The organism is Chromobacterium sp. LK11, assembly GCF_001043705.1.
In the GTDB taxonomy this organism is placed as follows: domain Bacteria; phylum Pseudomonadota; class Gammaproteobacteria; order Burkholderiales; family Chromobacteriaceae; genus Chromobacterium; species Chromobacterium alkanivorans.
In genome coordinates, this window is sequence record NZ_LDUR01000043.1 from 1 (window position 1) to 57,162 (window position 57,162).

At 63.3% G+C, this 57,162-nt stretch carries 49 protein-coding genes (1 of these 49 only partly in view); 35 read left to right on the forward strand and 14 right to left on the reverse strand.

The features are described 5' to 3' along the window. The 5 genes from VK98_RS20670 to VK98_RS20690 form a co-directional block, all read left to right on the forward strand. Positions 1 to 679: MotA/TolQ/ExbB proton channel family protein (locus tag VK98_RS20670; RefSeq protein WP_048412208.1), on the forward strand; the 679-nt coding region annotated here is incomplete at its 5' end. Positions 680 to 689: 10 nt separating this feature from the next. Next, positions 690 to 1,133 carry a biopolymer transporter ExbD gene (locus VK98_RS20675; RefSeq protein WP_048412207.1) on the forward strand — a complete coding sequence of 148 codons (444 nt, stop codon included), beginning with the start codon at positions 690 to 692 and terminating at the stop codon, positions 1,131 to 1,133. Positions 1,134 to 1,292: 159 nt separating this feature from the next. After that, positions 1,293 to 1,712, forward strand: coding sequence for a biopolymer transporter ExbD (locus VK98_RS20680; protein ID WP_048415844.1), 420 nt, complete (start codon positions 1,293 to 1,295; stop codon positions 1,710 to 1,712). A 309-nt stretch (positions 1,713 to 2,021) separates the two neighbouring features. Then, positions 2,022 to 3,137 (forward strand): efflux RND transporter periplasmic adaptor subunit, encoded by a 1,116-nt coding sequence (locus VK98_RS20685; protein WP_048415845.1) that lies wholly within the window; start codon positions 2,022 to 2,024, stop codon positions 3,135 to 3,137. 15 nt (positions 3,138 to 3,152) lie between these two features. Then, positions 3,153 to 6,266 (forward strand): efflux RND transporter permease subunit, encoded by a 3,114-nt coding sequence (locus VK98_RS20690; protein WP_048415846.1) that lies wholly within the window; start codon positions 3,153 to 3,155, stop codon positions 6,264 to 6,266. 52 nt (positions 6,267 to 6,318) lie between these two features. Here the strand turns inward: VK98_RS20690 and VK98_RS20695 are convergent, their stop codons facing one another. Beyond that, positions 6,319 to 6,684: a hypothetical protein gene (locus VK98_RS20695; RefSeq protein ID WP_048415847.1), complete on the reverse strand. Its 366-nt coding sequence runs from the start codon at positions 6,682 to 6,684 to the stop codon at positions 6,319 to 6,321. Between the two features lie 213 nt (positions 6,685 to 6,897). Here VK98_RS20695 and VK98_RS20700 point away from each other — a divergent pair, with 213 nt between their 5' ends. The 8 genes from VK98_RS20700 to VK98_RS20735 all read left to right on the forward strand — a co-directional run bounded on the left by VK98_RS20700 (position 6,898) and on the right by VK98_RS20735 (position 15,271). After that, complete coding sequence (locus VK98_RS20700; protein ID WP_048415848.1) at positions 6,898 to 8,670, forward strand: ABC transporter substrate-binding protein; 1,773 nt, start codon at positions 6,898 to 6,900, stop codon at positions 8,668 to 8,670. A gap of 21 nt (positions 8,671 to 8,691) precedes the next feature. Next, positions 8,692 to 9,630: an ABC transporter permease gene (locus tag VK98_RS20705; protein WP_048415849.1), complete on the forward strand. Its 939-nt coding sequence runs from the start codon at positions 8,692 to 8,694 to the stop codon at positions 9,628 to 9,630. 13 nt (positions 9,631 to 9,643) lie between these two features. Further along, a complete protein-coding gene (locus VK98_RS20710; RefSeq protein ID WP_048415850.1) occupies positions 9,644 to 10,705 on the forward strand; it encodes an ABC transporter permease in 1,062 nt (353 codons plus the stop codon). 16 nt (positions 10,706 to 10,721) lie between these two features. Continuing rightward, complete coding sequence (locus VK98_RS20715; protein WP_048412276.1) at positions 10,722 to 12,422, forward strand: ABC transporter ATP-binding protein; 1,701 nt, start codon at positions 10,722 to 10,724, stop codon at positions 12,420 to 12,422. Positions 12,423 to 12,644: 222 nt separating this feature from the next. After that, positions 12,645 to 13,004 (forward strand): lipoprotein, encoded by a 360-nt coding sequence (locus VK98_RS20720; protein ID WP_048415851.1) that lies wholly within the window; start codon positions 12,645 to 12,647, stop codon positions 13,002 to 13,004. Further along, complete coding sequence (locus tag VK98_RS20725; RefSeq protein WP_048415852.1) at positions 12,991 to 13,977, forward strand: YncE family protein; 987 nt, start codon at positions 12,991 to 12,993, stop codon at positions 13,975 to 13,977. The genes VK98_RS20720 and VK98_RS20725 overlap by 14 nt, the downstream gene beginning before the upstream one ends. Beyond that, positions 13,974 to 14,480 carry an RNA polymerase sigma factor gene (locus tag VK98_RS20730; protein ID WP_048415853.1) on the forward strand — a complete coding sequence of 169 codons (507 nt, stop codon included), beginning with the start codon at positions 13,974 to 13,976 and terminating at the stop codon, positions 14,478 to 14,480. The genes VK98_RS20725 and VK98_RS20730 overlap by 4 nt, the downstream gene beginning before the upstream one ends. Continuing rightward, positions 14,477 to 15,271 (forward strand): anti-sigma factor, encoded by a 795-nt coding sequence (locus VK98_RS20735; protein WP_053077516.1) that lies wholly within the window; start codon positions 14,477 to 14,479, stop codon positions 15,269 to 15,271. The genes VK98_RS20730 and VK98_RS20735 overlap by 4 nt, the downstream gene beginning before the upstream one ends. A gap of 7 nt (positions 15,272 to 15,278) precedes the next feature. On the opposite strand, the gene VK98_RS20740 is transcribed toward VK98_RS20735, so the two are convergent. Then, positions 15,279 to 16,178 (reverse strand): LysR family transcriptional regulator, encoded by a 900-nt coding sequence (locus VK98_RS20740; RefSeq protein ID WP_048415855.1) that lies wholly within the window; start codon positions 16,176 to 16,178, stop codon positions 15,279 to 15,281. Between the two features lie 103 nt (positions 16,179 to 16,281). Between VK98_RS20740 and VK98_RS24060 the strand changes: the two genes are divergently transcribed. Then, on the forward strand, positions 16,282 to 17,499 hold the full coding sequence (locus tag VK98_RS24060; protein ID WP_197083120.1) for an isochorismatase family protein: 1,218 nt from the start codon (positions 16,282 to 16,284) through the stop codon (positions 17,497 to 17,499). An 89-nt stretch (positions 17,500 to 17,588) separates the two neighbouring features. Here the strand turns inward: VK98_RS24060 and VK98_RS20750 are convergent, their stop codons facing one another. Together VK98_RS20750 and VK98_RS20755 are read right to left on the reverse strand one after the other, a co-directional pair. Next, the gene (locus VK98_RS20750; RefSeq protein WP_048415856.1) at positions 17,589 to 18,989 is read right to left on the reverse strand and encodes an L-serine ammonia-lyase; all 1,401 of its coding nucleotides are present in this window, start codon (positions 18,987 to 18,989) and stop codon (positions 17,589 to 17,591) included. 71 nt (positions 18,990 to 19,060) lie between these two features. Continuing rightward, positions 19,061 to 20,347, reverse strand: a complete 1,287-nt coding sequence (locus tag VK98_RS20755) for an HAAAP family serine/threonine permease (protein ID WP_048415888.1) — start codon at positions 20,345 to 20,347, stop codon at positions 19,061 to 19,063. A 570-nt stretch (positions 20,348 to 20,917) separates the two neighbouring features. Here VK98_RS20755 and VK98_RS23925 point away from each other — a divergent pair. From VK98_RS23925 to VK98_RS20775, 6 genes are all read left to right on the forward strand, one after another. Next, a complete protein-coding gene (locus VK98_RS23925) occupies positions 20,918 to 21,070 on the forward strand; it encodes a hypothetical protein (RefSeq protein ID WP_156187997.1) in 153 nt (50 codons plus the stop codon). Further along, complete coding sequence (locus VK98_RS24065) at positions 21,060 to 21,521, forward strand: hypothetical protein (RefSeq protein ID WP_197083121.1); 462 nt, start codon at positions 21,060 to 21,062, stop codon at positions 21,519 to 21,521. Before VK98_RS23925 ends, VK98_RS24065 begins: the two co-directional genes overlap by 11 nt. 64 nt (positions 21,522 to 21,585) lie before the next feature. Next, positions 21,586 to 22,413 carry a formate/nitrite transporter family protein gene (locus tag VK98_RS20760; protein ID WP_019102857.1) on the forward strand — a complete coding sequence of 276 codons (828 nt, stop codon included), beginning with the start codon at positions 21,586 to 21,588 and terminating at the stop codon, positions 22,411 to 22,413. Positions 22,414 to 22,640: 227 nt separating this feature from the next. Beyond that, the gene (gene pflB, locus VK98_RS20765; RefSeq protein WP_048415857.1) at positions 22,641 to 24,899 is read left to right on the forward strand and encodes a formate C-acetyltransferase; all 2,259 of its coding nucleotides are present in this window, start codon (positions 22,641 to 22,643) and stop codon (positions 24,897 to 24,899) included. Between the two features lie 200 nt (positions 24,900 to 25,099). Next, positions 25,100 to 25,576: a VOC family protein gene (locus tag VK98_RS20770; RefSeq protein ID WP_048415858.1), complete on the forward strand. Its 477-nt coding sequence runs from the start codon at positions 25,100 to 25,102 to the stop codon at positions 25,574 to 25,576. 402 nt (positions 25,577 to 25,978) lie between these two features. Further along, the gene (locus VK98_RS20775; protein WP_048415859.1) at positions 25,979 to 26,632 is read left to right on the forward strand and encodes a hypothetical protein; all 654 of its coding nucleotides are present in this window, start codon (positions 25,979 to 25,981) and stop codon (positions 26,630 to 26,632) included. A 186-nt stretch (positions 26,633 to 26,818) separates the two neighbouring features. On the opposite strand, the gene VK98_RS24390 is transcribed toward VK98_RS20775, so the two are convergent. Further along, entirely contained in the window at positions 26,819 to 26,947 is a 129-nt protein-coding gene (locus tag VK98_RS24390; RefSeq protein ID WP_255360666.1) for a hypothetical protein, read from the reverse strand. A 151-nt stretch (positions 26,948 to 27,098) separates the two neighbouring features. On the opposite strand from VK98_RS24390, the gene VK98_RS20785 reads away from it, so the two are divergent. The 3 genes from VK98_RS20785 to VK98_RS23930 all read left to right on the forward strand — a co-directional run bounded on the left by VK98_RS20785 (position 27,099) and on the right by VK98_RS23930 (position 29,274). Beyond that, a complete protein-coding gene (locus VK98_RS20785) occupies positions 27,099 to 27,314 on the forward strand; it encodes a VOC family protein (protein WP_197083126.1) in 216 nt (71 codons plus the stop codon). Positions 27,315 to 27,619: 305 nt separating this feature from the next. Further along, positions 27,620 to 28,801 (forward strand): AAA family ATPase, encoded by a 1,182-nt coding sequence (locus tag VK98_RS23510; RefSeq protein ID WP_197083122.1) that lies wholly within the window; start codon positions 27,620 to 27,622, stop codon positions 28,799 to 28,801. Further along, entirely contained in the window at positions 28,801 to 29,274 is a 474-nt protein-coding gene (locus VK98_RS23930; protein ID WP_156187999.1) for a hypothetical protein, read from the forward strand. Before VK98_RS23510 ends, VK98_RS23930 begins: the two co-directional genes overlap by 1 nt. A 215-nt stretch (positions 29,275 to 29,489) precedes the next feature. Here the strand turns inward: VK98_RS23930 and VK98_RS20795 are convergent, their stop codons facing one another. Then, positions 29,490 to 29,930 carry a hypothetical protein gene (locus VK98_RS20795; protein WP_048415862.1) on the reverse strand — a complete coding sequence of 147 codons (441 nt, stop codon included), beginning with the start codon at positions 29,928 to 29,930 and terminating at the stop codon, positions 29,490 to 29,492. A gap of 419 nt (positions 29,931 to 30,349) precedes the next feature. Here VK98_RS20795 and VK98_RS20800 point away from each other — a divergent pair, with 419 nt between their 5' ends. Then, on the forward strand, positions 30,350 to 31,024 hold the full coding sequence (locus VK98_RS20800) for a M24 family metallopeptidase (RefSeq protein ID WP_048415863.1): 675 nt from the start codon (positions 30,350 to 30,352) through the stop codon (positions 31,022 to 31,024). Between the two features lie 40 nt (positions 31,025 to 31,064). Here VK98_RS20800 and VK98_RS20805 read toward each other — a convergent pair whose 3' ends face one another. Then, positions 31,065 to 32,081, reverse strand: a complete 1,017-nt coding sequence (locus VK98_RS20805; protein ID WP_048415864.1) for a proline racemase family protein — start codon at positions 32,079 to 32,081, stop codon at positions 31,065 to 31,067. Positions 32,082 to 32,174: 93 nt separating this feature from the next. Next, the gene (lhpI, locus tag VK98_RS20810) at positions 32,175 to 33,098 is read right to left on the reverse strand and encodes a bifunctional Delta(1)-pyrroline-2-carboxylate/Delta(1)-piperideine-2-carboxylate reductase (protein WP_048415865.1); all 924 of its coding nucleotides are present in this window, start codon (positions 33,096 to 33,098) and stop codon (positions 32,175 to 32,177) included. Between the two features lie 174 nt (positions 33,099 to 33,272). Between lhpI and VK98_RS20815 the strand changes: the two genes are divergently transcribed. Then, positions 33,273 to 34,055, forward strand: a complete 783-nt coding sequence (locus VK98_RS20815) for a FadR/GntR family transcriptional regulator (protein ID WP_231589340.1) — start codon at positions 33,273 to 33,275, stop codon at positions 34,053 to 34,055. Between the two features lie 140 nt (positions 34,056 to 34,195). Here VK98_RS20815 and VK98_RS20820 read toward each other — a convergent pair whose 3' ends face one another. Next, positions 34,196 to 35,329 carry a hypothetical protein gene (locus VK98_RS20820; RefSeq protein ID WP_048415867.1) on the reverse strand — a complete coding sequence of 378 codons (1,134 nt, stop codon included), beginning with the start codon at positions 35,327 to 35,329 and terminating at the stop codon, positions 34,196 to 34,198. A gap of 450 nt (positions 35,330 to 35,779) precedes the next feature. Between VK98_RS20820 and pflA the strand changes: the two genes are divergently transcribed. From pflA to VK98_RS20840, 4 genes are all read left to right on the forward strand, one after another. Next, positions 35,780 to 36,571 carry a pyruvate formate-lyase-activating protein gene (gene pflA, locus VK98_RS20825; protein ID WP_082159156.1) on the forward strand — a complete coding sequence of 264 codons (792 nt, stop codon included), beginning with the start codon at positions 35,780 to 35,782 and terminating at the stop codon, positions 36,569 to 36,571. Between the two features lie 92 nt (positions 36,572 to 36,663). After that, positions 36,664 to 37,857 (forward strand): acetate/propionate family kinase, encoded by a 1,194-nt coding sequence (locus VK98_RS20830; protein WP_048415868.1) that lies wholly within the window; start codon positions 36,664 to 36,666, stop codon positions 37,855 to 37,857. Positions 37,858 to 37,971: 114 nt separating this feature from the next. After that, on the forward strand, positions 37,972 to 40,056 hold the full coding sequence (gene pta / locus VK98_RS20835) for a phosphate acetyltransferase (RefSeq protein ID WP_048415869.1): 2,085 nt from the start codon (positions 37,972 to 37,974) through the stop codon (positions 40,054 to 40,056). Positions 40,057 to 40,265: 209 nt separating this feature from the next. Further along, on the forward strand, positions 40,266 to 40,670 hold the full coding sequence (locus tag VK98_RS20840) for a DUF3995 domain-containing protein (RefSeq protein ID WP_048415870.1): 405 nt from the start codon (positions 40,266 to 40,268) through the stop codon (positions 40,668 to 40,670). A 181-nt stretch (positions 40,671 to 40,851) separates the two neighbouring features. On the opposite strand, the gene sph is transcribed toward VK98_RS20840, so the two are convergent. Next, positions 40,852 to 42,372: a sphingomyelin phosphodiesterase gene (gene sph, locus VK98_RS20845; RefSeq protein WP_197083123.1), complete on the reverse strand. Its 1,521-nt coding sequence runs from the start codon at positions 42,370 to 42,372 to the stop codon at positions 40,852 to 40,854. 334 nt (positions 42,373 to 42,706) lie between these two features. Here sph and VK98_RS20850 point away from each other — a divergent pair, with 334 nt between their 5' ends. Continuing rightward, positions 42,707 to 43,507 carry a class I SAM-dependent methyltransferase gene (locus VK98_RS20850; protein ID WP_048415872.1) on the forward strand — a complete coding sequence of 267 codons (801 nt, stop codon included), beginning with the start codon at positions 42,707 to 42,709 and terminating at the stop codon, positions 43,505 to 43,507. Here the strand turns inward: VK98_RS20850 and VK98_RS20855 are convergent. The 4 genes from VK98_RS20855 to VK98_RS20870 form a co-directional block, all read right to left on the reverse strand. Next, positions 43,504 to 44,250: a class I SAM-dependent methyltransferase gene (locus tag VK98_RS20855; RefSeq protein WP_048415873.1), complete on the reverse strand. Its 747-nt coding sequence runs from the start codon at positions 44,248 to 44,250 to the stop codon at positions 43,504 to 43,506. The genes VK98_RS20850 and VK98_RS20855 overlap by 4 nt on opposite strands. Before the next feature lie 245 nt (positions 44,251 to 44,495). Beyond that, on the reverse strand, positions 44,496 to 44,822 hold the full coding sequence (locus VK98_RS20860) for a hypothetical protein (protein WP_048415874.1): 327 nt from the start codon (positions 44,820 to 44,822) through the stop codon (positions 44,496 to 44,498). A gap of 83 nt (positions 44,823 to 44,905) precedes the next feature. Beyond that, the gene (locus VK98_RS20865) at positions 44,906 to 45,637 is read right to left on the reverse strand and encodes a transglutaminase family protein (protein ID WP_048415875.1); all 732 of its coding nucleotides are present in this window, start codon (positions 45,635 to 45,637) and stop codon (positions 44,906 to 44,908) included. A gap of 286 nt (positions 45,638 to 45,923) precedes the next feature. Next, a complete protein-coding gene (locus tag VK98_RS20870; protein ID WP_048415876.1) occupies positions 45,924 to 47,264 on the reverse strand; it encodes a glutamine synthetase family protein in 1,341 nt (446 codons plus the stop codon). Between the two features lie 404 nt (positions 47,265 to 47,668). Between VK98_RS20870 and VK98_RS20875 the strand changes: the two genes are divergently transcribed. From VK98_RS20875 to VK98_RS20895, 5 genes are all read left to right on the forward strand, one after another. Further along, complete coding sequence (locus VK98_RS20875) at positions 47,669 to 50,983, forward strand: DUF748 domain-containing protein (RefSeq protein WP_082159158.1); 3,315 nt, start codon at positions 47,669 to 47,671, stop codon at positions 50,981 to 50,983. A gap of 241 nt (positions 50,984 to 51,224) precedes the next feature. Beyond that, positions 51,225 to 54,083, forward strand: coding sequence for an adenosylcobalamin-dependent ribonucleoside-diphosphate reductase (locus VK98_RS20880; RefSeq protein ID WP_048415877.1), 2,859 nt, complete (start codon positions 51,225 to 51,227; stop codon positions 54,081 to 54,083). 288 nt (positions 54,084 to 54,371) lie between these two features. Continuing rightward, positions 54,372 to 55,709: an MFS transporter gene (locus VK98_RS20885; protein ID WP_197083124.1), complete on the forward strand. Its 1,338-nt coding sequence runs from the start codon at positions 54,372 to 54,374 to the stop codon at positions 55,707 to 55,709. A gap of 27 nt (positions 55,710 to 55,736) precedes the next feature. Continuing rightward, the gene (locus tag VK98_RS20890; protein ID WP_048415878.1) at positions 55,737 to 56,516 is read left to right on the forward strand and encodes a 1,6-dihydroxycyclohexa-2,4-diene-1-carboxylate dehydrogenase; all 780 of its coding nucleotides are present in this window, start codon (positions 55,737 to 55,739) and stop codon (positions 56,514 to 56,516) included. A gap of 342 nt (positions 56,517 to 56,858) precedes the next feature. Then, on the forward strand, positions 56,859 to 57,162 hold the beginning of the coding sequence (locus VK98_RS20895; protein ID WP_197083125.1) for a benzaldehyde dehydrogenase. The gene runs 1,202 nt beyond the window's last position; the window shows 304 of its 1,506 coding nt (coding positions 1-304); it begins with the start codon at positions 56,859 to 56,861; its stop codon lies beyond the right edge, outside the window.

Consider the following 57,162-nt stretch of genomic DNA (forward strand, 5'->3'; position numbering starts at 1 on the left):
GAACGCCCTGGCCGCCGAAACCGCCCACGTGACCAGCAACCCGTACGGCATCGACGCCCTGTGGGCGCAAGGCGACATCGTCGCGCGCGGCACCCTGATCATTCTGCTGATCATGTCCGCGGCCACCTGGTACGTGGGCATCGTCAAACTGCTGGAACAACGCCGCCTGCTCAAGCAAGGCCGCGAGCTGCTGGAATCGCACGGCGCGGAACTGCAAAAACGCGCCAGCGAACTGGCCGACGAAGGCATGTTCAGCGCGGTGGCGGCGGCCGGCATCGACGCGGCGGCCGAACACAAGGGCGAACTGGCCGGCCGGGTCGACCTCAACACCTGGGTGTCGATGGCGATCTCCGACGCGGTGGATTCCGCCAGTCACCATATGCAGAACGGCCTGTCGGTAGTGGCCACCGTTGGCTCCACCGCGCCGTTTGTCGGCCTGTTCGGCACGGTCTGGGGCATTTACCACGCGCTGACCGCGATTGGCATGTCCGGTCAGGCGTCGATCGACAAAGTGGCGGGCCCGGTGGGCGAAGCGCTGATCATGACCGCGATCGGCCTGGGCGTGGCGGTGCCGGCGGTGCTGGGTTACAACTGGCTGGTGCGCCGCAACAAGCTGGTGCTGGACATGGTGCGGGTGGTGGCCGGCCGCCTGCACGCCAGCCTGCTGAACGCGCGCTGAGGCGGCGGCGATGAAAGGGCGCAACGCAAGATTCGGCCAAGGCCACGGCAAGGGCGACGAAGACGCGGTGATGTCCGCGATCAACACCACGCCGCTGGTGGACGTGATGCTGGTGCTGCTGATCATCTTTCTGATCACGGTGCCGGTGGTGACGCAGACGGTGAAGATGGCCTTGCCGAAGGAAAGCAACATCCCGACGCAGACCAAGCCGGAGAACATCGTGTTGGGCGTGGACACCGGCAACACCATCTACTGGAACACCACGCCGGTGAAGACGCAGGAAGAACTGCTGGCGAGGCTGGTGAAGGAGGCGAAGAAGGATCCGCAGCCGGAAGTGCACATCCGCGGGGACCTGGCGGCGAAGTACAGCCCGATAGGCCGGATCGTGCTGGCGGTGCAGCAGGCGGGGATTGTGAAGATCGCCTTTATTACCGAACCGCCGCCGCGCAATTGAACGGTGACCTCGAAAAACCGTAGCGAGCGGCACGAGAGCAAGGCGCACCGCGCACAGCGACCGAGATAGTACAAGTTGTACAGCGAGGGAGCGAGCACGGAGTAACGCAGCTATCGAGCCGCGCAGCAGGATGGTCGAGGTCACCGAAGGAGAACGAAGATGGGAATGAATGTAGGCTCGTCCGACGACGATCTGATGGTGGAGATGAACACCACACCGCTGATTGACGTGATGCTGGTGCTGCTGATCATGCTGATCATCACGATTCCGATCCAGACGCACGCGGTGAAGCTGGACATGCCGGTGAGCAGTCCGGCGAAGCCGATGGAGAAGCCGGTGGTGGTGCAGATCGACATTGCGCCGGACAACGGGATCATGTGGAACGGGGAGCGTTTGGTGAACCGTGAGGCTTTGGAGAAGAAGCTGACGGAAGCGGCGGCGCGGGTGCCGCAGCCGGAGTTTCACATCAAGCCGAACAAGGACGCGGGGTATGAACCGGTGGCGATGGTGCTGGCGGAATCGCAGCGTTTGGGGGTGACCAAGTTGGGCATCGTGGGCTCCGAGCAGTTTGTGCAATGACATATGTTTAATGGATAGTGTTGTGGCATGATAACGGGCGGCCGCAGTCAGGCCGCCCAAATGCTTGACTGCGGCTTGTCCGCCCACGTTTCACAACAACAAGACAATACGACCACACAATGGCATATCCCGCGGCGACGCCTGTGGGATGATGCCGAGCGGCCCTGGTCCGGCCGCGCCGGCGCAAGGGGGAGTCTTGCGTCGTTTCATCGTCCTGGATGCGCGGCCGCCGAGCCTGACGCGGCGGCCGATCACGCGTGTCCGAGCTCCGCGTCGCGGGCGGCTCAACCACAGAAAAGAACAACACAGATGAACACACGATTTGTCATAGTCCCGCTCTTATCGTTGGCGCTGGCGGCTTGCGGCGCCAAACCGTCAGAGCCGCCCAAGGAGGGCGCCGCCGGCAAGGCCGCGGCCTCCGCGCCGGTGGCGCGGGCGTTGTCCACTGCCGACGTGATGGCGGCCAAGCCGCGCGTGCTGGCGGCGACGATAGCCTTCACCGGATCGCTGAACGCGCTGACCAGCGGCACCGTGGCCGCCGAGGTGGAGGCCAGGGTCAAGGAAGTGCGCGTGCGCGAGGGCGAGGCGGTCAAGCGCGGCCAGGTGTTGGCGGTGCTGGACGCCGAAGTGCTGTCGCAATCGGTGGCGGAACAGAACGCTCAGGTGGCCAATACCGAGGCGCGGCTGCGCCTGGCCAAGGTCAAGCTGGAAAAGCAGCGCGAGCTGCTGCACAAGGGCTTCATCTCGCAGATCGCCTATGACGAATTCGACAGCGACTACCGGGTGAAGGAGGGCGAGGCCAAGGCCCAGGCCACCCAACTGGCGCGCGCGCGCCGGCTGCTGGCGGACACCCAGATCCGCGCGCCGATAGACGGCGTGGTCTACGAGCGCAAGATCAACCCCGGCGAGGTGGCCGGCAAGAACGCGGTGCTGTTCGCCATCGCCGACCTTTCGGTGCTGGAAATCGCCGCCACCGTGCCGGCGCGGCTGATCTCGCAGGTCCAGCCCGGCATGCAGGCCGGCTTCAGCGTGGACGGCCTGGCCGAGCCGCAGCGCGGCGAAGTGGTGCGCATCAACCCGGTGGCGGTGGCGGGCACCCGCAGCTTCACCCTGTACATCCGCGTGAAAAACCCGGAACACAAGCTGAAGGCCGGCCAGTTCGCCAAGGGCGGCATTGTGCTGCGCCAGGTCAGCGACCAGATCGTGCTGCCGCTGCCGGCCATCCACGATCCGGACGGCCAGCCCTGGGTGCTGGTGGCGCGCCAGGGCAGGCTGGAGCGGCGGCCGGTGGAACTGTTGCTGCGCTCCGAGGCGGACAGGCTGGCGGCGGTGGCCGGCGTCAAGCCGGGCGAGCACGTGATCGCCGTGGACCTGGTGGGGGTGAAGGCCGGCGATCCGGTCTCCCTGCCCGGCGGCAAACTCTAAGCGGAGGGGCGCAGCATGTGGCTGACCCGAATCAGTGTCCGCAATCCCTATTTCGCCGCCGTGCTGATGATGACGCTGGTGGTGCTGGGCTTGTTTTCCTGGCAGCGGCTGGCGGTGGAGGAAATGCCGGACATCCGCTTCCCCATCGCCCTGGTGTCCACCGACTATCCCGGCGCCTCGCCGGAAGTGGTGGAAAGCGAAATCTCCAAGCCGGTGGAAGAGGCGGTCAACACCATCAACGGCATCAAGGAAATCCGCTCTTACTCGATGGAAGGCAACTCCACCGTGGTGGTGGAGTTCGAGCTGTCGGTGGACCCGGTGTCGGCGGTGCAGAACGTGCGGGACAAGATAGGCGCCATCCAGGGCCAGTTCCGCCGCGAGATCTCCGCGCCCACCGTGTCCCAGGTGGACCCCAACGACAACCCCATGCTGACCCTGGTGCTGACCTCGGACCAGACCCGGCCGCGCGAACTGACCACCTGGGTGGACAAGGTGCTGAAGAAGCGGCTGCAGATGGTGGCCGGCGTCGGCGACGTCAAGCTGATCGGCGGCGTGCGCCGCGAGATCCGCGTCGACGTGGACCCGGTGCGGCTGGAAGCGTCCGGCCTGTCCTTGCAGGACGTGGCCGACGCGCTGCGCGCCGCCAACCAGGACTTCCCCGCCGGCTCGGTGTCGGCGGTCAGCAAGGAATGGGCGATCCGCGTCGCCGGCAAGCTCAAGTCCGCCGACGACTTCTCGCAGCTGGCGGTGGGCTACCGCAACGGCGCGCCCATCCGGCTTGAGGACATCGCCACCGTGGCCGACACCGAGGCCGAGCAGTCCAGCATCTCGCTGATAGACGGCCGGCCCGGTGTGTCGCTGGACCTGCGCGCCGCGCGCGGCGCCAATGTGGTGGAGGTGGCCGAGGGCGTCAAGGCCAGGGTGGAGGAACTGAAGAGCCAGATGCCGGCCGGGGTCAAGGTGCGCTACACCTACGACACCGCCGAGGACGTGAAGAAATCGCTGCACAATGTGGAGTCCACGCTGCTGGAAGGCGCCGGCCTGACCGTGCTGATCGTCTTCCTGTTCCTGGGCAGCTGGCGCAGCACGGTGATCACCGGCCTGACTCTGCCGGTGTCGCTGATCGGCACCCTGTTCGCCATCCAGATGTTCGGCTTCACCCTGAACATGCTGACCCTGCTGGCCTTGTCGCTGTCCATCGGCCTGTTGATCGACGACGCCATCGTGGTGCGCGAAAACATCGTGCGCCACGCCGGCCTGGGCAAGAGCCACTACCAGGCGGCGCTGGACGGCACCAATGAAATCGGCCTGGCGGTGCTGGCCACCACGCTGACCGTGGTGGCGGTGTTCCTGCCGGTGGGCTTCATGGGCGGCATCATCGGCAAGTTCTTCCACCAGTTCGGCCTGACCGTGGCGGTGGCGGTGCTGATATCGATGCTGGTCAGCTTCACGCTGGACCCTATGCTGTCGTCGATCTGGCACGACCCGCACCACCACGGCGACAAGCACCGCGGTCCGCTGGGGCGGATGCTGGACACCTTCGAAAGCTCGCTGGACCGGCTGGCGGAGCGCTACGTCGGCGTGATCCGCTGGGCGCTGGGCCATCGCAAGACGGTGCTGGGCACCGCCTTGCTGCTGACCATCGCCAGCTTCCTGCTGGTGCCCGGCATCGGCGGCGAATTCATCCCCGAGCGCGACAGCGGCAAATTCACCATCAGCTACCAGACCGCGCCCGGCTCTGCGCTGGAATACACCGCCACCAAGGGCCATGAGCTGGCGGCGGCGGTGAAGAGCATTCCCGAAATCAAATCGATCTCGATGAATGTGGGCGAGGGCAATTTCGGCGCCGGCAAGAACGACGGCTCGGTGACGGTGGACATCGGCGACAAGAACAGCCGCCAGCGAACGCTGGGCCAGGTGATCGCCGACGCGCGCGCGCGGGTGTTGCCGGTGGCCGGCGTCACCATTAAATCGGTGGCCAACGAGCAGCAGCAGGGCAAGCCGGTCAAGGTGGGCCTGCGCGGCAGCGATCTGCGCGAACTGACCGCGGTGTCCGAAGACCTGATGCGCAAGCTGGGCAAGATCCACGGCGTGCGCGACATCGAATCCAACCTCAGCGAAGGCGATCCGGCGCTGAACCTGGTGCTCAAGCGCGACGCCGCCACCAGCCTGGGCGTGGACCTGGCCCGCGTGGGCAAGACCTTGTCCATCCTGCTGGCCGGCAACGCGGTCACCACCTGGGAAGCGCCGGACGGCGAAAACTACGACGTCAAGCTGCGGGTGCCCAAGTCCGAGCGCCGCCAGGAACTGTTGGACGCGCTGACCGTGGCCGGGCGGCCGGACGCCAACGGCGCGGCCAATATGATCCCGCTGTCCTCACTGATAGAAACCCGGCAGGGCATCAGTCCGCGCCAGATCAAGCGGGTCAACATGATGCGCGAGATCACCATCCTGGCCAATATCGAAGGCCGCGACGCCGGCACCGTGTCCGCCGAGGTGCATCAGCTGGTGGAAGGCCTGAAACTGCCGCCGGGCGTGATGCTGGTACAGGGCGGCCAGCAGAAGGACATGCAGGAATCGCTGGGCTACGCGGTGCAGGCGCTGGCGCTGGGCGTGATCTTCATCTACCTGATCCTGGCCGCGCAGTTCCGCAGCTTCACGCTGCCGGTCACCATCATGATGGCCTTGCCGCTGGCCTTCGTCGGCGTGTTCTGCTCGCTGTATCTGTTCGGCTCCACGCTGAACATGTTCTCGGTGATAGGCATCATCATGCTGATGGGCCTGGCGGCCAAGAACGGCATCCTGCTGGTGGACTTCGTTAATCAGGCGCGGCGCGAAGGTATGGAACGCACCGAGGCCATCGTGGAGGCCGGTCGGGTGCGGCTGCGGCCCATCATGATGACCAGTCTGGCGATGATCTTCGGCATGATGCCGCTGGCGCTGGGCACCGGCGACGGCTCGGAAAGCAACCGGCCGATGGCGCACGCCATCATCGGCGGCCTGCTGACCTCCACCGTGCTGACCCTGATCGTGGTGCCGGTGGTCTACACCTATCTGGACGGTCTGCGCAGCCGGGTGCGCCGCCTGCTGGGCGGCAAGCCGGCGCACCAACCGGCCACCGAGCATTGAAACGACAAGAGCCTGCGTTCACGCAGGCTCTTTCTTTTGGCGAGGACGGCGTTTAATTTTTAGGGGGCGCCACGCAGTCATTGCCGTCGAAGCTCACCGACAGAATGGTGTGGGTTTTGGGATCGGCGACGAAATTGGTGGTGCAGCGGTAATACACCGAACCGCCGCCGCTAAAGCCCCACGGGTAGTTGTAGAAGCCGCCCTGATAAGGCATTTCCTGGCTGTAGGCGCTGCGGTAGGTGTAGAGCTGATTGCCGTTGGGCATGGTCAGCTGGCTGGTGGGCGCGCCCCATTGCGCCAGCATCTCGTTGACGTCGCGGCCTTGCCAGCCATAGACCTTTTGCGCGTAACCCGCCTGGGTGGCGCAACCGGTCAGCAGGCTGGCCGCCAGCAGGGTCAGCGCTAGCCTTGTTTTCATGATGCGCTCCTTGAAAAGTGGGAGGCGGGTGGATAAAACGGCCGCCTTGGGTGGTGTTTGAACGGAGACTTTTACGATGGCGTCGCCGGCGTCGCTTGTCAACAAGCAGGGCCAGCGCACCTTGTTCATGAGTGTTAAGCCGTGGCTAGAGCGGCGACATAATAATCGGCCGGCGCAAGACGCCAGGCCGGAGCGACAACAAAGGAGAAAATCATGAGCCTGAAGCGATGCGCGCTGCTGGCGCTGATGGCGTGGGGGGGAATGTCGGCGCAGGCCGCGGACATGAACAAGGTGCTGCACGTGGCCTTCAACGCGCCGGAGACCGGTTTCGACCCGTCCAAGACTTCGGACATCTATTCCGGCGCCATCATCGAACACATCTTCGACCCGCTGCTGACCTTCGACTACCTGGCGCGGCCGGTCAAGGTGGTGCCCAATGTGGCTACCGCCATGCCCACGGTCAGCGCCGACGCCAAAACCTATACCTTCACCCTGAAAAAAGGCGTGTACTTCGCGCCGGATCCGGCCTTCAAGGGCAAGAAGCGCGAACTGACGGCGGAAGACTACGTGTACGCCTTCAAGCGCCTGATCGATCCGGCGGTGGCCTCGCCGATCAGCGATCTGGTGGCCGGTAAATTTGTCGGCCTGGACGCCTGGGCCAAGCCCGCCGGCGGCAAGATCAACTACGACGCGCCGGTGGCCGGCGTGCGCGCGCTGGATCGCTACACCCTGCAACTGAAGCTGACCCAGCCGTATCCGGCGTTGAAATACATCCTGGCCGCGCCCTTCGTCCAAGGCCAGGCGCGCGAGGCGGTGGAAGCCTACGGCAGCAACACCAACGCCCACCCGGTGGGCACCGGCCCCTATATGCTGGCCAAATGGCAGCCGGGCACTCACATCTCGCTGGTGGCCAACCCCAATTTCCGCAAGCAGACCTTCAACTACCAGCCGGGCGACAACCCTGAAGACCAGCGCCTCGCCCGCGAGATGAACGGCAAGAGCTACCCGCAGATCGGCCGCATCGAAGTGTCGGTGATCCAGGAGGAACAGCCCACCTGGCTGGCGTTCAAGAGCGCGGAGCTGGACCTGGTCGGCATCCCCCAGCCCTTGATCCGGCAACTGCTGCGCATGGACCCGAGCAATCCGTGGCGGGCCGAACTGAAGCCGGACCTCCAGCGGCAGGGCATACGCCTGCTGCGCAGCCTGGACGAGGAAATCACCTTTTACGCCTTCGGGATGAAGGACCCGGTGGTGGGCGGCTACGGCAAGGAAAAAATCGCGCTGCGCCGCGCCATCACCATGGCCTTCAATACCGACGAAACCATACGCGACATCCGCCGCAACCAGGCGGTCAAGGTTCAGTACGTGGTGCCGCCCAACGTGGCCGGCCACAACCCGGATTTCCGCGGCGCCTTCCCCTACAACCCGGCGCTGGCCAACGCCTTGCTGGACCGCTTCGGCTACAAGAAGGGCGCGGACGGCTATCGCCGCCAGCCGGACGGCGCGCCGCTGGTGGTGGACTTCCTGACCGGTCCCACCGCCATCGACAAGCAATGGAACGAGTACTGGCAAAAAGCCTTTGATCTGATCAAGGTGCGCGTGGACTTCCGCGTGATGCAGTGGAACGAGCAGATCAAGGCGCAGCGCGAGTGCAAGTTCGGCATGAACGGCGCGGCCTGGATCGCAGACTTCCCGGACGGCGAAAACTTCGTCCAACTGCTGTACGGCCCCAATACCGGCGGCGTCAATTACGCCTGCTATCAGTCCGCGCGCTACGACCGGCTGTACGAGCAATCGCGCAATCTGGAGGACGGGCCGGAGCGCAACCGGCTGTACGACGCGATGAACAAGATCGTGATGGCGGACACGCCCTGGGCCTTCAGCGACACCCGTTTCCGCAACACGCTGATCCAGCCCTGGGTGCGCGGCGCCAAGCTGCATCCCAACTACAACTACATCTGGCGTTTCCTGGACGTGCAGAAGTAAGCGGCAGGCGAGGAGAACAATATGTCCGCTTTTATCATCCGTCGCATCCTGCAGATGATCCCAACCCTGTTTGGCGTCATGTTGCTGGTTTTCACCCTGTTTACCCTGGTGGGTGGCGATCCGTCGCTGGTGCTGGCCGGCAAGCACCTGACGCCGGACGTGCTGGCCAATATCCGCGCCCAGCTGGGCCTGGATCAGAGCCTGCCGCAGCAGTTCTGGATCTTCGTCAAACAGGTGCTGACGCTGGACTTCGGCACCTCCTGGTCCACCCAGCAGCCGGTGGCCGACATCATCGGCAGCCGCGTCGGCCCCTCGCTGACGCTGACCGGCGCCATGCTGGTGGTGGACCTGCTGATCGCCATCCCGCTGGCGGCGCTGGTCGCCTATTTCCGCGGCGGCCTGACCGACCACATCGTCACCATCGCCTGCACCGTGGCCATGTCGGTCAGCGCGCTGGTCTACATCATCGCCGGCCAGTATTTCCTGGCCTTCAAAATGGGCTGGTTCCCGGTGCGCGGCTGGGGGGATTCCTTCTGGGTCAACCTCTTCGTCTACGTGCCGCTGCCGCTGCTGATGGGCCTGATGGTGTCGCTGGGGCCGGACATCCGCTTCTACCGCAGCTTCTTCGTCGAGGAAATCGGCCAGGACTACGTGCGCACCGCGCGCGCCAAGGGCCTGTCCGAGCGCGCGGTGATGCTCAAGCACGTGCTGCGCAACGCGCTGATCCCGGTGGTGACCAGCGTGATGATGTCGCTGCCTTATATGTTGATCGGCGCGCTGGTGCTGGAAAGCTTCTTCGGCATTCCCGGCATGGGCAATGAAGTGGTGATGGCGGTGAACAAGAGCGATTTCCCGGTGATCAAGGCCATCACCATCTATATCGCCATCGCCACCATGGTGTTCAATCTGCTGGGCGATCTGGTCTACAAATTGATCGACCCGCGCGTGCAACTGACGTGAGAGAGGGCTGGAAATGACGACATTGCACAATAGCGCCGGCGCCGCGCCGGCCGCCCCCTCGCGCGGTTTGTGGGCGCTGGGCTGGCAAAGGCTGAAGCGCAAGAAAGTGGGTTTCGTGTCGCTGTGGATCGTGGCGGTCTATCTGCTGCTGGCCGTCGGCGGCTGGTTCAATCTGGTGGGCGGGGGCTGGACCGACGAAATCGCCGTGCCTTACGCGCCGCCCAGCTGGGTGCAGGCCTCCGCCGACGACGTGTTGCCGCCGGAGCCGGCCAAGCCCGCCCAGGCGTCCGCCGCCATCGTCACCATGACGCCGGAAGAGGACCCGATAGGCCAGGAGTTGCAACAGGCGCGGCAGCACATGGGCGAATATGCGCAAGCCGCGCCGGCCAAGCGCGCCACGCTGCCCTTCGGCGCCGATCTGCGCGGCCGCGACGTGATCGAAAAAACGCTGAAAGGCACGTCCACCTCCATCTTCGTCGGCGTGTTCGGCGCGGTGGCGGCCTTGTTGGTGGGCTGCGCGCTGGGCGCGGCGGCCGGCTACTTCGGCGGCCGGGTGGACGACGCGCTGGGCTGGTTCTACAGCGTGTTCACCTCGGTGCCGGACATGTTGCTGCTGCTGTCCTTCGCCGCCGTCTCCGGTCGCGGCATCACCACCATCGTCACGGTGATGGCGCTGACCAGCTGGACCGGCAGCTTCCGCCTGGTGCGTGCGGAATACCTGAAGCTCAAGGGCCGCGAATACGTGCAGGCGGCGGACGCCATCGGCGCCGGCAACGCCCGCAAGATGTTCATCCACATCCTGCCCAATATCTCCCACCTGCTGCTGGTGCAGTTCTCCTTGCTGACCGTGGCGCTGATCAAGTACGAAGCCATCCTGTCCTTCCTCGGCTTCGGCGTCGGCGTGCGCCAGGTCAGCCTGGGTTCGATGTTGGCGGAAGCGCCCACCGAGCTGATCCAGGGCTATTGGTGGCAAATGCTGGCGGTCACCTTGTCGATGTCGCTGCTGGTGACCGCCTTCAGCCTGTTGGTGGACGCGCTGCGCGACGCGCTGGACCCGCGCGCGGCGGCGAAGTGAGCGGGGGAGAACCACAATGACTCAGAACCAGACCCTGCTGTCGGTGCGCAATCTCAAAGTGGCGTTCCGTCAGGAGAACGGCGGCGAATTCCAGGCGCTCAAGGGCGTCAGCTTCGACATCCCGGCCAAGCGCACCGTGGCCTTGGTGGGCGAATCCGGCTCCGGCAAATCGGTGACCTCGATGGCCATCATGCGTCTGCTGTCGCCGCAGCACGCCCAAATCTCCCCGGACAGCCAGATCCTGCTGCAAGGACGCGATCTGCTCAAAGCCGGCGGCGCCGAGATGCGCGCGCTGCGCGGCAAGGACATCGCGATGATCTTCCAGGAGCCGATGAGCTCGCTGAACCCGGTGTTCAGCGTCGGCGAGCAGATCATGGAAGCCCTGATGCTGCACGCCAAGCTGGGCCGCCGCGCCGCGCGCCGGCGCGCGATCGAACTGTTGCGCGAAGTGGGCCTGCCGGAACCGGAAAGCAAGGTGGACAGCTACCCGCACCAGCTGTCCGGCGGCCAGCAACAGCGGGTGATGATCGCGATGGCCATCGCCTGCGAACCCAAGCTGCTGATTGCCGACGAACCCACCACCGCGCTGGACGTGACCATCCAGAAGCAGATCCTGCAACTGATCGCCGATCTGCAGAAGAAACACGATATGGCGGTGCTGTTCATCACCCACGACCTGGGGGTGGTGGGCGAGTTCGCCGACGAAGTCATCGTCATGCGTCACGGCGAAATCCGCGAACAGGGCAGCGTGCAGCAAATCTTCGACGCGCCGCAGGACGCCTACACCAAGGCGCTGCTGGCCTGCCGCCCGCACCTGGACCGGCGGCCGCAGCGGCTGGCGGTGATCGACGACTTCCTGCAGCCGGGCGGCTATGTGGAACCGCCGCAGCGCGAACGCGGCTACCGGGCGGACGACGAGATCATCCTGGACGTGCGCGGGCTCTGCAAATCCTTCGACGTGCGCGAAGGCCTGTTCGGCAAACGCCAGTTCCACGCGGTCAAGGACGTGTCCTTCAAACTGGCCAAGGGCAAAACCCTGGGCATCGTCGGCGAATCCGGCTCCGGCAAGACCACGGTGGGGCTGACCCTGGTGCGGCTGCACCAGGCCAGCGGCGGCCAGGCGCTGTTCCACGGCCAGGACCTGCTGGGCATGGACGCCAAGGCCTTCCACGCCTACAAGCGGCGGATCCAGATCATCTTCCAGAACCCCTACGCCTCGCTGAACCCGCGCTTCACCGTGGAGCAGATACTGAGCGAACCAATGCAGCTGCACGGCATCGGCCGCGACGGCGGCGAACGGCGCAAGCTGGCGCAGGAACTGCTGGACAAGGTGGGGATGCCGGCCGGGGCGCTGCAGAAATACCCGCACGAATTCTCCGGCGGCCAGCGTCAGCGCATCGCGATCGCGCGCTGCCTGACCTTGAAGCCGGAAGTGCTGATCTGCGACGAATCGGTGTCGGCGCTGGACGTGTCGGTGCAGGCGCAAGTGCTGAACCTGCTGCAAGACCTGCAGGACGAATACGGCCTGTCCTATCTGTTCATCTCGCACGATCTGGCGGTGGTGAAACATATCTCCGACCAGGTGATGGTGATGAATAAGGGCGAAGTGGTGGAGCAGGCGGATGCGGACCAGATCTACCGCGAGCCGCGGCAGAGCTATACCCGCAAGCTGCTGGAGTCGATTCCGCAGGGCTGGGTGGGGATGGCGCCGGCCTAAAGCCGCGTTTGTCTCAGCTAAGAACCGCCGGTCTCCCGGCGGTTTTTTTATGCTCCGGCGAAAAAATGCGGCGCGGCGGGAATAAACCGCGCAGCTCATCCGTATACCCGGTACTGGACGCCGAATGGTCGGCGGTTTCGTCAGGATGGAACGCCGCGGCGCGCGGGGCCTTGAGATTGGGGCCGGAAGCCGCAGCGTGTTCTACAACGGGAGGGATTTGCGATGAAAACATGGATGGCGGTGGCGCTGATGGCGCTGAGCGCGGGAGCGTTGGCCGGAGAGGCGGCGTCGATGCGCGACGGCGCGCTGGTGGACGCGCAAGGGATGACGCTGTACGTCTTCGACAAGGACGCCGCCGGCAGCGGCCGCAGCGTGTGCAATCAGGCCTGCGCGGCGCTGTGGCCGCCCTTGCTGGTGGCGGCGGGCGACAGCGCGCCGGCGGGTTTCAGCCAGATTCGCCGCGACGACGGCCAGGCGCAGTGGGCGTATCAGGGCAAGCCCCTGTACCGCTTCGCCAAGGACGGCAAGCCGGGCGAGCGCGCCGGCGATGGCTTCAAGGAGGTGTGGCATGTGGCGCGTTAACACGCGGGCCGCGCTGCTGCTGGCAGCGCTGTCGGCCCCTTTGGCCTGGGCGCAGGACCCGGCGGCTTTCGATCCGCAGATCCGCAACAACACGCTGGCGGTCAACCCGGCGGAAACGCTGGCGCTGGCCGGCAACAGCTCCCGCGGCACGCTGCTGGCCTACGATCTGCGCGCCGGCAAGCTGCTGCGCGAACTACCGGGCTTCGTCACGCCGCGCAATATCGTGTTCGCCCCGGACGGGGAGCGTTTCTACGTCTCGGACAGCAGCAAGGGCGTGGTGGAGCGCTGGCACGCGGGCAGTTGGACGCGGGAAGCCAGCCTGGCCATCGGGCCGGGGGCTTTCGGCACCGCGCTGAACCGGGATGGCAGCCGGCTCTACGTCAATAATCAGGCCGCCGGCAGCCTGACCGTGGTCAATCTGCCGCAATGGAAGGTGGAAAAAGTGCTGACCGGTTTCGCCCAGCCGCGCCAGGGCATCAAAGTGTCGCCGGACGGCGGCACCGTGTTCGTCACCAACTTCCTGGGCGACAAGATCACCCTGGTGGACGCGGCCAAGCTGGAGGCTCGCGCCGAGGTGGGCGGCTTCGACAAGCTGCGCGCCATCTCCGTCAGCGGCGACGGTAATAGCCTGTTCGCCGCCAATAGCGGCGCGGATACCTTGTCCTGGGTGGATGTGGCCAGCCGCACCGTGATCAAGACGGTGAAAGTGGGGCAGGAGCCTTACGGCGCGGCCTTGCGGCCGGATGGGCGCTTCTTGTACTCCGGCAACCTCAAGAGCAACTCGCTGACCGTGGTGGCCTTGCCGGCGTTCAAGGCGGTGGGCGAAATCACCGGCTTCAGCGGGCCGCGCCAGGCCATCAGTTTCAGCCGCGACAGCGCCAAGGCCTGGGTGTTGAACGAAGATCTGGGCATTGCGGAGGTGGATTTGGCGCGCAAGGCCATTGTCCGGGTACTGGCCCCGGCCGCTGGATGAGCGAGGCCGCCCAACAGCGCTTCCACCGGCTGCTGGTGGACAGCATTCCGCGCCTGCGGCGTTATGCCCGCGCCCTGGTGTTCGATCAGGGCGCGGCGGACGATCTGGTGCAGGACACGCTGGAGCAAGCTTGGCGCAAGTGGCGGCAATGGCGGGACGACCGCGACTTGCGCCCCTGGCTGTTCGGCATCATGCATCGGCAGCACATCGACGACTTTCGCCGCTACGGCGCCAGGCGGCAGCCGCTGGCGGAGGACATGGACGAACTGACGGTGGACGCGCCGCAGGAGCGCGGCCTGGCGCTGCGCGAACTGGCGGCCAACCTGGCGCGGCTGCCGGATGAGCAACGCGCCGTGCTGTTGCTGCTGGCGCTGGAAGACATGAGTTATCAGCAGATCGCCGCGACGCTGGAGATTCCGCTGGGCACGGTGATGTCGCGGCTAAGCCGCGGCCGCGAACGCTTGCGCGGCTTGATGGAGGCGGGCGCCGGGGGAGGAGCATGATGGAAACGGTCACGGAACAGGAATTGCAGGCTTATCTGGACGACGCCTTGCCGCTGGAGCGGCGCGCGGTGGTGGAAGCCTATTTGGAAACCAATCCGGAGGCGCGGGAACGGCTGCGGACTTACCGTCGCTTGCAAGACGATATCGGCGCCTTGTTCGAGCCGGCCCTGCGGGAACCCGTCCCGCCGCGCCTGCTGGCCGCCGCGCTGCCGCCGCCGCAGCGAGGGTGGCGGGTGCAATGGTGGCAGGGCGCGGCCGCGTCCTTGTTGATGCTGGTCTTGGGCGGCGGCGGCGGCTGGTTGCTGCGCGACCAGTTGCAAGCGCCGGCTGCGCAGTGGGTCGCGGCGGCGGATAGCCAGGAGCCTTTGCCGCGCTTGGCGGCGATGGCGCATGTGGTGTACAGCCCGGACGTGAAGCGGCCGGTAGAGATCGACGCCGAGCATCAGGACCAGTTGGTGGCCTGGCTGTCCAAGCGGTTGCAAAGCCGGGTCAAGCCGCCGTTGCTGAGCGCGCAAGGCTATGAGCTGATTGGCGGCCGGCTGCTGCCGGGCGAACAAGGGCCGGTGGCACAATTCATGTACCACAACGCCGCCGGCCAGCGCATGACTTTGTACGTGGCCACCACCGCCACGCCGCGTCGCGACGCCGGCTTCCGCTTCGCCAGCCAGGGGCCGGTGAATGTTTTCTACTGGTGGGATGGCCGCTTCGCCTACGCCTTGTCGGCCGGCCTGTCGCGGGATGAGCTGGGGCGGTTGGCGGAGGCGGCGCACCGCCAGTTGCGGGTTTCCTGAGGGGGCATCAGAGCTGCGTGCCAAGCGCCAATAAAAACCGGGCCGCGCATTGGGTGCGCTCCGATAGTTGCCGGCTTTTTTCATACACCACCGTCAAGGGTGCGCCTTCTGTCTGGTAGTCCCTGAGCACGGGGACGAGCCGGCCTTCTTGCACCGCGTTTGCGAGCACATAGTAGGGCGCCTGGATGATGCCTTGCCCATCTTGCGCCATCGCGAGTGAGACCGCCGCATGGTCGGTAGCCAGCGGGCCTTCGGGACGATGCCAGAATTGTTGCCGGTCGCGGATAAAGGTCCAGTGCCTGAACTGGCCGCTATTGGCCATGATGTAAGGCAGGCAGGCGTGCTGGGCCAGATCCTCTGGATGAGCCGGCTCCCCGCGGCGTTGCAGATAGCTGGGCGCGGCGGCGGTTAAAAAACGATGAGGCGGAAGCGGGCGGGCAAGCAGCCGGGAGTCGGGAACCTCGCCTAGCAGCACCGCCAAGTCAAAGCGCTCCGCGGTCATGTCGACATGGCGATCCGTCAGTATCAGCTCCACCTCCAGGCCCGGGTAGGCCGTCAACCAATCATGCAGCGCGGGCGCCACGACATATTGGCCGAAGCTTACCGGCACGCTCAGGCGCAGCTTGCCTTGCAGCACAGGGGAGGGGCCGGCGAGGGTGCTGCGCGCATCCTCTACCGTGGTCAAACTGTGGCGGCAAGCGTTGAAGAAAACTTCGCCATCACTGGTCAAGGCGATGTGGCGGGGGGAGCGATGGAACAGGCGGACGCCTAACTCGGCTTCCAGCCGGGCAATGGCCTTGCTGACGGCGGGCTGGCTGATTCTAAGCATTCGCGCGGCGCGAGTGAAATTTCCCGCCTCAGCGGTGCGCACAAAGGTGGTGATGTCGCTAAAGGGGTCTGATTTCATGATGAATTGAGTTCATGGTAACTATGATTTTTTACGTCTTATTATAACTTTTCTGCCGGGATATAGTGGCGATCGTTGATGCACATATCGTGGGAGAAACGTGATGCTACAGCCGATCAAGCGTGTTTTTTCCGGCCTGGCCCTGCTGTCGTCGATTGTTGCCGGCGGCAGCATGGCGGGCGGAGTGGCGGAGGCTTCCGAGGAACAAATGAAGCGAGAAGGGCTGACGGAACCGTTGCCGCCAAGCTCGGGGAAGGCCGCCTTATTGATGGTGGAGTTTGTCAACGAATGGCTGGCTCCCGATGGCAAACTGCGGGGCTTGATGCAGGATCAGCAGCTTTTCAGCCAGTCTCAAATCGCCGCGCAACGGGTGTTGGCGGCAGCCCGGCAGGCGGGCATGCCGGTGATTCACGCAAGCTTGCAGTTATCCTCCGACTATCGCGAATTAGGGCGCGTCGCATTCGGCCTGCGTGGCGCGATTCCCAGGGCGGGAACCTGGCAGCGACAGCACCGGGGCTGGCAGTTCTACCCGCCTTTTGCTCCGCGGCCTAACGAGTTTGTCGTCAGCGGCCGGGCCGGGGCCAGCGCGTTCGCCGCGTCCGATCTGGACAATTATCTGCGAGGACAAGGCATCAGCCGCTTGTATCTGGCGGGGTATGCGACTCAGGTGTGCATTGAGTCAACCCTGCGAGCCGCCCATGACCTGGGCTACGAGCCGGTGGTGCTGGCCGAAGCCACCGCGGCGTTCAACGCCGCTCAGCAGCAGTACTTCCTGAATGACATTGTTCATCATTTTGGCTGGGCCATATCGACAGAGGACTTCATCGCGAACCATGCCGCCGCGCCTGAGAGCAAATCATCGTTGTTCGCCGTTGTTGATTCAGAGGGGCTGCCGGAGGCGATGCTCCGGTCCGTGCAAGTGCCGGGAGCGAAGATTCCGGGCGTCTCGAGCGCGGTAGGCGTTGAGAGCGGAAGGCTGTTGCTGCTGTCCGGCCAAGTTCCTGTCGCTGGCGACGGGACGATTGCGACAACGTTGAAAGAACAGCTGGAACAGGTGTTTCTCAATATGGACGCCACGTTGAGGCAGGGCGGAAGCGGCTGGAAGGATGTGGCCCGGATGACTATCTATGTCAAAGACTACCGCCCGGAATGGCTGACGACGATACGTGAAGTGCGGGACCGCTGGTTGCAGAGTCATGAACCGGCCAGCGCCCTGATTGGGGTTCAGGCGCTGTTTCGGCCGGAGGTTCAAGTGGAAATCGACGCCATCGCGGTGCGGGGAGCGCCGCCTTCGCAAGCCGCGTCACCGGGCAGCGTCTGAGCGGTCGCGCCGCGCTGGCGCCATGGACCGCGTAAAAAAACGCCGCCGGTTTGCCCCGGCGGCGTTGTCTTTGGACGACTGGCCTAAGCTCAGGCCGCGTCGTTCACCCAGCGGATGGCCTGGGTCGGCGCCACCTTGTGCTCGGTCACGATCTGCAGGGCCAGGCCGCCGCAGGAGGTTTCACGGTACTTGGCGTCCATGTCCTTGCCGGTTTCGTACATGGCGGCGATCACCTTGTCCAGCGACACCTTGGGGCTGCTGACGCGGTGCATGGCCATGCGCGCGGCGTTGATGGCCTTGACCGCGGCGATGGCGTTGCGCTCGATGCAGGGAATTTGCACCTGGCCGCCCACCGGGTCGCAAGTCAGGCCCAGGTTGTGTTCCATGGCGATTTCCGCCGCCATGCACACCTGGGACGGGCTGCCGCCCATCAGCTCGGTCAGGCCGGCCGCGGCCATGGAACAAGCCACGCCCACCTCGCCCTGACAGCCCACTTCCGCGCCGGAGATAGACGCGTTGAGCTTGAACAGGCAGCCGATGGCGCCGGAAGACAGGAAGAAGCGCAGGCAGCTGTCCTCGTCCAGCGGCTGGATGAAGTGGTTGTAGTAGGCCAGCACCGCCGGCACGATGCCGCAGGCGCCGTTGGTGGGCGCGGTGACCACGCGGCCGCCGGCCGCGTTTTCTTCCGACATCGCCATCGCGTACATATTGACCCAGTCCATCACGCTCATCGGGTCTTTGGCCACTTGCAAGGAGCTGGTCAGCATCCGGTGCAGCGCGGGCGCGCGGCGCGGAATCCGCATCGGGCCGGGCAGATTGCCCTCGGTGCGCATGCCGCGGTCTATGCTGGTCTTCATCACATCCCACACCTTGGCGAAGTGGGTCTGGACATCCTTGACCTCATGGAAGGCCTTTTCGTTTTCCATCACCAGCGCGGAAATGGACAGGCCGGTTTCCTCGCACATATCCATCATCTGCTGCGCGCTGAGGAAGTGATAAGGCACCGGGGTGTCGCTGCAGGAGCTCTGATTGAAATGCTCCTCGTCCACGATGAAGCCGCCGCCGATCGAGTAATACGTCTTGGTCAGCACGCACTCGTCGCCGACAAAGGCGTGGATCTGCATGCCGTTTTCGTGCATAGGCAGGTTGGCGGTGTGGAAATCCATGTCGAAGCCCACGCGCTGATGGGTGCGGCCCAGCGTCAGCTGGCGGGTCTTTTCCACATCGGCGATCAGGGCCGGAGTTTGTTCCGGGTCCACGGTGTCCGGCAGATTGCCGGCCAGGCCCAGGATGATGGCGTGGTCGGTGCAATGGCCCTTGCCGGTCAGGGCCAGCGAGCCGTAGCAATCGACGTGAACATGGGTGACTTGGTTGAAGCGGCCGGTTTCCTTGAGCGAGCCCAGGAACTGGTGGCCGGCCTTCATCGGACCGACGGTGTGAGAGCTGGAGGGACCGACGCCGATTTTGTAGATATCAGTCATGCTGAACATGATTGGTTACCTCTTGGTGATGCTGAGGAACCCGGCCGGCCGTGACCGGCCGGGCTGTCAGAGGAGTGCGATCAGGCGAACAGATCGTAGAAGATGGCGGAGATGGCGATCAGGCCGATCAGAACCACAAAGATGTTGCTGGCGGCGCCGGAGTATTTCTTCATGGCCGGCACTTTGGCGATGGCGTACATCGGCATCAGGAACAGCAGCATCGCGATGACCGGGCCGCCCAGGGTTTCGATCATGCCCAGGATGCTGGGGTTGAAAGTGGCCACGGCCCAAGTGGTGATGATCATGAACACGGCGGTGAAGCGGTCCAGCTTGGCGGTCTCGATGGACTTGCCGTTCTGGCGCAGCTGCTTGATCACCAGGCCGTTGAAGCCTTCTTTGGCGCCCAGGTAGTGACCCAGGAAGGACTTGCTGATGGCGACGATGGCGATCAGCGGAGCCACCCATTCAATCACCGGGTTGCGGAAGTGGTTGGCCAGGTAGGACAGGATGGAAATGTTCTGCGCTTTGGCTGCGGCCAGGTCCGCCGGGGACAGGCTGAATACACAGCTGAACACGAAGAACATCACCGACAGCACCATCATGACGTGAGCGCGGATCAGCACGCGGCCGGCGGTCGGCTCGGCGGCGTCGCCATGCAGCTTCTGCTGGTCAACCGAGAAGGACGAGATGATGGGCGAGTGGTTGAAGGAGAACACCATTACCGGGATGGCCAGCCACAGCGTTTTGTAGAACGCGCCGTGGGACAGGGCGTCGCCCAGGCTGCCGGCTTGCTGGATGGCCGCGCCGTTCCATTCCGGAATCAGGTACAGGGCCAGCAGCATCAGGCAGGCGACAAACGGGTACACCAGCACGCTCATGGCCTTGACGATCATCTTCTCGCCCAGGCGCACGATGGCCATCAGACCCAGAATCAGGATCAGCGACAGGATGGCGCGCGGCGGAGCGGACACGCCCAGCTGGTTGACCATGAAGGACTGCACGGTGTTGGTGATGGCCACGCTGTACACCAACAGAATGGGGTAGATGGCGAAGAAGTACAGCAGGGTGATCAGCTTGCCGGCGCCCACGCCGAAGTGCTCTTCCACCACTTCAGTGATGTCCGCGCCCGGCTTGGAGCTGGACAGTACGAAACGGGTCAGGCCGCGGTGAGCGAAGAAGGTCAGCGGCAGGGCCAGCAGCGCCATGACGATCAGCGGCCACAGGCCGCCGATGCCGGCGTTGATGGGCAGGAACAGGGTGCCGGCGCCAATGGCGGTGCCGTACAGGCCCAGCATCCAGACGGTATCTTGCTTGCTCCAAGAGGAAGCGCCTGATTTGGGCAGGGGGGTGGAAACGGCTTGAGACATGATATTGGCCTTCATAAAAGACAAATGGGGTAATCGTTTTGACGCGTCGCTTGGCGGCGCGCCGTTTTCATCTCTTGCTAGACTTTTGGTCAGTAGCTGGAACCGCTGATTAGTGATTGCCGGCTTTCATTGATGTGCATGGTATAGGCAGTTGTACTGCGGTGGTTACACATTTCAGAACATCAGTTGATTCTAATCAACTTTATTTTGAAGCAAAACGAACATCCGAACAAATACTATTTAGAACCCATGACTTACAGATAACATGATGAAGTCGTTTTATTGGCATTAAATTGCGCAAAAATGTAGCTGTAGAAAGATTGTTTCAAGAAATATCGCTTCATTTGAAAAAATGCTAATTTTCGTTTTGCTTTGCTTTCGTGTTGCTTTGCTTTTCATGTCTGAATGGATTCGAGCGGCCTGGTGTCGCAAAATCGCCGTCCCTGCACTTTGTTCGAGCTAGTTTCATCATTTTTGAACACTTCATTGGCATATCCTGCGCCGAGGGCAGGTCATGGCCCCTTGGCGTGCATGGTCTTGGCTTGTAGTCGTGTTGTGATTTGTAACTTCATGAATAACAAGGAATATATTGGTTTTTTGGCGGGGTTGTCTGTCTTGGGGAGGGCAGAGCGCAAGCCGAAGGGCGGCCTGCGCCGCGCCAGGGAGGCCGCTATATCAGCATGGGGCTCGGCGCTGCTGCAAGTATCAAAATATGAAATTTGAGACCAAATTTGTTTTCGAAAACGAACAAAAATATTTCAAAACGAACATAATTTGGTTGTTTTCAAACATGACTACGGCTTTCAAACGTTTGTTTTCTTATTATCTATATGATTTTCAAGGTGTTTTTTCATGTTTGTTATCGCGCCTTTTCTGCGTCTGGCGGCGCCTGGGCGGAAAGAGCGAGGGTGTGGCGGGATCTCGGCTAGTCAAAACGCATGCGACTGGCGCGCGGCTTGCAAGCTGTGAATCCGCCCGCGCAACGGAAAGACCTAGGTTTGATAGTTATCAAACAAGAATGAAGCATTCCGAACATAAAATTTTCGTGAACCAACAATCCGTGCACCCGTTCGCGTGGGAACCAACCACCTCGGCGGCCAACAAACGCATTGCAGGAACTAGGCCTAAGCCGGCGTTTTCGCCGCCAAGCCTTAGAGACGGCAGAGTCAGTTGATAGGCTTCCTAATAAGGTTGACCCGCGCGCCAGCGGCTCTGCGCAAGCTCGCGAAATGAAAAACATGAACCACGCCTCCACACTCGCCTACGTCGCGGCCGAAGCCGCCTCCAAACAGACCGTGTTGCGACAACACCCCGGGCGCTACCTATTAAGCGCCGGCATGGCCGGCGCGCTGATCGCCGTGGTGCTCAGCGTCAGCCTCAAGCTGGGCCAGGTCTTCTTCGCCGTCGGCTCCCCCGGCTACTACATCGCCGTGGCCGGCTTCTTCGGCGTGGCCCTGGTCAGCATCATCGTCTGCAAGCTGGAGCTGTTCACCAGCAATGTGATGTACTTCAGCGTGGGCGTGCTCAGCGGCGACTGCCGCGTCTGCAACCTGCTGCGCAGCTGGGCCATGGTCTATCTGGGCAATTTGCTGGGGGTGCTGCTGTTTACCGCGGTGTTCGCCGGCGCCGGCGGCATGGGCAGCCTGCCGGCCGACCACCTGTTGTTCAACGTGGCCGCGCACAAAGTGCACGCCGGCGGCTGGGAAATCTTCTGGAAGGGCGCGCTGTGCAACTGGGTGATCTGTCTGGCGGTATGGGTGCCGCTGCGCATGGCCGGCGACGCCGCCAAGATGCTGATGATCCTGCTGCTGGTCTTCGTGTTCTTCTTCTCCGGCTTTGAACACAGCATCGCCAATATGGCCTTCTTCTCGCTGGCCCTGCTGCACGGCATGCAAGGCCTGGACGCCGCCGCCATCCTGCACAATATGATTCCGGCCACCCTGGGCAATATCGCCGGCGGCGCGCTGGGCGTGGGTCTGGTGGTCTACCTGCTGGAGCGTCACACCCTGCCGGCGCGGCGCGAAGCCGCAAAACCGGCCGCGACGGCGCTCGGAACCAGTGTTTGATGTTCGTTTTCGAATGTAATGCGCCGGCTACAATGCCGGCGTATTGGTGTGGTTTTGCATGGCATTGAAAATAAAGCGCTTTTTATGGGTTTTCGCCGGCGTTGTGGCCGTGGCAGCCACCGCGTTTTAGTCTGCGGCAGTTGATCTTTATCAAACGATTTTTTTCGAAACCGAATGTACAATATGTTCAGTACACAACATTTACTGATAGTTACTAGGAGGCACACATGGATGCTCTGAATCGTGACGCGACTCAAGCCAACCCCTGGCGCGATTTCACCGGTGGTGAATGGCAAAGCAAGGTGGATGTCCGCAACTTCATCCAGCTGAACTACAAGCCGTTTGAAGGCGACGCCAGCTTCCTGGCGCCCGCCACCGCGCGCACTCAAAAGCTGTGGGACACCCTGAGCGAGTTGCTGAAAGAAGAACGCGCCCGTGGCGTGCTGGACGTAGCCGCGGACCGCGGCAGCTCCATCACCGCGCATGACGCCGGCTACATCGACCAAGCCAGCGAAGTCATCGTCGGCCTGCAAACCGACGCTCCGCTCAAACGCGCCATCATGCCCAACGGCGGCCTGCGCATGGTTGAGAACGGCCTGGAAGCTTTCGGCTTCAAGCTGGACCCGGTTATCAAGGATGTGTGGACCCACTACCGCAAGAGCCACAATCAGGGCGTGTTCGACACCTACACCCCGGACATCATGGCCGCGCGCAAATCCGGCGTGATCACTGGTCTGCCGGACGCCTACGGCCGCGGTCGCATCATCGGCGACTACCGCCGCGTGGCCCTGTACGGCACCGACTTCCTGCGCGCCGAACGCCAAAAAGTATTCCATGAGCTGGACGACGCCGTTTTCAACGAAGACGTGCTGCGCCTGCGCGAAGAACTGTCCGAACAATTCCGCGCGCTGGACGAACTGAAGCAGATGGCCGCCAAGTACGGCTTCGACATCAGCCGCCCGGCCGTCAACGCCCGCGAAGCGGTGCAGTGGACCTACTTTGCCTACCTGGCCGCCGTGAAAGAACAAAACGGCGCCGCCATGTCCTTCGGCCGCGTCGCCACCTTCCTGGACGTCTACATCGAGCGCGATCTGGCCTCCGGCGCGCTGACTGAAGACCAAGCCCAGGAAATGATCGACGACCTGGTGATCAAGCTGCGTATCGTGCGCTTCCTGCGAACCCCGGAATACGACCAACTGTTCTCCGGCGACCCGACCTGGGTCACCGAATCCATCGGCGGCATGGGCGAAGACGGCCGTACCCTGGTGAGCAAGAGCAGCTTCCGCTTCCTCAATACCCTGTACAACCTGGGCCCGGCGCCGGAACCCAACCTGACCGTGCTGTGGTCCACCCAGCTGCCGCGCGGCTTCAAGGACTTCTGCGCCAAAGTGTCCATCGACACCAGCTCCATCCAGTACGAAAACGACGACCTGATGCGTCCGCACTGGGGCGACGACTACGGCATCGCCTGCTGCGTGTCCGCGATGCGCATCGGCAAGCAAATGCAGTTCTTCGGCGCCCGCGCCAACCTGGCCAAAGCCATGCTTTACGCCATCAACGGCGGCGTGGATGAAAAATCCGGCTTGCAAGTAGCCAAGGGCTTCGAGCCGATCAAGAGCGACGTGCTGACCTACGAAGAACTGATGCCCAAGTTCGACCTGCTGATGGACTGGCTGGCCGCAACTTACGTCAAGGCGCTGAACTGCATTCACTACATGCACGACAAATACGCCTACGAACGCATCGAAATGGCGCTGCACGACCGCGACATCCTGCGCACCATGGCTTGCGGCATCGCCGGTCTGTCCGTGGCCGCCGACTCCCTGTCCGCCATCAAATACGCCAAAGTGCACATCATCCGCAATGAAGCGGGCCTGGCGGTGGACTACAAGATCGAAGGCGACTACCCGGCTTACGGCAACAACGACGACCGCGCCGACAGCATCGCGGTATGGCTGACCGAAACCTTCATGGAGAAGATCAAGGCCCAGCCGCACTTCTACCGCAACGCGATGCCGACTCAATCCGTGCTCACCATCACTTCCAACGTGGTGTACGGCAAGAAAACCGGCAACACCCCGTGCGGCCGCCGCGCCGGCGAACCGTTCGCTCCGGGCGCCAACCCGATGAACGGCCGCGACGTGAAAGGCTTTGTCGCCGCGGGCGCATCGGTAGCCAAGCTGCCGTATGAAGCCGCGCTGGACGGCATCAGCTGGACCGCCTCCGCCACCCCGGATGCACTGGGCCATAGCGAAGAAGAACGCGTTGCCAACCTGGCCAACTGCCTGGACGGCTTCTCCGACGCCGGCGGTTTCCACGTCAACGTCAACGTGTTCAAGCGCGAAACCCTGATGGACGCGATGGAACACCCGGAGCTGTACCCGCAGCTGACCATCCGCGTGTCCGGCTATGCGGTGAACTTCGTCAAGCTGACGCGCGAGCAACAGCTGGACGTGATCAACCGCACCTTCCACGGCAGCATGTAAGCGCAACGCCGCTGGCCACCGCGACGGCCAGCCGGCACAGCGCCAAGCCTCCCCTAGGGGAGGCTTTTTTTATGCTCGCGGCGGGATCGCCAAAATTGTCTACCATGACATATGTATGTTTTGGGCATGCGGCCATGGCTTATTCTTGTGCCTGGCAATGGCTTGTCTTTGAACGATATGAGCCAGAAAAGGGAAGGGGAATGGGCAAAAACACCATCTGCCTGTGGTACGACGGCGACGCCGAAGACGCCGCGCGCTTCTACGCCGCGACCTTCCCGGACAGCCGCGTTGGCGCGCTGCTGCGCGCGCCCGGCGATTACCCGGCCGGCAAAGAGGGCGATGTGCTCACCGTGGCGTTCACCGTGCTGGGCATTCCCTGTCTGGGCATCAATGGCGGCCCAGCCTTCAAACATAGCGAAGCCTTCTCCTTCCAAGTGGCCACCGAAGACCAGGCCGAAACCGACCGCCTGTGGCAAGCCATCATCGGCAACGGCGGCCAGGCCAGTGCCTGCGGCTGGTGCAAGGATAAATGGGGCCTAAGCTGGCAAATCACCCCGCGCGTGTTGACCGAAGCGCTGGCTGATCCAGACCGCGCCGCCGCCAAGCGGGTGTTCGACGCGATGATGGGGATGGTGAAGATTGATATTGCAGGGATTGAGAAGGCGTGGAGGGGGTAGTTGTTATTTTTCAGGTGGCTGTTGACGGCCAAAAGCGGCTGATCTCGGGTAGCAACACGCCATCCGCTTCCCCGTGAGCCCAATGCTTTTCTTGTTTCAATTGCGTAGAACGTGTTTACGCTCTTGCGAGCAAGAGCGAGACAAGGCGAAAACGGCTGAGAAAGCGGAATGTGCATAAGGTACATGAGCATTTCGAAGCCGTTTTCAACGCCGTATCGCCGCAGCGCAGCAGGTTGTAAACAGGTTCTTAGAAGCGTCAGGCACCTGCTGCAGGGAATTTAGAGGGCCAGATTGCAGTTGCATGCCTTTCACCGGTCGTTCTTCGAGCAGGACTCACTTCGAATATCCGGCTTGGTCAGTTGAAGCTGGTTATGAAAACCAAGAATAAGCAAGGAGCATGTTATGGCTATCACCCTCGTTTTGGCTTGCAAACAAAGAGACTTCAACGCACGGCATGATGGTTCCTGCGAAGGTATTTCCTTTTATTTCTGCATGCGCGCGCTCGACTTGGGTCCGGTGCCAGGACTTGCCGACATGTTGGAACAGCGGAATATTGGTCGCAAGGTTGAGCGCATCATGGCTCTGCAGGACCAGATCTGTGATGGCCTCATGATATCCGGCGCCTATGAAACCGGCATTGACGGCCAGCCGGTCAGCGACCCCAGAGGGGGCAACCTTCCCGGTATTCGCAACCAGGGCAAGGCCATCCAGGCGTTTCATAACCTGTACTCACAGGAGGCGCAGACCCTGGGCTGCAAGTCGATTGGAACCTTGTCTTCCTTCTTCGAGGGAGGCTTCGTCCAGTTGCTGACGCACACCATCGAGCTGTTGGTGGGCAGTGGGCGAGGCGCGGCACTGATCGCCATGCAAAGCGCTACGCCCCACTCTGTGGCGCTTGCCTATGACGGTAGCGATCTCTATTTCTTCGATCCCAATTCTGGCGTCCACACATTGACGAACCTCGTCACGGCCGCTACGGAACTGGAGAACCACCTGATGATCCACTATGCCGTCCCCTCCTGCGTTCACGCCAATATGTTCAAGTTGAATCACTGAAACGAGCTTCCCAGTGAACGGTTGGGGACAGCTCCATTTGATGGGCAAACGAGCTGCTCCTGGCTGTGTGCTGTCCTCCACGAGGGACAGCTAGGGGGCGTAAGAGGCCGCAAGCTAAGCAATTATTATTTCAGAAAGCGTCACGCCCCAAACCAAGCCCCGGCCAAAGCCGGGGTTCGTTCTTCCTTACTTCTTCTCTATCCGCCGCGCCGCGCGGCTTTCCAGGGTTTTGCGTTTGAGCAGCGCCCGCTGCTGGCGATGCCGTTCGTCAACGTCCTCAAACACGTCCACCTTGCGCGCGGTCTGCGTGAGCATGGCTTCCAGAGTGTTGAAGAAGCTAACTCGGTAGCCGCGTTGTTCCGGTTTGCGGAATTCGATGTCGCGGCTGAGGAGGTTTTTTATGCGCGGCTGTTTTGGATCAATGCCGCAATAAATGCCCATGTGCTATAAAATGGTTTAATTCCGCCTGTGGCAAGCCATCGTCGGCAACGGCGGCCAGGGTAGTGCCTGCGGCTGGTGCAAGGATAGGTGGGGCCTAAGCTGGCAAATCACCCTGCGGGTGTTGACCGAGGCGCTGACCGGTCCAGACCGCCCCGCCACCAAGCGGGTGTTTGACACGATGATGGGGATGGCGAAGATTGATATTGAGGGGGGTGAGAGGGGGCTGAGGGGGAGGGTCTGAAAAGAAGTTGATATCGATGCTCCAGCTTTTACCATGTCTATAATATACCTCCAACCGAGGGGTAATTTGATCGGACTCCTTCTGAACTGCCTGGGTATTGTGGGTAAAAAATCTCGTAGAGTGACTAGAATAGTCTGTCGGAAGTGGAAAGATGTTAAGGTCCTTCATTATTTATATGGATGGCATGGTATGTCATCTGTTATCAAGAGACAGAGCTCAGCTTGCTAGCTTAAGGCTGCTAGAGGCAGGTGATTAACATATGTTGCGTTGCAGTTTTATTTTTATTGTTTTAATTGAGGTTTTGCATGAGTCTGAATGTCGAAAACGATTCAAAAGTTCAAAGCAAATCGATGAAACTATCTATTAGAAATTTTGCTCACTTGGAAAAAGTGGATATTTCTTTCGGGGATCTTACTGTGTTAGTTGGTCCTCAAGGGGCGGGAAAGAGTTTGGCTCTGCAATGGCTGAAGGCTGCTATGGATGGTCGTCAGTTAGTCGATGCCCTAAAGGCGGCTGGGCACCCTACAGAACGACCAAATGTTCTTGTTGATTTGATTTTCGGTGCAGGTATGGCTCCTGCTTGGAGAGAGGGGCAGACTGAGGTTAAACTGGATCGAAAAAAAATATCTCCCAAAAATCTTTCTAGAGTTGGGGATGGGACGGAGCGATTGTTTTTTGTTCCTGCGCACCGTTCTATGTTAATCAGTGATGGTTGGGCTTCTCCTTTTCAAAAACTCACGTCCGAAACTCCAGCAGTTGCACGTATTTTTAGTCAGAACTTATTTGATCAATTTAGTGGGAAAAATGCTGGTGCACTTTTTCCTGTAGAAAAAAGGTTAAAGAAAGAGATTCGAGAGAAAATTGATGAGGCAGTTTTTCATGGTGGTACAGTGGGGATTGAAGAGGATGCGCAGCATGCACGACGTTTGCGATTAGTTCATGGCTCAATGCATTTGCCATTTATGACTTGGACTGCTGGTCAACGCGAATTCACCCCTCTTTTGCTTGGTCTCTATCACTTGCTGCCTTCAACTAATAAACGTAAGCGTGAAGGTACCGATTGGGTTGTGCTTGAGGAGCCTGAAATGGGGCTTCATCCGCAGGCGGTAACTGCTGTAATGCTCCTTGTTCTTGATCTTTTATGGCGAGGTTATAAGGTTGTCCTTTCTTCCCATTCGCCACATGTGTTAACCATGCTATGGATGATGCGGCAACTCAGAGAAAATAATGCGCGTTGGCAGTTGGTCTGTGAAGCATTTGGCCTGGCATCTTCCCCTGCTATGCATCGTGTTGCAGAGGAAGCAATCGAAAAAGAGTATCGAGCACATCTTCTTCAGTTCAATGATGAAGGTAAGGTTGTCTCTGAGGATATCTCTGAACTTGATCCTAGTTCAGATAAAGAGAGTGTTTCTGGGTGGGGTGGGTTGACTGAATTTTCTTCCCGATTTGGAGATGCGGTGCGTAAGGCAGTTAATGAGGCAGAGTGATGGTAAAGGCCAAGAAAATAACTCCAGTGAAGAGTATGTTAAAAGAAGAATCACCTTTGAGAGTGTTGGTTAAGGCTGGAATGCAGGCTATAGAGGCTGGTCATCGAGCCTATTTTGACAAGGCTATTCGTGAGTCATTTGTGGATAGTCTTGAGTTAGATGAGGCGGTCAGGAATGGGCATGAGCAAGAAAATCGTTGGGATTATCTACTTGGGCATGAGCCAACAGGCGATGTTGTTGCTGTTGAGCCCCATTCGGCGAAGAATGATGAAATTAGTACCGTCATCAGAAAAAAATCTGCTGCAAAACTGCAATTGGAAGCCCACTTGGTAAATGGAAAGAAAGTGAAAAAATGGCTTTGGGTTGCATCAGGGAAGGTTCACTTTGCGGATACAGATAAGGCTCGCAGATTGCTAGATCAGGCAGGAATTAAGTTTGTGGGCACTAAAGTTACTGGGAAGGATCTTTCTTGATTTTGTGCTGAAATGGTTTGAGTGTTATAAGTGTTGGCTAAAGTATTGTCGTTGTTCTGATTTTAGTGCTTTCAATGTGTCATGTCTTTTGTTGGGTTATATCAGGTTTGAGGGAGAGGTGTTCAATAATCCATTTTGATTGATTTTTATGTAGATGCAGTCATGCTCAAATACACCCAAACCAAACCCCGGCCTAAGCCGGGGTTCGTCCGTCCTTACTTCTTCTCTATCTTCCGCACCGAGCGGTTTTCCATATTCTTGCGTTTGATCTGCGCCTGCTGCTGGCGGTGCAGTTCGTCAACGTGCTCGAACACGTCCACCTTGCGCGCGGCCAGCGTCAGCATGGCTTCCAGGTAGTTGAAGAAGCCCACCCGGAAGCCGCGTTGTTCCGGCTTGCGGAAGTCGATGTCGCGGGTGATGCGCGCCAGCAGACTTTGGCTGCGATAGCCGGGGTTGTCCTTCAGCCATTGGACGAAGTGAGCGCCGCATTCGCGGCCGTAGGCGCAGTCGGCGGCGTAGTCCGGGTGGGCGGCCGGCATTTGCCAGTAATCGGCTTGCGGCCGTCCCGGGCGTCGGGACACGAAGGGGAGCAGGGCTTCGCGCGCTTCCATTGAGGCTTGGCGGTAGCGGCGGCGAGCGGGAAAGGTTTTCGACATGGTGTTTCTCCTGCGGTGACACAAGATAAACCACCTGCCTGTGAGTCGTTGGGTAGGTATAGGCAGGCGCGTGACAGGATTGGCGTACCGAGAAACAAGGAATCGGCGAGCGCTAGGCGCTCTCCCACCACGCACCCGCCAGTCATGCATGAAGTACAGACGCAAAGCGGGTACGGATGAAGGCGCAGACGCGCCTTCATCCCCCTGTTTCGAACGGGACGCCAATCCCGGTGCCGTTAGTAACAGCACCCGGCGATTGTTACCGAGTGAGCCGGCAGGGTCAAGCCAGCAGGGGCGCGGGAGTAGAGGCGGGAAGGCTGATTTGGTTTGTGATTTGAATGTCATGATTCCACGGCGTTGCGGTATAATCCGCTGCCCATTTCGTCTCTTTATCTTTACCTCAAGATAGGGCATCCCTTATGACCTCAGTCTCTCTCCCTCCGGAAGCGGTGGGCAGCGCTTTCTCCCTGGACAAAATGATCGCCGCCCGCGACAAAACCATGGCGGCGGTGCGGCGCATCGCCGCGCAGATCCGCCCCGGCATGACCGAACAGCAGGCCAAGGATTTGGCCAAGGCGGAGCTGGAAAGCATGGGCATGGACCGTATCTGGCACGGCATCATCGTCCGCTTTGGCCGCAGTACGCTGAAAATCTTCAAGCAGCAGATCGACCCGGACAATGTGCTGTTGGACGACGACATCTTCTTCATTGACCTGGGCATAGTCTGGGACGGCCACGAGGGCGACGCCGGCGATACCTTCACCACCGGCGACAATGCGCGCAAGCAGGCCTGTGCCGAGGCGGCGCGCCAGCTGTGGCAGGAGGTGGCGGACAAGTGGCGGGGCGAGAGGCTGGCCGGCCCGGCCTTGTATCAGTACGCGGCGGAGCGCGCCGAGGCAATGGGCTGGCGGTTGAACCTGGACATCAAGGGCCACCGGGTGTCGGACTTTCCACACTCCATCTACAAGGCCGGCAGCCTGGGCGATTTCGCCCAATGTCCGGATACCGGTTTGTGGATTCTGGAAATCCAGATTGCCGATCCGTCCGGCGAGTTTGGCGCTTTCTATGAAGACTTGTTGGTGAGCGAGGGTTGATCCAGGACGGGCGGCGGTGAGCCGTCCGCCCGGCAAACGCTCAATGCAGTAAAAAGCCCTGGCCTATCAAGTCGTCGGCCTCCAGCGACCAGCTGGCTTTGCCGCTGTAGTGGGCGCGTCCGGCCACGCGCACCGTCACCGCGTCATGGCCCGGCAGCTGGGTTTGGCCGAGCACCGTGCCGCTGAACAGCGCCCCGGTCAGGCTTTTGAATTCACAGGTTTCTCCAGGCGCTACCAGCCCCTTGGCGTGTCGGATGGCCATGCGCGCGGTGACGCCGGAGCCGGTGGGGCTGCGGTCGACTTCGGCGTCGGCAAAGACGCAGACATTGCTGCTGCAGCCATCGGCGGCCCGGTCGCGGCCATCGGTGAGGATGCTGCCGTACAAGAAGCTCAGGTCGTCGGCGCTGGGGTGGCGTACCGCGATGGTGTTGCGCACCGCCTGGGTCAGCGCGGAGGCGGCGTCCACCAGGTCGCGCAGGCGGCCGTCCAGCGACACGCCCAGTTTTTCGGCGGCCACCACCGCGTAGAAGGCGCCGCCGTAGCCGATATCCACGACCACTTCGCCGATGCCCGGCACGCTGACGGGCAGGTCCAGGGCAAAAGCGAAGGCGGGCACGCTTTCGAATTGCACGGCGCCCGCCTTGCCGTTCTTGATTTCCACCCAGGCTTCCACCAGGCCGCATGGACATTCGATGCCCACCCGCGTCAGCGGCGCGACGGCGGGTACTTTGCCGCTGTCCACCGCAAAGCGGGCCAGCGCGATCACGGCATGACCGCACATGGTGCTGTAGCCTTCGTTGTGGGTGAACAGCACGGCGAGGTCCGCGTTTGGCATGGAGGGCTGCACCAGCACCGCGCCATACATATCGTAATGGCCGCGCGGCTCGTGCATGAGCAGGCGGCGCACGGGATCCAGGCGCTCGCTCATGAAGCGGCGTTTTGCCAGGATGTCCGCTCCTTGAATCATGTCGATAAGGTTGAGCACGATGCGCACCGGCTCGCCGCCGGTGTGCATTTCCACGGTCTCGATCACAAAATCCGCAGGCAAGGGATTCATGCTGTTCACTCCTCCTGTTGTTCACGCGGTGCGATGGAGCACCATTCGTTTAGCTAACGGGATGCGCTAGCGCACCGCTTGTTTGCCGCCCGCTTAGCCGGCCTTCCAATGCGCCAGCGCGCAGCGCGCCGCCGCCAAATCCCAGGCCGCCGTGCCAACACTCTTGAACAGCCGCGGGCGATTGGCGTCGTACTGTCCGGCTATCGCTTCCGCCAAGGGCCGCACGGCGTCCCAGTCCACGCCGGCCTGGATCAGGTCCCCGGCTTCATGCCGCGCTCCGGCGGGGTCGTCCGAGAACAGTTGGCTGCCGGCGATGGCGGCCGGGCCGATTTCGGCCATGTCCGGACGAAACGCGCCCACTCCCACCAGCAGTCGGTTGCTGCGGGCTGCTTCGTGGTAGACCGGCTGTTTGCTGGTGGTCAGCGTGATCAGCACGTCGACATCGTCCGCTACAGGCCCGCAGCATGGCCGCAGCGTTAAGGGAAGGGCGGCGTGCCGGCGGCAGAATTCGGCGCTGCCGGCGGTATCCCGGCCATGCACATCCACGCGGATGTCCGGGAACAAGGCGGCAATGGCATCCAGGTGGCCGGAGGCCTGCTTGCCGGTGCCTATCAACGCGATGGCGGCCGGCCTACCGGGGTAGAGGCTGTTGATGGCCAGCATGGAAATGGCGGAGGTGCGCTGGGCGGTCACGGTGGGGCCGTCAAGAATCAGCAGCGGCTGGCCGGTGACGGCGTCATATGCGCTGACGATGCCATGGATGGTGGGAAGGCCGTGCTTGAGGTTGTCCGGGCACACATTGACCAGTTTGTGAATGCCGATATCGTGCGCGGTGGCCGGCATGGACAGCAGCACGGCGTCTCCCCGCAAGGGCAGCACCTGCCGTTCCGGGCTGATGATCCGCCCTGCGATGTATTCTGCGGTGGCGTTGGACAGGGCCTGACAGAGGTCGGCAACCGGCAATAGCTTCTTGGTCTCGGCGGCGGACAGCAGGGGGAGGGAGGGTGCGGTGGACATGACGCGCCTTTATCGATAATTGGTAAAATTAAGACCAAATTTGCGTTTGGGACAGGGTTTGGCTGTCATGATCGGCAAAACTGGTCTTAAAATAACGTTGTTATATCGCTAACTTGTTTTTTAAATTACCAATTTAGGGGTAAGGCGACAAGAAGTTAGCCTGCCGCCGCCCAAATGCGGTCACAATTTTCACCAGTTACACAACAAACTGGTCTTGAGGTAAGCAGAATGGATGTCAGCACACAGGAACCGAACCACTTTCAGCCGCTGCCTATCTATGAACAGCTTGCAGAGCAGATCCGCAACGGCATTGTCGGCGGGGAGTTTCCCCCGGAGTCGCGCCTGCCTTCGGAAAGGGATCTGGCCGCGCACTATCGCGTCAGCCGGCCCGCGGTGAGGGAGGCCATTGGCGCCTTGCAGAATCAGCAGCTGGTGATGACGCGCCGCGGCTCGGGCACTTATGTCTGCGCGGATGCCTTGCAGCGGCTGCGGCAAGCCGCGCCGGCAAACCAGCGGGGCCAGGCGGACGACAGCCCGATATCAACGCTGGAAGTGCGGCTGGTGCTGGAGCCGGCCATTGCCCGCATGGCGGCCAGAAAAGGCAGGCGCGATGAAAGGGCGGAGTATTACCTGGCGCAAATGAAGGGGGTCAAAAACATCGACATTCCGGCGCAGCAAGCGCTTTGGAGCGAAAGCGACCGCTTGTTCCATCGGCAGCTGGCGGTGATGACCGGCGATGCGCTGATGGTCCGCATCGCCGATGAAGTAGCCAAAGCCATGGCGCAGCCTCTGTGGCAGCGGCTGCGCGATGATGGCATTTATGATGCGGAGCGCATTGGCCTGTACGTTGCGGAACATCAACTGATCTACGAATCCATCATCACCGGCGATGAGGATGCCGCCGCCTTTTACGTTGAGCAGCATTTGCGACGAGTGAGGCGGGATATCTCCGGCTAAGCCGCCAGCGCATTGATCCGCATGGCTGAACGGCCCGGCCCCGCAAGCAGTCCAGTCCTGCGACTGGCGCGCCTGCGGGGCCGGAGCCGTTCATTCGTATTCTGCCGTCAAGGCCTCGCCAGACCGGCTATGGCCAGCCGCTATTCCTCCCGGTGCGCGCCCGGGTAGCGCACTTCTCCCTCCGGTATGCCGCAACCCCACAGCGAATAGGGGTCGGCCATTTCATTGACGCCTTCGCCGTAACGATTCTCCGCCGGGCGCAGATGCGCCAGGCAGCAAGCGCCCAGCTCGGTGGCGTAAAGTCCGTGCACGGTGCTCAATACGCGGTGGCTCATGCTGTGCTGCGAGGGGAAGGCGATGGTCTGCTGCGCTTCCACGCGGCTGTAGTCCGAGCTCAGCTTCACTTGCACCACGCCGTTGAGGGCGCTGGAGCAGGCCATGGACGAGGCCAGCAGGTTGAGTCGCGGCGCCGAGCCGGCTTCTGGCGTAAAGCCCAGATGGATGAAGCCGGCGCCGGCGGCCGGGGCGGTGCTGAGCTGGAACCAGTCTATGCCGCCGCCGGCCAGCACGCGGCCGAAGCTGCCGTTGCCGCCGGAGGAATTGCCCAGCAGCGCGACCCACAAATTGCCGTCCGGCCCCGGCACCATGCCCACCGGGGTATTGCCGTGTTCGGCGGGGATGTCGATGGCGGCGGGCGCGTCGCCGTTGGCGGGGATGCGGTAGAGCTGGCTGGATTGGTCCAGCGTGGCGTAAACGTCGCCGCTGTCCGGATGGATCTGGACGAAGATGGGGCGTGGCGGGCAGGGGTAGAGCGTGGCGTCCGCCGGGTTGCGGCTGTCGACGCGCACGACGTGGTGGCTGTCCTTGCAGGAGGTCCACAGGATGTCGCCGTCTTCCGCCACCACGTGCGGGCCGCGCGCGGCTTGCGGCAGCGGCACTCGCTTGAGGATTTTTGGCGGCGTGGTCAGGTCAGACGCTATCGGGTCTATCAGCAGCAGCTCGGACTGAAACTGCAAGGTCACCCACAGGCAGCCGGGGTGGGTTTTGGAGACGGTCAGCCCGTGCAGGCCGGAAAACGGGTTGTCGATGACGTGGGCGATGGCGGCCCGCGGCTGGCCGCTGTGCGGGTCCACCCGCATTTTGACCAGCGCGCCGGACGGCTGCTGGGAGATCAGCAGCAGGTCCGGCCCAATGGCGGCCACTTCATGGGTTTGGCTGGAGGCGGGCAGCGGATATTCGATCACGCTTTTGAGGGCGAGGCGCAGTGTGTTCATGGCGGTTTACCGAGGGGTTGGAATCCCTTTGGCATAATAGGTGCCAATCATGACGTTTGCAAAAAACGGCCGCGACTTGATCCAGCTCAGCCGCGGCCCTGCGCGGGTCAGGCCGGTTTTATGCCGCCGGCGTGTTATGACGATGTTCGCGAACGAGCGGAAATATTGCAGTGCAAGATAAAACTAACGACTGTTTTAACTAGAACTCCACGAAAATCAAGGGTTTGCCGGGAAGGGGGCATGGGGCGATGTGGCGTGCGCACATCACTATGTACGCTTTTGACCTGTATCAAACATACATTTTCGTTTTAGAATATAAAATGTGTTCGTAAAATAACATTTGTGTTCGGCTCTGGCGTTTTGGGCTCGTCCCCGTTCGGAACCGCGCACTATGCTTTAAAAGGCGGCCTGTTAAGGGCCGGCCTCTGTCGGCCATAGGAGCACAAACGCATGCCAGATACCCAAACCGCCGTGGACACGGTCCCGCAAGAACACGCCATGTCTCCCGAATCCGTGGTGGGTTACCTGCACTCCACGGAGAGCGGGGCCGGGGTGGATGGGCCTGGCATGCGCTTTGTCTTCTTCACCTCGGGCTGCCAGTTCCGCTGCCTATACTGCCATAACCCGGACACCTGGAAGCTGCACAACGGCCGCCAGGTCACGGTGGAGCAGGCGATGGCGGAGCTGGAGCCGTATGCGCGTTTTTTGAAGTTCGCCGGCGGCGTGACGGTGTCCGGCGGCGAGCCGCTGATGCAGGACGGTTTCGTCGGCGCGCTGTTCCGCGAGGCCAAGCGCCGCTTCGGCCTGCACACGGCGCTGGACACCCAGGGCTTTTTGCACGAGCGGGTCAGCGACGAGTGGTTCGACGCGGTGGACCTGGTGATGCTGGACATCAAGCATTCGGACCCGGAGCGCTATCACGCGCTGACCGGCCAGCCCTTGCAGCCGACGCTGGATTTCGCCCGTCGCCTGCAACGGCTGGGCAAGAAAATGTGGGTGCGTTACGTGTTGGTGCCGGGTTTGACCGACGGCGACGAAGACATCAGCAGGCTGGCGGAGTTCGTCGCCGGCCTGGGCAGTGTGGTGGAGCGGGTTGAGGTGTTGCCCTTCCATCAGTTGGGCATGGACAAGTGGCAGAAGCTGGGCATGGAATACCAGTTGGCGGATACGCCGATTCCCACGCCGGAGCAAGTCAAACGTGCCCGCGAGTTGTTTTCCTGTAAAGGCTTGAAGGTGACTTGAACGCCTTCCGGCCGGTGGTTTTTGGCTGGCAGCGTCGCCTGGAGCGGCGCTGCTTGTTTATCGAATTATTTATCATGAATCGCTGATATATTATGACGACATCTTCTGAAATTCTGGTGATCAACTGCGGCAGTTCCTCGCTGAAGTTCGCGCTGCTGCCCAAGGGCTCCAGCGAGCCGCTGCTGTCTGGTCTGGCCGAGTGCCTGGGCCTGGCGGATTCGCGCATCATTTTCAAAACCGCGGAAGGCAAGAAGACGGAGTCGCTGAACGGCGGCAGCCACGCCGAGGCGATGGAAGCGCTGACCCGTTTCATGGGCGAGCATGAGTGGCTGGACAGCGTGGTCGCCATCGGCCACCGCATCGTGCACGGCGGCGAGCGCTTCCAGGCGTCCGCGCTGATCACCGACGAAGTGCTGGCCGGCATCGAAGAATGCTGCGCGCTGGCGCCGCTGCACAACCCGGGCCACCTGGTGGGCATCCGCGCCGCGCAGAAAGCCTTCCCCAAGCTGCCGCAGGTGGTGGTGTTCGACACCGCCTTCCATCAGACCATGCCCAAGCCGGCCTATATGTACGCCGTGCCGCAGCGCTTCTACAAAGAATACGGCGTGCGCCGCTACGGCATGCACGGCACCAGCCACCGCTTCATCGCCGGCGAAACCGTGGCCGAGCTGAAGCTGGACCCGGCCAACCACGGCATCCTGATCGCCCACCTGGGCAACGGCGCTTCCGCTTCCGCAGTGAAGAACGGCCAGTGCATGGACACCACCATGGGCATGACCCCGCTGGAAGGCCTGATCATGGGCACCCGTTCCGGCGATATCGACCCGGCCGCGGTGACCTTCATCGCCCGCAAGGAAGGCCTGGATCTGGACGGCATCGACAATCTGCTGAACAAGCAGAGCGGCCTGCTGGGCATTTCCGGCGTGTCCAGCGACTGTCGCGCTCTGGAAGAGGCCGCGGCGGAAGGCAATGTGGACGCGCAACTGGCGCTGGACATGTTCGCTCACCGTCTGGCCCGTCTGCTGGGCGGCCTGGCCACCTCGCTGGACCGCATCGACGCGCTGGTGTTCACCGGCGGCATCGGCGAAAACTCCAGCCTGCTGCGTGAAAAAACCCTGAACCACATGAAGGTGCTGGGCTTCGCCGTGGACGCGGCCGCCAACGAGCGCGCCGTGCGCGGCAACACCGGCGTGATCAGCCAGCCGGGCAGCACCACCGCGCTGGTGATGGCCACCAACGAAGAGTGGATGATCGCCAAGGATACCGCCGACCTGGCCGGTATCTGATAGGACCTCGCGGCGCAAGCCGCGTCTGTATCGCGCGGCCGGCGTTCCGTCGGCCGCCGCCTGATTCTGAACGCCGGGCCGCCTTGCGGCGGCGCGCGCGTCGAAAGCAAAACCATGACATCGCAACAACCGAAACGAGTGTTTTTCCTGGCTTCCTATGGTTCGGACGCCGGGCTGACCTCCATGACCCTGGGCCTGGTGCACGCGCTGGAGCGCGACGGCATCAAGGTGGGCTTCGTCAAGCCCATCGCGCAGCCCGCCAGCGTGGGCGCCGAGCTGTCCAGCCACTTCGCCCGTCAGCTGTGCAATATCGACGCGCCGGCGTCCATCCCGTTTGCCCGCGCTCAAGCCATGCTGCGCGAAGGCGAGCTGGCCACCTTGATGGAAGACGTGGTGCGCCTGGCGGAACAGGCGCGCGACAATCACGACGTGCTGATCGTTGAAGGCCTGGTGCCGGACAGCGACGCGCAAACCGCCATCCGCCTGAACGCGGAAATGGCCGGCAGCCTGTCCGCGGAACTGCTGCTGGTGCTGTCCGGCGCCGGCCGCGGCGCGCGCGACATCGCCGAATGCGTGCAGCTGGTGCAGCGCCAGTTCGGCGCCGACGGCAACGGCAAACTGGCCGGCCTGCTGCTGAACCGCGGCGCGGAGTGCGGCAATCTGGCCGGCCTGCGCGCCGAGCTGGCGTCGCAGGGCTGCGCCACGCCGCTGCTGGGCTGCGTGCCTTACGACGCCAAGCTGGACGCGCCGCGCGTGCTGGACGTGGTCAGCGCGCTGGGCTTGAAGATCGAGCACGCCGGCCAGATCGAGCAGGCGCGCATGCGCGAAACCGTGGTGGCGGCCCGCACCGTGGAGAAAATGGCCGAACGCCTGCTGCCGGGCACCCTGGTGGTGACGCCGGGCGACCGCAGCGACGTGGTGCTGGCCACCTCGCTGGCCATGCTGCGCGGCGTGCCGCTGGCCGGCCTGCTGCTGACCTGCGGCGAACCGGTGTCCGGCAGCATCCTGCCGCTGATCCAGTCCGCGCGCCAAGCCGGCCTGACCATTCTGTCCACCGAGCGCGACACCTATGAGACCAGCACCATGCTGGCCAATCTGGACCGTCACGTGGCGATGGAAGACGCCGAGCGCATGCAGGCGATGATCGATTTCGTGGCCGAGCGCATCGACACCGCGGTGCTGGTGCAGAAGATCGGCGAGCCGCGCGAAGTGCGCCTGCCGCCGCCGGCCTTCCGTCATCGCCTGATCGAGAGCGCGCGCCGCTCGCAAAAGCGCATCGTGCTGCCGGAAGGCGACGAGCCGCGCACCATCCAGGCCGCCGCCATCTGCCACGAGAAGGGCATCGCCCGCTGCGTGTTGATCGGCGAACCGGAGCGCATCCGCCAGGTGGCGGAAGCCCAGGGCGTGACCCTGCCGGCCGACATCGAAATCCTGGCCCCGAAAGAGGCCGCCGCCCGCTACGTGGCGCCGATGATGGAGATGCGCAAGAGCAAGGGCCTGACCGCGCCGCAGGCGGCGGAACAGCTTGAAGACAGCGTGGTGATCGGCACCATGATGCTGGCCTTGAACGAGGTGGACGGCCTGGTGTCCGGCGCGGTGCACACCACCGCCAACACCATCCGTCCGGCGCTGCAGCTGATCAAGACCGCGCCGGGCGCGAGCATCGTGTCCAGCATCTTCTTCATGCTGATGCCGGATCAGGTGCTGGTGTACGGCGACTGCGCGGTGAACCCGGACCCGAACGCGGAACAGCTGGCCGACATCGCCATCCAGTCCGCCGATTCCGCCCGCGCCTTCGGTCTGAGCCCGCGCGTGGCGATGATCTCTTACTCCACCGGCACTTCCGGCAGCGGTTCGGACGTGGAGAAAGTGCGCGAAGCCACCCGCATCGCCAAGGAAAAGCGCCCGGACCTGATGATTGACGGCCCGATGCAGTACGACGCCGCCAGCGTGGAGTCCGTAGGCCGCCAGAAGGCGCCGGACAGCGAAGTGGCCGGCCGCGCCAACGTCTTCGTGTTCCCGGACCTGAACACCGGCAACACCACCTACAAGGCGGTGCAGCGCTCCGCCGGCGTGGTGTCGGTGGGCCCGATGCTGCAAGGCCTGCGCAAGCCGGTCAACGATCTGTCGCGCGGCGCGCTGGTGGACGACATCGTCTATACCATCGCTTTGACCGCGATCCAGGCGGACGCGCAGTAAGCGGCTACAGCCCGGCGTGATCCGAGCTTGAGCCAAAAACAGCCCCCGGCGTTTTGCGCCGGGGGCTGTTTGGTTTGGGGTCGGCGAAGGGGGGCGGCTTTGCACGGCGTTGTCGTTTTTTTGCCGTAGATCAATGCAGATGGGATTGTGTTATAATCAGGGCGAGGTTGAACTTCCGATAAACACTTAATTAGAAAGGGAACCTGCTTATGCTGAGCCTGTTTTTGATTACTGTTTTTCTGATTATCAGTCTGGTCCATTGCTATTGGGCGCTGGGCGGCACCGTCGGCATGGGCGCGGCCGTGCCCGAGGTGGACGGCAAGCCCTTGTTCCAACCCACCCGCGCCGGCACCTTCGCCGTGGCCGGGCTGTTGGCCTTGTCGGCGCTGGCTGTTGCGCTGCATGGCCATCTGACCCGTTTCTGGCAAATGGAAACCGTGCGCTGGGGCTTGCTGGCCTTGGCCGTCGCGCTGCTGTTGCGCGGCATCGGCGAATTCCGCTACGTCGGCTTGTTCAAGAGCGTGCGCGGCAGCCGCTTCGCTCGCAACGACACCCGTTTCTATTCCCCTTTGTGTCTGTTGCTGGGCAGCTTGTTGCTGATTCTCGCCTGGTAAACCTCCTGAAGCGGGCGGCAAGCCGCCCGCTGTCCTCGTTAGAACCTGTTTACGATCTGCTGCGCGTTGGCGATACGGCGTTGAAAACGCCTTCGAAATGCTCATGTACCACTAGTACATTCCGCTTTCTCAGCGGTTTTCGCCTTGTCTCGCCTTAGCTCGCGAGATCGTAAACACGTTCTTAGCGCTTGTTGTTCTGCGCGTAAATCAATTGCGCCTTCCAATCCAGCCGCTGCGGCTGGCGCGGCATGCTGACGCGGAAGCGTTCGCGCGGGCCGACGCCGGGCTGCCATAGATAGAGCTGCCCGTCGTGGGCGCCGCCGTTCCAGGCGGTCAGATAGTAATCGCTCTGCCGCGCCCAATCCTTGAAGCTGACGATGTCGCCGTCCCGCAGGCAGCCGTCCGGCCGGTCCTGAATCTGCAGCCGCAGTTCCGTCGACGCGTTGAGCGGGCCTTGCTTGGTGTAGTAGGCGTATTGATTGGCGTCCAGGCCGCCCCACCAGGTCCAGAACCAGCCGGGGCGGTCGGCGCGCTCCACCCGCAGGTAGTCGCCGGAACGTAGGCAGCCGTTGTCACGCATGGCGAAGTTGTTGGACAAGTTGAAGCGGGCGGCGGGGCCGTCGCCGGGGCCGGTCTTCAGCCAGCCGTCGTTGGCGGCGGCGCTTTGCAGCCATTGGCCGTTGCCCAGGTTTTGCAGGCCCAGCTGGCGGTAGCTGCCGGCCTGGTCGGTAAATGACTGGGTGGGAGTGGCGGCGTCGGCCCAGGCGAAGGCCTGCACCGGGTAGTGGTCGCTGTAGTCGGTGTAGGCGTAGGTGTGCTTGCCTACGGATTGCACCGTCCACTGCGGCGACGGCGCGTCCAGCGCCAGATTGTGCCAGGCAGACGGCTGGCGGTGGGTCTTCAGCGTCAGGATGTAGTCCAGGTACTCCGGCGCGTCGCCGCCGCGCGCGCCGTAGCGTTCCAGCGCCAGACCGTTGCGCACGGTGTCGAAGCTGTCGGCGACGCCGGCGTAGCGCGGCTCGCTGGCTTGCAGGATGTCCAGCATCGCGCGGTATTCCGCCGGCTTGCGGCGGTCCACGTTCATGTCGCCGGCAATCAACACCACTTCGTCCTTGGGCAGTTGCCGCGCGCGCAGCCAGTCGGCGATTTCGCGCAGCTGGGCCTGGCGCACCGCCGCGTGGTCCTTGCAGCCGCCGTCTTCCGATTGCAGGTGGGCACCCAGCACATGGTAGTACCGGCCGCCGGCTTGCAGCTTGGCGTAGGCGAAGCCCTTGAGCGCGTATTGCTCCCAGCTGCAGCCGGCGGTGCGGAACAGATACTGCCGCTTTTCCACGATGGGCCAGCGGCTGACGATGGCGACGCCGCCGTCTTCCGGCTTGGCGCCGTTCCAGCCTTCGGTGCCGTCCCAGCCGCTTTGGCTGCGGCCTATCACCGGGGTTTGGTGCGGGAAGCGCGCTTTCAGTCCTTGCAGCAGCGCTTCGGAGCTGCTGTTGTCTTGCAGCTCCTGAAACACCGCCACGTCCTGGTTTTGCAGGACGGGGGCGGCGGCGATCAGTCGCGCGCGTTGTTCCTGGCCGTAGTTGGGGTAGAGCGACTGCGGCAGCAACATGGCGTTCCAGGTGGTCAGCCTGAGGTCGTCGGGATAGGCGGCGAGGACGGGGGCGGCCAGCAGTACAGCGCAAAGTGCCAGGCAAGCTTTCATCATGTCTCCGAGGGGTGGGGGAGCGCAAAGCTTGAATGGCCTTGTTTGCGGAATTGCTATGTCATTTAAATTTGATCTGGCGTAGAATGGCGGCTGCGCCGGCCATGCCGGCGCCCGTCCGTTTCAGCGGACGCGAGTCTTCCCTTCCCGATAGGAGCGCGCCGGAATGAAGCTGTAATGCCCGTCACTCGTTTGCCCAGCCTGGGCCGTTTGCCGCATTGCCGTTTCGTTTTGTCGTCCGCTTCGTCTTTGCCCCTTCGCGGGGCCGTCCGTTTCGCTATGGACGCGGCTTTGGCTGGGTGTTTCCTTCTTTCTGAACAGAACAGGACTCCCCATGTCGGTACATGCATCCCTCAATGTTTTTTCACATAACCAGGCCGCCTGGGACCGCCAGGCCGAGCAGGCCGGCCCGTGGTCGCAGCCGGTGGACGCCGCCGCCATCGCCGCGGCGCGCGCGGGCGAGCATCAGGCGCGGCTGACGCCCGGGCCGCTGCCGGCCGGCTGGCTGGATCAGGCGGCGGGCTGGCGCATTCTGTGCCTGGCCAGCGGCGGCGGTCAGCAAGGCCCGCTATTGGCGGCGGCCGGCGCCGAGGTCACGGTGTTCGACGCCTCCGAGCAGCAGTTGGAGCGCGACCACCTGGTGGCGCGGCGCGAAGGGCTGACGCTGAAGACCGAGCAGGGCGATATGCGCGACCTGTCGCGCTTCGCCGACGCCGGCTTCGATTGCGTGTTTCACCCGATTTCCAATCTCTACGTGCCGGACGTGCGTCCGGTGTGGCGCGAGTGCTTCCGGGTGCTGCGTCCGGGCGGACGCTTGCTGAGCAGCTTTTTCAATCCGGCGGCCTTCATCGGCGACCGCGATCCTGAGCTTGCGCGCCAGGGCCTGATCCGGCCGCGTTATCCGGCGCCGTATTCCGATCTGCGCGACCTGGAGCCGGAAGCGCTGGCGGCCAAGCGGGCCGGCGGCGAGGCGTTGGTGTTCGGCCACAGCCTGGCCGAGCAGATAGGCGGCCAGCTGGAGGCCGGCTTCTTGCTGGCCGGCTTCCACGAGGAGATGCAGCCGACGCCGCGTTTCGTCATCGACGGCTATCTGCCGGCCTTCATCGCCACTTGGGCGAGCAAGCCGGGGGCTTAGCCGCAGCGCGCCGACACCAGCAGCAACATCGGCCGCTCCCTTTCCTCCGCCAGCTCCGGCCGCGCCGCGATCTGGGCGTCGCTGGGGCCCCAGTCTTCGACATGGCAGAGCTGGAAACCGGCGGCCAGCGTCAGGTTCAGCAGCGTGCCCAGCGTGCGGTGCTGCTTGACCACGCCGTCGGCCAGCCAGTGGGTGACGCGTTCGCCTTCCATCTGGTAGCTGTCCACCGGCCAGCTTTTGCGGCCCTGGGCGTCGTGCAGCCAGCCGGGCTGGCGCGAGGCCATGTAGATCGGGTGTTCGATCGAGAACACCAGCCTGCCGTCGGCGCGCAAGACCCGCCGCGCCGCGCGCAGCAGGCCGGCCAGGTCCTTCAGATAGTGGAAGGTCAGCGAGCTGTAGACCAGATCGCGGCTGGCGTCGGCCAGGCCCAGGGCGGCCGGGTCCAGCGCGTCCAGATCGGCGCGGGCGTAGCGGATGCTTTTGTCCGCAGTCATTTGCGCGGCGGTGGCCAGCATTTTTTCGGAGACGTCCAGGCCCAGCACGTCCGCCGCGCCCTGTTCCCGCGCCCAGCGGCAGAACCAGCCGTAGCCGCAGCCCAGGTCGAGGACGTCCTTGCCGGCGATGGCCGGCAGCATGGCTTGCAGTGCCGGCCATTCCGCCGCGCCGGCCAGGCCTTCCGTCGAACGGCCAAGCTGGCTGTAGCCGTGGAAAAAGTCGGGGTTGTCGTAGATGTTTTGCGTCATGGCGGTATTCCTGTGTGAAAGGTGGATGCCGGACGACGGGGATGCGGGAGACGATGCGAACGCAGCCCGGCCGTGGCCGGCGGGGCTGCGAGGGTTGGCTTACGCTTGCGAAAGCGGCGCGCAGGACGACCCCTCACCCCGTTGCGGGGTGCTGTTGGGTCTGGAAACAATCAGTACGTCCAATTCGCGCATCCGGCGATGATAACGCATTTCGCCGTGAGCCTAAACCGGCGGCGCGGCGGGCGTCAGTTGCGGCGCAGCTGACAGGCCAGGCTGCGCGGCACCGACAGCCTTTGCTCGTTCAGGATGTCGCTGCCGGGGAAGTAGCGGATTTCGCGAATGTCCTCGTCCTCGCGCAGCAGGGTGATGTTCTTGGCGGCGGGGATGTTGACGACGATCTGGCCGGCCTGGTAGCAGACGATGCTGTAGGCGTTGAAGTCGCTGTCGCTCAGGTGCTCGCTGCTTTGGCGCAGCTGGCGCGGCAGCCGGTAGTCGTCGCGGCCTTCCGCCTGGCTGAAGGCGGGAAGTGCGAGCAGGGCGGCGAGCGCGAGCGAGATCAGGCGACGGTTCATGGTCAGGTTCTGGCGGCTGTGGACGGGGCACCATCATAGAGGCCGCGCCGGCGGCTTGTACAGCGGCCAACGGGCGGCCGGCGTCAGCGGGCGGGGTGCAGCCGGCTGTTCAGATAGCGTTCGCCGCGCCGGCGCAGCGGCGGCGGCGCCAGCCTCAGCCATTGATTGAAATGCAGGCCCAGCAGGGTGTTGTTGCCGGCTTTTTCCTGCAGCGCGATGGCCAGGTTGTCGTAGACCGGGTCGTCGTCGTCGAGGTCGTCGGCGCAGGCTTGGGAGAAGCTGTCGGCGTCCGCGCTCCAGCGGCAGTCCGCGCCCAGGCGCAGGCCGTAGCCGCGCGGCAGGCCGGAGGAGAGCAGGCGCGCGTATTGGCGCTCAAAGCCGTCGGGGTCGAACAGATAGCTGTCGCAGTGCAGCCAGCGGCCGTCCAGCCGCGCTTGCACCAGGCCGTGGAACAGGTGTTCCGGCAGGAACAGGTAGACCGGGGCGGGCACCGCGTGGCGCAGGACGCGCTTGTCCAGCCGCACGAAGCGCAGCCGCGCCGGAATGCCGGCGGTGGTCAGCAGCGCGCGCAGCAGGTCGCCCTGGGCGTTGCAATGGCCGCGTCCCAGAGCCAGCGTGCGTTCCGGCGTGACGGTTTCAAACTGGCTGGTGAAGCCGAAGCGCACTCGGTCTCGCACGAAGTCGTGCAAGGCGCGGCAGTAGTCGCGGTCGTTGTCGGGGGAGGCGTCGTTTTGCACCTGGCGCAGGGCTTGGCTCAGGCTCAGCCCGGCGCAGGGCGCAGGGCGGACGGGGTCGGGCTGGGGGCTTGGTTGCATGGAATGCTCTAGCGGCCGATGTTAATCATATTGAATATTCAGAGCCGGGGATTGTCAATGCACAGTTTGATGACGGCAGGGCGGAAAAGCCGCCGGCCCGGAAGAGGGCCGGCGGTGAGCGCTCTGCGCCTAAGAACCTGTTTACGATCTGCTGCGCGTTGTGGAGCGTTACACGGTGAGTACACCCTCAAAATGCTCATGTACCAACCGTACATTCCGCTTTTTCGCTAGTTTTCGCCTTGTCTCGCTTTTGCTCGCGAGATCGTAAACGCGTTCTAAGCGCAGATTAAACGTGCAGCAGCAGGAAGCGCCGCTCCCACGGGCTGATCACGTCGAAGTACTCGCGGTATTCGGCTTCCTTGATCGCGCTATAGGTGCGGATGAAGTGCTCGCCGAACAGATTGGTCAGCGGCTCGCACTTGAGCAGCATGTCGATGGCGTCGTCCAGGTGGCGCGGCAACTGGTGCGGCTGCTCGTAGGCGCTGCCGGTCAGCGGTTCGGACGGCATCAGGCCCTGCTTCATGCCCAGGTAGCCGCAGGCCAGGCTGGCGGCGATGGCCAGATAAGGATTGACGTCTACGCCGGCCAGGCGGTTTTCCACCCGGCGCGCCTGCGGGTCCGAGTGCGGCACGCGCAGGCCGCAGGTGCGGTTGTCGTAACCCCAGGACAGATTGATCGGCGCCGAGGTGTAGCGGCTCAGCCGGCGGTAGGAGTTCACATAGGGCGCGAAGAAGGGCATCGCCGGCGGCAGATAGTTTTGCAGGCCGCCGATGAAGTGGAAGAATTTTTCCGAGGGCTGGCCGTCCTTCAGGCTGAAGATGTTCTTGCCGCTGTCCTTGTCCACCACGCTCTGGTGCAGGTGCATGGCGCTGCCGGGCTGGCCCTGCATAGGCTTGGCCATGAAGGTGGCGTACATATTGTTGCGGATCGCCACTTCGCGCACGGTGCGCTTGAACAGGAACACCTGGTCCGCCAGCGCCAGCGGGTCGCCGTGGTCCAGATTGATTTCCATCTGGGCGGTGCCCATTTCGTGGATCAGGGTGTCCAGCGCCAGGCCCTGGGCCTCGCACCAGTCGTACATTACGTCGAAGATGCCGTCGTATTCGTTGACGGCGTCTATGGAGAAGCTCTGCATGCCGGCTTCGGTGCGTTTGGTGCGGCCCACCGGCGGGCGCAGCGGGATGTCTTCGTCCGGCTGGATTTCCACCAGGTAGAACTCCATTTCCGGCGCCACCACGGCCTTGAGGCCTTCGTCTTCGTACAGTTTGAGGATGCGCTTGAGCACGTTGCGCGGCGCCAGGTCCACCGGGCGGCCGTCGAAGAAGGCGCAGTCATGGATGATCTGGGCGGTGGGCTCCAGGTTCCACGGCACCGGGCGCAGGGTGCTGGCGTCGGGAATCAGCCGCATGTCGGGATCGGCGAGGGAGGTGAAGTCCTGGTCCGGGTAGTCCCCGGTCACGGTCATGGACAGCACGGCTTCCGGCAGGCGCAGGCCTTCGGCCGGATTGTATTTATGGCGCGGCACGATCTTGCCGCGGGCGAGCCCGGTCATGTCCGGGATCAGGCATTCCACTTCGGTGATGCGATTGTCGTCCAACCATTTGTTGATTTGTTCTGCGTTATTCATAAAGCCTCTGTTGTCATGTGTGCGCGCCGGAGCTGCTGTCGCGCTGGGCGTCGTGCCTCAGCGTATGCGGCCGCTGCGCTTGTACTAAAAATAATCTACGGTCCAGTGTGCGGCAGCCGGGGCTGCGCGGGCAGGCGGGACGGGGCTGGAATCGGGCCCAGTGATGGATCGGCAATCCGGGTGCTCCTCTCTGTTGGGTAAAACGGCGCAATGCCGCTTTGAATGGCATTGATCGTTTTTGGTTCGGAATGTTCAATATTTTGAACGAATGCATGCTAGTACCGGCGCACGGACATTCGCAATGATTATTGACGGGATGCCGGCCGGCTGTTGGTTTGCGGCAACAAGGAAATCTGACCAAGGGGACTGTTAAGACCTCTTTATGAGTATTAGAATTAGACGATATGGAAAACGATACCAAACAGATAACACCCGCTGCGGACCCCGGCTCGCCGGCCTCGAAGCCGCGCCGCCGTTGGTTGCGCTGGCTGGCGGTTCCCGTCGTGTTGCTGGGCCTGCTGTGGGGCTTCCTGGGCTGGCTGGCGCCGGGGATGATCAGCGACGCCGCCGCCAAATGGGCGCAGGGCATAGGCCGCAAGCTGAGCATGGGCGAAATCAGCATCACGCCCTGGAATATGTCGCTGGAGGTGCGCGATCTCAAGCTGAGCGAGGGCGACGGCCGGCCCTTGTTCGCGGTGAAGCGGGCGTATCTGAACCTGGATCCGTCCATGTTGTTGATCGGCCGCTGGCAGGCGCAGGAGTTCTCGCTGGACGAGCCTAGGCTGGCGCTGGCGCGCAATGCCGCCGGCCAGTGGAACTGGGCCAGTTTCGTCGCCGACGCCGCCGGGCCGGCCAAGCCCGAAGGCGGCTCGGACAAGCTGCCGCGGCTGCTGATCAAGGCCTTGAACATCCGCAACGGCCAGGCGCAGCTGTCCGACCAGTTGGGCGGCGACGAGCGCTTCACCCTGGTGCCGCTGAATCTGTCGCTGGTGGACCTGTCCACGCTGCCGGAAAACGGCAGTTACACGATGCAGGCGGCGATGACCGACGGCACCCGTTTCAACTGGAAGGGCAGCATCAATCTGCAGCCGCTGAAGTCCGACGGCGAGGCGCAGATGGCGGAGCTGCCGCTGGCCTCGGTCTGGCCCTATGTGCAGCCGCATTTCAACACCGCCGCGCCGGAGGGCCGCTTGTCGGTGTCGGCGCGCTACCATTTCGAGATGTCCGGCAAGACGCCTGAGCTGACGGTGTCTCCGTTCCGCGCCAGCCTGCTGCGCTTCGCGCTGAAAGCGCCGGGCGGCCGCAGCGAACTGACGATTCCGGAGGTCCGCGTCGAAGGCGGCGCGCTGGACCTGGCGCGTTCGATGCTGAAAGTGCAGTCCATCGAACTGGACCAGGGCCTGGCGATGGCCGGGCGCGACCGCGACGGGACGGTGGACTGGCAGAAGGCGATTCCGGCGGCGCCGGCCGCCGCCAAGCCGCAGCCGGCGGCCGCGCCGCTGCCGTGGCTGGTGAACATCGAGGCGATCAAGCTGCGCAACTGGCGCGTGAGCTACGCCGATCAGGGCTTCCGCCAGCCGCTGGCGCTGGAGGCCAAGCTGCCGCTGTTGTCCGGCCGCTTCGCCTTGTCGCCGGACCATGGCTTTTCCTTGACCGGCATGCTGGCGCGGCTGGACGAGCTGAAGCTGGGCGCGCAGGGCGCGGAGCCGGCGGTGAGCCTGGCCAGCGCGGAACTGGCGTCCAGCCAGCTGTTGCAAAAGGGTCGCCGCATCGAGCCGGGCAAGCTGACCTTGAGCGGCCTGGACGCTAAGGTGGAGCGCGACCGCGCCGGCCAGATCAATCTGGCCCGGCTGTTCGAGCCGGCCGGCGGCGCCAAACCGGCCGCCGCGCCGGCGCGTCCGCAAGGCGAGGCGGCGCCGGCCTGGAAATTCTCCTACCCGGAAATGGAGTTGCGGGACAGCCAGCTGAGCTGGACCGACCGCAGCCTGGCCAAGCCGGTGAATGCGGCCTTGTCCGGCCTGGGCGGCACCGTGGAGGTGGGCGACGGCCAAAAGCTGGCGGTGGACCTGGCCGGCAAGCTCAATGGCGGCAAGCTGGCGGCCAAGGCCGATATCGACGCCGCCGCCGGCGCGCTCAAGGGCAAGTTGCGCGCCGACGGGGTGCAACTGGCGCCGCTGGCGCCGTACGCCTTGAGCGGCACGTCGCTGCGTTTCGGCGGCGGCGCGTTGTCGGCGGATCTGGACCTGGATGTCGGCGCGCGCGGCTGGCGCGTCGGCGGCTCCGCCGGCGTGGCGCGGCTGGCGGTGTACGAGCCGGGGGAGAAACTGCCCCTGCTGGGCTGGCGCGATCTGCAAGTGCGCGGCCTCAGCGCCCAGGGCATGCCCTTGAAGGCGACGGTGAGCAATGTCCGCCTGCTGGGCCCGGCGGCGCGACTGGTGCTGGACGAGAAGCGCGAGCTCAACGTGGCCAGGCTGTTCGCCGGCCAGGGCGGCGCCAAGCCGGCCGCGCCCAAGGGGGAGCCGTTGCCGCAGGTGGAGGTCAAGTCCATTCACGTGCAGGGCGGCCGGGTGCAGTTCGCCGACCACGGCATGAAGCCGGATTTCGCCACCGACATGCACAATCTGCGCGGCTCCATCCAGAACCTGTCCACCCGCGCCAAGCAGCGCGGCAACATCACGCTGGACGGCGACGTGGACCAGTTCGGCGACGTCAAGGTGCGCGGCGCCTTGTCGCCGCTGGCGCCCACCGACAACACCGACATCACGCTGGCCTTCCGCAATATCTCCATGGGCACGCTGAACCCGTATTCGATGAACTTCGCCGGCTGGCAGGTCAAGGACGGCCGCTTGTCGGTGGACCTGCGCTATCTGCTGGAGCAACGCCAGCTCAAGGGCGAGAACCGGGTGGTGATCGATTCTCTGCAATTGGGCGACGAGCTGCCGGACAGCGAGTACAAGGGCCCGCGGCTGCCGCTGCGGCTGGCGGTGGCCATCCTGGAGGACAGCGACAAGCGCATCGATCTGGACCTGCCGGTGGCCGGCAGCCTGGACGATCCTCAGTTCAGCTACGGCAAGGTCATCTGGAAGGCCATCGTCAACGTGGTGACCAAGGTGGTGACCGCGCCGTTCCGCGCGCTGGGCGCCCTGCTGGGCGGCGAGGGCTTCGACGACATCCGCTTCGTCGCCGGCGAGGCCAATGTGACGCCGCCGGAGCGCGAGAAGCTGGTCAAGGTGGCCGGGCTGATGGTCAAGCGGCCCAAGCTGATGTTGTCCATCAGCGGCGGCTACAACGCCGACGCGGACCGCAAGGAAATGGCGCGCGCGCAAACCGATCTGGCGATCTTCTCCGCCGCCGGCCATCAATTGGGCGCGGGCGAGCCGCTGCCGCTGCCGGACTTGCAGGACGATGAAATCCTGTCCGCGGTCAAATCGGTGTACGGCAAGCAGATCGGCCGCTTCAAGCTGTTGGGCCATACGCTGAAACCGGGCGGTCCGTCCGGCGCGGCCCTGGGCAAGCTGCTGCGCGAGGAGCTGATCGCCGCGCAGAACATCAGCGACGCCAACCTGCAGCAACTGGCCAAGCAACGCGCCGTCAACGCGCGTGCGGCCATGGTCAAGGCCGATCCGGCGCTGCAGGAGCGCATCCAGCTGGGCGAGCCGGTCAAGGTCTCGGCCGGCCGCGACGGCGTGCCGCTGGAGGTGAAGCTGAAGACGCCGTAAGACGGCGGCCGCGCGTCGTGTTTTTGCCCATGACAAGCGGGAAAAGCGGCGGCGGCGTGGAATAGCGCTTGATATGTGTCAACGAACGGCGTAACTACATATAGTGTAATACGCCGTTTTTCTTTTCCAGATATTGCGTATCGGACGTGTTGCAACCTTTTGCGGCCCGCACGGTCCATTGCATGCTGGAAGGGGGCCGCCCTGGCCGCCGCAGGCCGCAATTCAAGAGGAACCGGGAACCATGAAGCAGGAAAACATCGCCGCCATGACCGAGCAGGACATCTCCCGCGAGGTGCTGCTGGAAAAATACGCCAAGAACGGCGAACACAGCGTGAGCGAAGTGCGCCTGCGCGTGGCCAAGGCGCTGGCGGCGCTGGAAAGCGAACCGGCGCGTTTCGAGCCGCTGTTCTATCAAGCGCTGGAAAACGGCTTCATTCCCGGCGGCCGCATCAACTCCGCCGCCGGCACCGATCTGCGCGCCACCTTGATCAATTGCTTCGTGCAGCCGGTGGGCGATTCGGTGTCCGAAACCGAACACGGCAAGGTGGGCATTTACGAGGCGCTGCTGCAGGCGGCGGAAACCATGCGCCGCGGCGGCGGCGTCGGCTACAACTTCTCGCGCATCCGCCCCAAGGGCGCGCGCGTCAAGGGCACCAATAGCCGCGCCTCCGGCCCGGTGTCCTATATGCGGGTGTTCGACCGCAGCTGCGAGACGGTGGAATCCGCCGGCGCGCGCCGCGGCGCCCAGATGGGGGTGCTGGACATTTCCCACCCGGACGTGGAGGAGTTCATCCACGCCAAGGACCAGGGCGATCTGCGCAATTTCAACATCTCGGTGGGCGTGTCCGACGACTTCATGCGCGCGGTGGAGGCGGACGCCGCCTGGGAGCTGACCCACGCGGTGGAACCGTCGTCCGACGCCTTCCCCGGCAGCTATCAGCGCGAGGACGGCCTGTGGGTCTACCGCGCGGTGCCGGCGCGCGAACTGTGGCGGCAGATCATGGCCTCCACCTATGATCACGCCGAGCCGGGCGTGCTGTTCATGACCCGCATCAATCAGGACAACAATCTGTCCTATTGCGAGGTGATCGAGTCCACCAACCCCTGCGGCGAGCAGCCCTTGCCGGATTACGGCTGCTGCGACCTGGGCTCCATCAATTTGTGCCGCCACGTGCGCCAGCCGTTTGGCGACAAGCCCAGCTTCGACTTCAAGAGCTTCGAGAAAGTGGTGCGCATGTCGGTGCGCATGCTGGACAATGTGCTGGACCTGACGGTGTGGCCGCTGGAAGAACAACAGCGCGAGGCCCAGTCCAAGCGCCGCGTCGGTCTGGGCTTCACCGGCCTGGGCGACGCGCTGATCATGCTGAAGATACGCTATGACAGCGAGGAGGGCCGCCGCTTCGCCAGCCGCATTTCCGAGGCGATGCGCGACGCCGCCTACGACGCCTCGGTGGACCTCGCCATCGAGAAGGGCGGCTTCCCGCTGTTCGACGCCGACGCCTACCTGGCCGCGCCGCATTGCGCCAGCCGGCTGCCGGAGGCGATCAAGGCGCGCATCCGCAAGCACGGCATCCGCAACTCGCATTTGTTGTCCATCGCGCCCACCGGCACCATTTCGCTGGCCTTCGCCGACAACGCCTCCAACGGCATCGAGCCGCCGTTCTCCTGGTTCTACACCCGCAAGAAGCGCATGGCCGACGGCAGCCAGCAGGAATACCTGGTGGAAGACCACGCCTATCGCGTCTACCGGATGCAGGGCGGCGACACCAACGCCTTGCCGGACTACTTCGTCTCCGCGCTGGAAATGAGCGCGCTGGATCATATGCGCATGGTGGCGGCGGTGGCACCCTATATCGACACCGCCATTTCCAAGACGGTGAACGTGCCGGGCGATTACCCCTTCGACGATTTCGAAAGCCTGTACCTGGAGGCTTGGCGCGCCGGCCTGAAGGGCATCACCACCTACCGTCCCAACAATGTGCTGGGCTCGGTGCTGTCGGTGGAGCCGGCCAAGCCCAGCGCCGCCACGCCGCAGGACCTGTCCGGCAGCGGCGACGGCGATCCGGACCGCCGCGTGGTGCTCAACACCGCGCCGACGCCGGCGCTGTCCAGCCTGAAATGGCCGAACCGGCCCAAGCTGAAGGAAGGCAACCCGTCGTGGACCTTCATGGTGGAAGGCGACGCCGGCGATTTCGCCGTGGTGGTGGGTCATGTGGAGAACGGGCGGACATCGCCGTTCGAATGCTGGGTTAACGCCACCGAGGAACAGCGCGGTCTGGGCGCGGTGGCCAAGACCCTGTCCATGGACATGCGCTGCCGCGACCACGGCTGGCTGGCGGCCAAGCTGGACGCGCTGTCGCACACCAACGGCGACAAACGCTATGTGTTCGATCTGGGCGAGCGCACCGTCTACGCCACCTCGGCCTCGGCGGCGCTGGGCCAGGTGGTGCGCCACCGCGTTGAGCAATTGGGCGCGCTGCCGGCGGACCAGAACGAGCCGACGCCGGTGATGGACGCGCTGTTCGCGCGCAAGGAGCCCAAATCCGGTACCGACGGCACCATGAGCTGGTCGGTGGACGTCAGCAATCCGCAAACCGGCGACGACTTCGTGCTCTTCATCAAGGAACTGGTGCTGCCCAACGGTCAGCGGCGGCCGTACTCGATGTGGCTGGCCGGCGCCTATCCGCGCGAACTGGACGGCCTGTGCAAGATGCTGAGCCTGGACATGCGGGTGATAGACCCGGCCTGGATCGGCCTCAAGCTGCGCAAGCTGCTGAGCTACGCCGAGCCGCAGGGCGATTTCTTCGCCCGCATTCCCGGCGTGGAGAAGTCGCAGAGCTGGCCGTCCACCGTGGCCTATCTGGCGCAGCTGATCATCCACCGCTACGCGATGCTGGGGGTTCTGACCGAGGAAGGCGTGCCGCTGGAAGAAATGGGGGTGATGGTGCCGGAGCAGAGCGATCTGTTCAGCCCGGAAGCCAGCGCCGCCTTGAAGCAGGTGCCGGGCAAACCGTGCCCGGAATGCGGCAACCACGCCTTGATCAAGAAAGACGGCTGCGAGTTCTGCACCGCCTGCGGCCACGTGGGCGCTTGCGGCTGATGGGGAAGGCGGCTTGATTTAAGCCGATTCGCCCAAGCGGTAATACCTTTGCGGCTCCAGCCATTCCCACATGCATCTCTTTGTGGGAATGGCTGGAGCCGCAAGGTTTTTGAGTGGCAAGCGCGTTGTTTGCGCCCTCGTCTCCTGCGGCAAGGCGGCGGGGAGGAAGATGAGGCGGAGCTATATCGCCAGGGTATCGGGGCAGGCGAATAAAGTATTAGACGCGGGGGAGTGCCGATCATATAAGTCTGGCTTAGAACGACTACGGACTATGACGGAGGCTGCGAGATGAAGGCTACCCTTTCCATTCCCGGCTTGATCGATCAAGAGGCCATGAGCGCCTTGCAATGGCGCGTCCTTGTGCTGTGCTTTCTGATTGCCCTTTTCGACGGTTTTGATACGCAGGCGATGGCGTTTACCGGTCCTGCCATTCTGGACGCGTTCAAATTGCAGTCCCGTGACTTGGCCCCCATTCTCACTGCCGGGATTGTCGGCATGGTGTTTGGCGCCATGATGCTTGGCCAGCTTGGGGACAAGATCGGCCGCCGGCCGGCGGCCATGCTTGGCGTGGCTGTTTTTGGCGCGGCAACGCTGCTGACCGCGAGCGCGACGGAAACCTGGCAGATTCTTGCTTTGCGCTTTATCGCGGGTCTGGGCATGGGAGGGTGCACTCCGGTGGTATTGGCGCTGGCCGCGGAATATACGCCGGCCCGTTGGCGCGGCGCAGTCGTCACCGGCGTATTGCTGGGCCTGCCCGCGGGCGCGATGTTGGGCGGCTTGCTGGCGGCGAAGATGCTGCCCGTCATTGGCTGGCAGGGCATTTTCATCATTGGGGGCACGGCTCCGCTCCTGCTGTTGCTTGCTCTGGCAGTGTTGCTGCCGGAATCTCTGCATTTCAAGGCAGTGCGCGGCGACGAGGCGGGGCAGCGCTATGTCGCCAAGACCCTTGCCCGGATCGTCGCTCAGCCGCTGCCTGCCGACATCCGTTTTACCTTGCCTGAAGACGCCAGCATCCATGGCAGCGTCAGAGGCTTGTTTGCCGATGGCTATGCGCGCAAGACCTTGGCCATTTGGTCGGTTTATCTGCTGAACTGGGTAGCGTGGTTCATGTTGCTATCGTGGCTGCCTACTGTGCTCAAGACCGCGGGGCTGCCGACAGCGCAAGCGCCCATGGGCACCTTTGTCGTGAACTTGGCCTTTATTGTTTTTGCCGTTCCCCTGTCGTACTTGCTGCCGCGCCTGTCTATCCGCTCTTTGCTGATCGCGATGTTTGCGTTGGGCGTGGCCACCGCGCTGGGGCTTGGCTATGCGGGCACAAACTGGACGCTGGTGTTCCTGCTGCTTGGCCTTGCCGGCCTGGGCGTTGGCGGGCAGCAACTGGCGCTCAATTATTGGGTCATCAGCGTCTATCCCACCGCATTGCGTGCTACCGCGTCGGGATGGTCGATAGGCATGGGCCGGGCGGGCGCCATCATCGGTTCGGCCGTTGGCGGCAGTTTCCTGTCCTGGCTCGGCCCAGCGGGTTTCTTCATGGTGCTGGCCATTCCGCTGCTGGGCGCGCTATTGGCTGTTTTGATGGTGGAGATTCAATCCCCGTCCGAATCGCGGCAAGGCGGTTTTTCCTGAACACGCTATCCAAGCGGAGGAGTCAGCATGGAACGCTTCGCCAATCAGATCGCACTCGTCACCGGCGCGGCTCAGGGCGTGGGGCTGGCGACCGCCAGACGGCTTGCGTCCGAAGGCGCAATCCTTGTCCTGGTGGACCGTGCCAGCCAGCAGGGACACTGGGCGGCGGACAGCATCCGCGCGTCAGGCGGCCAGGCCTCGTTCATTGAGGCCGATCTGGAAACGCATGAAGGCGCGCGGCGCATGGTGCAGTATGCGCTGGACAGGCATGGTCGCATCGATGTGTCGGTACACAATGTGGGCGGCACGATTTGGATGAAACCCTTTTGGGAGTATTCGCCGGAGCAGATGCAGCGCGAAGTCGGCCGCTCGCTCTGGCCAACCTTGTGGTCATGTCGTGAGGTGATTCCGGTCATGCGCCAGCAAGGGCAGGGCTCCATCGTCAATGTGGGCTCCAACGCCACGCGGGGCATTTACCGAGTGCCTTATTCCGCCGCCAAGGGAGGCATTCATGCGGCGACTGTGTGCATGGCCTTGGAACTGGCGGACAGCGGCGTGCGCGTGAACTGTGTGTCCCCCGGCGCGCTGGACAATGGCGTGCGCGCCATCCCACGCAATACGGAAACGGTTTCCGAGCAAGAACAGCTATGGATGAAGGATGTGTATGCCGACTGTCTGAGTACGACGCCGCTGCAAAGGCTGGGTACGGTCGACGAGGTGGGCGCCGCCATCTGTTTCCTGGCCTCCCGTGAGGCCTCCTACATCACGGGGCAGATCATGTTTGTAGCAGGCGGGCAAGTCGGTTGACATGGCGGGGAAGCGGCGAGCCCGGAATGCGGCAACCACGCCTTGATCAAGAAAGACGGCTGCGAGTTCTGCACCGCCTGCGGCCACGTGGGCGCAGGCGGCTGAGCCTGGTTTGACCGTTTGGGCCGAATGCCCCGCGACCCTTGGGGTCGCGGGGCATTTTCTATGCGGCGCCGCGGCCGGCGGGTGTCCAATTGCTGAACACCGCCGTCGGGGGAGTGTTCAGAATCTGAACAGGGGTGCGCCGCAAAGCGGCGGTTTCAGGGCTGGCACGCCTTGTGCTCAGGGGGGGACGCGCGATGGCGCGTTCGCGCCGGAGAAAGACACAAGGAGGAGGCCAGCATGAATCGGATGTCGTCGTTATTGCCTGAGGCAATTTGGAAGGAGCGTTTGTTCAGCGGCGCTTGGGAGTGCGGGCCGCTGCCGGCCGTCGCGGTGATGGAGCCGGCCACCGGCGAGACGCTGGGCAGAGTCGGCATGGCCGACGCGGCAAGCATTGCGGACTCCTGCCGGCGGGCTGGCGAGGCGCAGCCCGGATGGGCGGCGCTGCCGTACGAGGCGCGCGCATCGGTATTGCGGCGGGCGGCGCAACTGGCGGAAAGCCATATCGATGAAATCCGGGATTGGATCATGCGCGAGAGCGGCT

Coding starts and splice junctions, on each gene's coding strand:
- VK98_RS20675 (WP_048412207.1), top strand. CDS start 690: ATGAAAGGGCGCAACGCAAGATTCGGCCAAGGCCACGGCAAGGGCGAC.
- VK98_RS20680 (WP_048415844.1), top strand. CDS start 1,293: ATGGGAATGAATGTAGGCTCGTCCGACGACGATCTGATGGTGGAGATG.
- VK98_RS20685 (WP_048415845.1), top strand. CDS start 2,022: ATGAACACACGATTTGTCATAGTCCCGCTCTTATCGTTGGCGCTGGCG.
- VK98_RS20690 (WP_048415846.1), top strand. CDS start 3,153: ATGTGGCTGACCCGAATCAGTGTCCGCAATCCCTATTTCGCCGCCGTG.
- VK98_RS20695 (WP_048415847.1), bottom strand. CDS start 6,684: ATGAAAACAAGGCTAGCGCTGACCCTGCTGGCGGCCAGCCTGCTGACC.
- VK98_RS20700 (WP_048415848.1), top strand. CDS start 6,898: ATGAGCCTGAAGCGATGCGCGCTGCTGGCGCTGATGGCGTGGGGGGGA.
- VK98_RS20705 (WP_048415849.1), top strand. CDS start 8,692: ATGTCCGCTTTTATCATCCGTCGCATCCTGCAGATGATCCCAACCCTG.
- VK98_RS20710 (WP_048415850.1), top strand. CDS start 9,644: ATGACGACATTGCACAATAGCGCCGGCGCCGCGCCGGCCGCCCCCTCG.
- VK98_RS20715 (WP_048412276.1), top strand. CDS start 10,722: ATGACTCAGAACCAGACCCTGCTGTCGGTGCGCAATCTCAAAGTGGCG.
- VK98_RS20720 (WP_048415851.1), top strand. CDS start 12,645: ATGAAAACATGGATGGCGGTGGCGCTGATGGCGCTGAGCGCGGGAGCG.
- VK98_RS20725 (WP_048415852.1), top strand. CDS start 12,991: ATGTGGCGCGTTAACACGCGGGCCGCGCTGCTGCTGGCAGCGCTGTCG.
- VK98_RS20730 (WP_048415853.1), top strand. CDS start 13,974: ATGAGCGAGGCCGCCCAACAGCGCTTCCACCGGCTGCTGGTGGACAGC.
- VK98_RS20735 (WP_053077516.1), top strand. CDS start 14,477: ATGATGGAAACGGTCACGGAACAGGAATTGCAGGCTTATCTGGACGAC.
- VK98_RS20740 (WP_048415855.1), bottom strand. CDS start 16,178: ATGAAATCAGACCCCTTTAGCGACATCACCACCTTTGTGCGCACCGCT.
- VK98_RS24060 (WP_197083120.1), top strand. CDS start 16,282: ATGCTACAGCCGATCAAGCGTGTTTTTTCCGGCCTGGCCCTGCTGTCG.
- VK98_RS20750 (WP_048415856.1), bottom strand. CDS start 18,989: ATGTTCAGCATGACTGATATCTACAAAATCGGCGTCGGTCCCTCCAGC.
- VK98_RS20755 (WP_048415888.1), bottom strand. CDS start 20,347: ATGTCTCAAGCCGTTTCCACCCCCCTGCCCAAATCAGGCGCTTCCTCT.
- VK98_RS23925 (WP_156187997.1), top strand. CDS start 20,918: ATGAATAACAAGGAATATATTGGTTTTTTGGCGGGGTTGTCTGTCTTG.
- VK98_RS24065 (WP_197083121.1), top strand. CDS start 21,060: ATGAAATTTGAGACCAAATTTGTTTTCGAAAACGAACAAAAATATTTC.
- VK98_RS20760 (WP_019102857.1), top strand. CDS start 21,586: ATGAACCACGCCTCCACACTCGCCTACGTCGCGGCCGAAGCCGCCTCC.
- pflB (WP_048415857.1), top strand. CDS start 22,641: ATGGATGCTCTGAATCGTGACGCGACTCAAGCCAACCCCTGGCGCGAT.
- VK98_RS20770 (WP_048415858.1), top strand. CDS start 25,100: ATGGGCAAAAACACCATCTGCCTGTGGTACGACGGCGACGCCGAAGAC.
- VK98_RS20775 (WP_048415859.1), top strand. CDS start 25,979: ATGGCTATCACCCTCGTTTTGGCTTGCAAACAAAGAGACTTCAACGCA.
- VK98_RS24390 (WP_255360666.1), bottom strand. CDS start 26,947: ATGCTCACGCAGACCGCGCGCAAGGTGGACGTGTTTGAGGACGTTGAC.
- VK98_RS23510 (WP_197083122.1), top strand. CDS start 27,620: ATGAGTCTGAATGTCGAAAACGATTCAAAAGTTCAAAGCAAATCGATG.
- VK98_RS23930 (WP_156187999.1), top strand. CDS start 28,801: ATGGTAAAGGCCAAGAAAATAACTCCAGTGAAGAGTATGTTAAAAGAA.
- VK98_RS20795 (WP_048415862.1), bottom strand. CDS start 29,930: ATGTCGAAAACCTTTCCCGCTCGCCGCCGCTACCGCCAAGCCTCAATG.
- VK98_RS20800 (WP_048415863.1), top strand. CDS start 30,350: ATGACCTCAGTCTCTCTCCCTCCGGAAGCGGTGGGCAGCGCTTTCTCC.
- VK98_RS20805 (WP_048415864.1), bottom strand. CDS start 32,081: ATGAATCCCTTGCCTGCGGATTTTGTGATCGAGACCGTGGAAATGCAC.
- lhpI (WP_048415865.1), bottom strand. CDS start 33,098: ATGTCCACCGCACCCTCCCTCCCCCTGCTGTCCGCCGCCGAGACCAAG.
- VK98_RS20815 (WP_231589340.1), top strand. CDS start 33,273: ATGCGGTCACAATTTTCACCAGTTACACAACAAACTGGTCTTGAGGTA.
- VK98_RS20820 (WP_048415867.1), bottom strand. CDS start 35,329: ATGAACACACTGCGCCTCGCCCTCAAAAGCGTGATCGAATATCCGCTG.
- pflA (WP_082159156.1), top strand. CDS start 35,780: ATGCCAGATACCCAAACCGCCGTGGACACGGTCCCGCAAGAACACGCC.
- VK98_RS20830 (WP_048415868.1), top strand. CDS start 36,664: ATGACGACATCTTCTGAAATTCTGGTGATCAACTGCGGCAGTTCCTCG.
- pta (WP_048415869.1), top strand. CDS start 37,972: ATGACATCGCAACAACCGAAACGAGTGTTTTTCCTGGCTTCCTATGGT.
- VK98_RS20840 (WP_048415870.1), top strand. CDS start 40,266: ATGCTGAGCCTGTTTTTGATTACTGTTTTTCTGATTATCAGTCTGGTC.
- sph (WP_197083123.1), bottom strand. CDS start 42,372: ATGAAAGCTTGCCTGGCACTTTGCGCTGTACTGCTGGCCGCCCCCGTC.
- VK98_RS20850 (WP_048415872.1), top strand. CDS start 42,707: ATGTCGGTACATGCATCCCTCAATGTTTTTTCACATAACCAGGCCGCC.
- VK98_RS20855 (WP_048415873.1), bottom strand. CDS start 44,250: ATGACGCAAAACATCTACGACAACCCCGACTTTTTCCACGGCTACAGC.
- VK98_RS20860 (WP_048415874.1), bottom strand. CDS start 44,822: ATGAACCGTCGCCTGATCTCGCTCGCGCTCGCCGCCCTGCTCGCACTT.
- VK98_RS20865 (WP_048415875.1), bottom strand. CDS start 45,637: ATGCAACCAAGCCCCCAGCCCGACCCCGTCCGCCCTGCGCCCTGCGCC.
- VK98_RS20870 (WP_048415876.1), bottom strand. CDS start 47,264: ATGAATAACGCAGAACAAATCAACAAATGGTTGGACGACAATCGCATC.
- VK98_RS20875 (WP_082159158.1), top strand. CDS start 47,669: ATGGAAAACGATACCAAACAGATAACACCCGCTGCGGACCCCGGCTCG.
- VK98_RS20880 (WP_048415877.1), top strand. CDS start 51,225: ATGAAGCAGGAAAACATCGCCGCCATGACCGAGCAGGACATCTCCCGC.
- VK98_RS20885 (WP_197083124.1), top strand. CDS start 54,372: ATGAAGGCTACCCTTTCCATTCCCGGCTTGATCGATCAAGAGGCCATG.
- VK98_RS20890 (WP_048415878.1), top strand. CDS start 55,737: ATGGAACGCTTCGCCAATCAGATCGCACTCGTCACCGGCGCGGCTCAG.